This is a genomic window from Actinomyces sp. HMT 175 (assembly GCF_016694895.1).
Taxonomy (GTDB): domain Bacteria; phylum Actinomycetota; class Actinomycetes; order Actinomycetales; family Actinomycetaceae; genus Actinomyces; species Actinomyces oris.
In genome coordinates this window covers 2,014,180-2,070,816 of record NZ_CP068012.1, presented here as the reverse complement: position 1 = coordinate 2,070,816, position 56,637 = coordinate 2,014,180, and the positions used below count along the sequence as shown (strand labels likewise).

The 56,637-nt window shown below is 68.4% G+C and carries 45 protein-coding genes, 3 tRNA genes and 1 pseudogene; 29 read left to right on the top strand and 20 right to left on the bottom strand.

The window, feature by feature from the left end:
• Positions 1-37 precede the first annotated feature (37 nt).
• The 5 genes from JJJ14_RS08790 (at position 38) to ppk2 (ending at position 5,068) form a co-directional block, all read left to right on the top strand.
• Positions 38-3,244 carry a UPF0182 family membrane protein gene (locus JJJ14_RS08790; RefSeq protein ID WP_201443893.1) on the top strand — a complete coding sequence of 1,069 codons (3,207 nt, stop codon included), beginning with the start codon at positions 38-40 and terminating at the stop codon, positions 3,242-3,244.
• A 118-nt stretch (positions 3,245-3,362) separates the two neighbouring features.
• Positions 3,363-3,439, top strand: a tRNA-Met gene (locus tag JJJ14_RS08785).
• A gap of 100 nt (positions 3,440-3,539) precedes the next feature.
• A complete protein-coding gene (locus tag JJJ14_RS08780; RefSeq protein ID WP_009407133.1) occupies positions 3,540-3,800 on the top strand; it encodes a type II toxin-antitoxin system Phd/YefM family antitoxin in 261 nt (86 codons plus the stop codon).
• Positions 3,797-4,063, top strand: coding sequence for a Txe/YoeB family addiction module toxin (locus tag JJJ14_RS08775; RefSeq protein ID WP_081093133.1), 267 nt, complete (start codon positions 3,797-3,799; stop codon positions 4,061-4,063). Before JJJ14_RS08780 ends, JJJ14_RS08775 begins: the two co-directional genes overlap by 4 nt.
• Before the next feature lie 165 nt (positions 4,064-4,228).
• Positions 4,229-5,068, top strand: a complete 840-nt coding sequence (ppk2, locus tag JJJ14_RS08770) for a polyphosphate kinase 2 (protein ID WP_101558783.1) — start codon at positions 4,229-4,231, stop codon at positions 5,066-5,068.
• Here ppk2 and JJJ14_RS08765 read toward each other — a convergent pair.
• The 3 genes and pseudogenes from JJJ14_RS08765 to JJJ14_RS08755 form a co-directional block, all read right to left on the bottom strand.
• Positions 5,065-5,819 (bottom strand): annotated as a pseudogene (locus tag JJJ14_RS08765) (NAD-dependent protein deacylase). The gene ppk2 and the pseudogene JJJ14_RS08765 sit on opposite strands and share 4 nt — an antisense overlap.
• Positions 5,820-5,887: 68 nt before the next feature.
• Positions 5,888-6,484 carry a sugar O-acetyltransferase gene (locus JJJ14_RS08760; protein WP_201443892.1) on the bottom strand — a complete coding sequence of 199 codons (597 nt, stop codon included), beginning with the start codon at positions 6,482-6,484 and terminating at the stop codon, positions 5,888-5,890.
• 157 nt (positions 6,485-6,641) lie between these two features.
• Positions 6,642-6,857, bottom strand: coding sequence for a DUF3107 domain-containing protein (locus JJJ14_RS08755; protein ID WP_009407243.1), 216 nt, complete (start codon positions 6,855-6,857; stop codon positions 6,642-6,644).
• Between the two features lie 244 nt (positions 6,858-7,101).
• Between JJJ14_RS08755 and JJJ14_RS08750 the strand changes: the two genes are divergently transcribed.
• Positions 7,102-10,734 carry a UrvD/REP family ATP-dependent DNA helicase gene (locus JJJ14_RS08750; protein WP_201443891.1) on the top strand — a complete coding sequence of 1,211 codons (3,633 nt, stop codon included), beginning with the start codon at positions 7,102-7,104 and terminating at the stop codon, positions 10,732-10,734.
• Positions 10,731-14,159, top strand: a complete 3,429-nt coding sequence (locus JJJ14_RS08745) for an ATP-dependent DNA helicase (RefSeq protein ID WP_201443890.1) — start codon at positions 10,731-10,733, stop codon at positions 14,157-14,159. The genes JJJ14_RS08750 and JJJ14_RS08745 overlap by 4 nt, the downstream gene beginning before the upstream one ends.
• Before the next feature lie 39 nt (positions 14,160-14,198).
• Here JJJ14_RS08745 and JJJ14_RS08740 read toward each other — a convergent pair whose 3' ends face one another.
• A complete protein-coding gene (locus JJJ14_RS08740; RefSeq protein ID WP_201443889.1) occupies positions 14,199-15,506 on the bottom strand; it encodes a phosphotransferase in 1,308 nt (435 codons plus the stop codon).
• 287 nt (positions 15,507-15,793) lie between these two features.
• Between JJJ14_RS08740 and JJJ14_RS08735 the strand changes: the two genes are divergently transcribed.
• The 7 genes from JJJ14_RS08735 (at position 15,794) to JJJ14_RS08705 (ending at position 20,696) form a co-directional block, all read left to right on the top strand.
• Positions 15,794-17,044, top strand: coding sequence for a CpaF family protein (locus JJJ14_RS08735; protein WP_201443888.1), 1,251 nt, complete (start codon positions 15,794-15,796; stop codon positions 17,042-17,044).
• Positions 17,044-17,895, top strand: coding sequence for a type II secretion system F family protein (locus JJJ14_RS08730; protein ID WP_020991685.1), 852 nt, complete (start codon positions 17,044-17,046; stop codon positions 17,893-17,895). Before JJJ14_RS08735 ends, JJJ14_RS08730 begins: the two co-directional genes overlap by 1 nt.
• Complete coding sequence (locus JJJ14_RS08725) at positions 17,892-18,845, top strand: type II secretion system F family protein (protein ID WP_201443887.1); 954 nt, start codon at positions 17,892-17,894, stop codon at positions 18,843-18,845. The genes JJJ14_RS08730 and JJJ14_RS08725 overlap by 4 nt, the downstream gene beginning before the upstream one ends.
• Positions 18,846-18,929: 84 nt before the next feature.
• Positions 18,930-19,160, top strand: a complete 231-nt coding sequence (locus JJJ14_RS08720; protein WP_201443886.1) for a hypothetical protein — start codon at positions 18,930-18,932, stop codon at positions 19,158-19,160.
• Positions 19,150-19,623, top strand: coding sequence for a TadE family protein (locus tag JJJ14_RS08715; protein WP_201443885.1), 474 nt, complete (start codon positions 19,150-19,152; stop codon positions 19,621-19,623). The genes JJJ14_RS08720 and JJJ14_RS08715 overlap by 11 nt, the downstream gene beginning before the upstream one ends.
• Positions 19,624-19,779: 156 nt before the next feature.
• Positions 19,780-20,193: a hypothetical protein gene (locus JJJ14_RS08710; RefSeq protein ID WP_201443884.1), complete on the top strand. Its 414-nt coding sequence runs from the start codon at positions 19,780-19,782 to the stop codon at positions 20,191-20,193.
• Positions 20,190-20,696 carry a glycosyltransferase gene (locus JJJ14_RS08705; protein WP_201443883.1) on the top strand — a complete coding sequence of 169 codons (507 nt, stop codon included), beginning with the start codon at positions 20,190-20,192 and terminating at the stop codon, positions 20,694-20,696. The genes JJJ14_RS08710 and JJJ14_RS08705 overlap by 4 nt, the downstream gene beginning before the upstream one ends.
• A 67-nt stretch (positions 20,697-20,763) precedes the next feature.
• Here the strand turns inward: JJJ14_RS08705 and JJJ14_RS08700 are convergent, their stop codons facing one another.
• Complete coding sequence (locus tag JJJ14_RS08700; RefSeq protein WP_003786661.1) at positions 20,764-21,120, bottom strand: CBU_0592 family membrane protein; 357 nt, start codon at positions 21,118-21,120, stop codon at positions 20,764-20,766.
• Between the two features lie 72 nt (positions 21,121-21,192).
• On the opposite strand from JJJ14_RS08700, the gene JJJ14_RS08695 reads away from it, so the two are divergent.
• The 3 genes from JJJ14_RS08695 to JJJ14_RS08685 all read left to right on the top strand — a co-directional run bounded on the left by JJJ14_RS08695 (position 21,193) and on the right by JJJ14_RS08685 (position 24,409).
• Positions 21,193-22,104: a LysR family transcriptional regulator gene (locus tag JJJ14_RS08695; RefSeq protein WP_201443882.1), complete on the top strand. Its 912-nt coding sequence runs from the start codon at positions 21,193-21,195 to the stop codon at positions 22,102-22,104.
• Positions 22,105-22,204: 100 nt separating this feature from the next.
• Entirely contained in the window at positions 22,205-23,326 is a 1,122-nt protein-coding gene (prfB, locus tag JJJ14_RS08690; protein WP_010613489.1) for a peptide chain release factor 2, read from the top strand.
• Between the two features lie 123 nt (positions 23,327-23,449).
• Positions 23,450-24,409, top strand: coding sequence for a CPBP family intramembrane glutamic endopeptidase (locus JJJ14_RS08685; protein WP_236592784.1), 960 nt, complete (start codon positions 23,450-23,452; stop codon positions 24,407-24,409).
• Here JJJ14_RS08685 and JJJ14_RS08680 read toward each other — a convergent pair.
• The gene (locus JJJ14_RS08680; protein WP_442859440.1) at positions 24,348-24,932 is read right to left on the bottom strand and encodes a methylated-DNA--[protein]-cysteine S-methyltransferase; all 585 of its coding nucleotides are present in this window, start codon (positions 24,930-24,932) and stop codon (positions 24,348-24,350) included. The two genes, JJJ14_RS08685 and JJJ14_RS08680, sit on opposite strands and share 62 nt — an antisense overlap.
• A 193-nt stretch (positions 24,933-25,125) precedes the next feature.
• Here JJJ14_RS08680 and ettA point away from each other — a divergent pair, with 193 nt between their 5' ends.
• Together ettA and JJJ14_RS08670 are read left to right on the top strand one after the other, a co-directional pair.
• Complete coding sequence (gene ettA, locus JJJ14_RS08675) at positions 25,126-26,808, top strand: energy-dependent translational throttle protein EttA (protein WP_201443881.1); 1,683 nt, start codon at positions 25,126-25,128, stop codon at positions 26,806-26,808.
• A gap of 157 nt (positions 26,809-26,965) precedes the next feature.
• Positions 26,966-27,670, top strand: a complete 705-nt coding sequence (locus JJJ14_RS08670) for a M23 family metallopeptidase (protein WP_201443880.1) — start codon at positions 26,966-26,968, stop codon at positions 27,668-27,670.
• A gap of 246 nt (positions 27,671-27,916) precedes the next feature.
• Here the strand turns inward: JJJ14_RS08670 and JJJ14_RS08665 are convergent, their stop codons facing one another.
• Together JJJ14_RS08665 and ptsP are read right to left on the bottom strand one after the other, a co-directional pair.
• Entirely contained in the window at positions 27,917-28,897 is a 981-nt protein-coding gene (locus JJJ14_RS08665; RefSeq protein ID WP_201443879.1) for an acyl-CoA thioesterase, read from the bottom strand.
• Positions 28,894-30,591, bottom strand: a complete 1,698-nt coding sequence (ptsP, locus tag JJJ14_RS08660) for a phosphoenolpyruvate--protein phosphotransferase (RefSeq protein ID WP_101559689.1) — start codon at positions 30,589-30,591, stop codon at positions 28,894-28,896. The genes JJJ14_RS08665 and ptsP overlap by 4 nt, the downstream gene beginning before the upstream one ends.
• A 368-nt stretch (positions 30,592-30,959) precedes the next feature.
• Here ptsP and JJJ14_RS08655 point away from each other — a divergent pair, with 368 nt between their 5' ends.
• Together JJJ14_RS08655 and malQ are read left to right on the top strand one after the other, a co-directional pair.
• Positions 30,960-31,187 carry a glucose PTS transporter subunit EIIB gene (locus JJJ14_RS08655; RefSeq protein WP_009407368.1) on the top strand — a complete coding sequence of 76 codons (228 nt, stop codon included), beginning with the start codon at positions 30,960-30,962 and terminating at the stop codon, positions 31,185-31,187.
• Between the two features lie 433 nt (positions 31,188-31,620).
• Positions 31,621-33,834, top strand: coding sequence for a 4-alpha-glucanotransferase (malQ, locus tag JJJ14_RS08650; RefSeq protein ID WP_201443878.1), 2,214 nt, complete (start codon positions 31,621-31,623; stop codon positions 33,832-33,834).
• 147 nt (positions 33,835-33,981) lie between these two features.
• On the opposite strand, the gene JJJ14_RS08645 is transcribed toward malQ, so the two are convergent.
• The 3 genes from JJJ14_RS08645 to JJJ14_RS08635 form a co-directional block, all read right to left on the bottom strand.
• Positions 33,982-34,443, bottom strand: a complete 462-nt coding sequence (locus JJJ14_RS08645) for a PTS sugar transporter subunit IIA (protein WP_201443877.1) — start codon at positions 34,441-34,443, stop codon at positions 33,982-33,984.
• Positions 34,440-34,670, bottom strand: coding sequence for a glucose PTS transporter subunit EIIB (locus JJJ14_RS08640; RefSeq protein WP_003786637.1), 231 nt, complete (start codon positions 34,668-34,670; stop codon positions 34,440-34,442). Before JJJ14_RS08640 ends, JJJ14_RS08645 begins: the two co-directional genes overlap by 4 nt.
• A gap of 188 nt (positions 34,671-34,858) precedes the next feature.
• On the bottom strand, positions 34,859-35,608 hold the full coding sequence (locus JJJ14_RS08635) for a GntR family transcriptional regulator (protein ID WP_101559687.1): 750 nt from the start codon (positions 35,606-35,608) through the stop codon (positions 34,859-34,861).
• Positions 35,609-35,868: 260 nt separating this feature from the next.
• Here JJJ14_RS08635 and JJJ14_RS08630 point away from each other — a divergent pair, with 260 nt between their 5' ends.
• Positions 35,869-37,317 carry a PTS transporter subunit EIIC gene (locus JJJ14_RS08630; protein WP_201443876.1) on the top strand — a complete coding sequence of 483 codons (1,449 nt, stop codon included), beginning with the start codon at positions 35,869-35,871 and terminating at the stop codon, positions 37,315-37,317.
• A gap of 131 nt (positions 37,318-37,448) precedes the next feature.
• Here JJJ14_RS08630 and pepN read toward each other — a convergent pair whose 3' ends face one another.
• The 5 genes from pepN to JJJ14_RS08605 form a co-directional block, all read right to left on the bottom strand.
• A complete protein-coding gene (gene pepN, locus JJJ14_RS08625) occupies positions 37,449-40,049 on the bottom strand; it encodes an aminopeptidase N (protein WP_201443875.1) in 2,601 nt (866 codons plus the stop codon).
• A 192-nt stretch (positions 40,050-40,241) separates the two neighbouring features.
• Entirely contained in the window at positions 40,242-41,987 is a 1,746-nt protein-coding gene (locus JJJ14_RS08620; RefSeq protein WP_201443874.1) for a peptidase, read from the bottom strand.
• A 225-nt stretch (positions 41,988-42,212) separates the two neighbouring features.
• Positions 42,213-43,316, bottom strand: coding sequence for an LCP family protein (locus tag JJJ14_RS08615; protein ID WP_201443873.1), 1,104 nt, complete (start codon positions 43,314-43,316; stop codon positions 42,213-42,215).
• Positions 43,317-43,473: 157 nt separating this feature from the next.
• Positions 43,474-44,442, bottom strand: a complete 969-nt coding sequence (locus JJJ14_RS08610; protein ID WP_201443872.1) for an LPXTG cell wall anchor domain-containing protein — start codon at positions 44,440-44,442, stop codon at positions 43,474-43,476.
• 203 nt (positions 44,443-44,645) lie between these two features.
• Positions 44,646-46,826 carry a M13 family metallopeptidase gene (locus JJJ14_RS08605; RefSeq protein WP_201443871.1) on the bottom strand — a complete coding sequence of 727 codons (2,181 nt, stop codon included), beginning with the start codon at positions 46,824-46,826 and terminating at the stop codon, positions 44,646-44,648.
• Between the two features lie 98 nt (positions 46,827-46,924).
• On the opposite strand from JJJ14_RS08605, the gene JJJ14_RS08600 reads away from it, so the two are divergent.
• Genes JJJ14_RS08600 through JJJ14_RS08590 form a run of 3 tightly spaced genes read left to right on the top strand, consistent with a single transcriptional unit; the run spans position 46,925 to position 49,756 of the window.
• Positions 46,925-47,413 carry a ribose-5-phosphate isomerase gene (locus tag JJJ14_RS08600; RefSeq protein ID WP_201443870.1) on the top strand — a complete coding sequence of 163 codons (489 nt, stop codon included), beginning with the start codon at positions 46,925-46,927 and terminating at the stop codon, positions 47,411-47,413.
• A gap of 2 nt (positions 47,414-47,415) precedes the next feature.
• A complete protein-coding gene (locus tag JJJ14_RS08595) occupies positions 47,416-48,417 on the top strand; it encodes an Fpg/Nei family DNA glycosylase (protein WP_201443869.1) in 1,002 nt (333 codons plus the stop codon).
• Between the two features lie 40 nt (positions 48,418-48,457).
• On the top strand, positions 48,458-49,756 hold the full coding sequence (locus tag JJJ14_RS08590; protein WP_201443868.1) for an alpha/beta fold hydrolase: 1,299 nt from the start codon (positions 48,458-48,460) through the stop codon (positions 49,754-49,756).
• Between the two features lie 117 nt (positions 49,757-49,873).
• Here JJJ14_RS08590 and epsC read toward each other — a convergent pair whose 3' ends face one another.
• The 3 genes from epsC to JJJ14_RS08575 form a co-directional block, all read right to left on the bottom strand.
• Entirely contained in the window at positions 49,874-50,449 is a 576-nt protein-coding gene (epsC, locus tag JJJ14_RS08585; RefSeq protein ID WP_060957615.1) for a serine O-acetyltransferase EpsC, read from the bottom strand.
• 125 nt (positions 50,450-50,574) lie between these two features.
• Positions 50,575-51,504, bottom strand: a complete 930-nt coding sequence (cysK, locus tag JJJ14_RS08580) for a cysteine synthase A (protein WP_101559676.1) — start codon at positions 51,502-51,504, stop codon at positions 50,575-50,577.
• Positions 51,505-52,052: 548 nt separating this feature from the next.
• Positions 52,053-52,841 carry an IMPACT family protein gene (locus tag JJJ14_RS08575; RefSeq protein WP_201443867.1) on the bottom strand — a complete coding sequence of 263 codons (789 nt, stop codon included), beginning with the start codon at positions 52,839-52,841 and terminating at the stop codon, positions 52,053-52,055.
• Between the two features lie 156 nt (positions 52,842-52,997).
• Between JJJ14_RS08575 and rpmF the strand changes: the two genes are divergently transcribed.
• The 4 genes from rpmF to tig all read left to right on the top strand — a co-directional run bounded on the left by rpmF (position 52,998) and on the right by tig (position 55,014).
• The gene (rpmF, locus tag JJJ14_RS08570) at positions 52,998-53,162 is read left to right on the top strand and encodes a 50S ribosomal protein L32 (RefSeq protein WP_003784449.1); all 165 of its coding nucleotides are present in this window, start codon (positions 52,998-53,000) and stop codon (positions 53,160-53,162) included.
• A gap of 34 nt (positions 53,163-53,196) precedes the next feature.
• Positions 53,197-53,267: transfer RNA gene (locus JJJ14_RS08565), tRNA-Gly, on the top strand.
• A 48-nt stretch (positions 53,268-53,315) separates the two neighbouring features.
• Positions 53,316-53,389 (top strand) — tRNA-Pro (locus tag JJJ14_RS08560).
• 281 nt (positions 53,390-53,670) lie between these two features.
• Positions 53,671-55,014 (top strand): trigger factor, encoded by a 1,344-nt coding sequence (tig, locus tag JJJ14_RS08555; RefSeq protein WP_010613512.1) that lies wholly within the window; start codon positions 53,671-53,673, stop codon positions 55,012-55,014.
• A 174-nt stretch (positions 55,015-55,188) separates the two neighbouring features.
• On the opposite strand, the gene JJJ14_RS08550 is transcribed toward tig, so the two are convergent.
• The gene (locus JJJ14_RS08550) at positions 55,189-56,322 is read right to left on the bottom strand and encodes a glycosyltransferase family 2 protein (RefSeq protein WP_003786607.1); all 1,134 of its coding nucleotides are present in this window, start codon (positions 56,320-56,322) and stop codon (positions 55,189-55,191) included.
• Positions 56,323-56,637 lie beyond the last annotated feature (315 nt).

The window sequence follows — 56,637 nt, the reverse complement described above, 5'->3', positions numbered from 1 at the left end:
GCGGCGTCACCACGCACGTCAGACAGGGAGCAGGATCGTGAGCACCAGGCCCGATGACGAGTCCCCGGACTCAACCCCCGAGGAGTCCTCGAGCAAGTCCACCGGCTCGTCCCGACAGGGGAAGCCTGACAACTTATCCGGACTGTTCGGCCTTGGACGCATGGGTGGGGGAGGGCCCCGTCCTCCCCGCGCTCCGCGCACCGGGAAAGGCGGCGGACGTCCCGGTCCGCTGGTCCTGACCATCTCGATCATCGCGGCCATCGCTGTGGTCATTGGCATCCTGTCGCAGGTGTGGACCGAGGTCCTCTGGTTCAGTCAGATCGGGTACGCCCGGGTGCTGTGGACGCAGTGGATCGCCCTCATCGTCCTGTTCCTGGTGGGATTCGGCATCATGTTCGGGGCCGTCTTCGTCTCGATGACCAGGGCCTACCAAGCCCGGGAGATCGGGATGCCCGACGACGAGGCCACGCGCAACCTCGAGGCCTACCGCTCCGTCATCGAGCCCGTGCGACGTCGGCTGACCTGGGCAGTGCCGGCGGTGCTGGCCCTGTTCGGCTCGGCCTGGGAGCTGGCCCCCAGTTGGCGGGAGATCCTGCTGGCCTTCAACTCCCAGTCCTTCGGAGTCAAGGACCCCCAGTTCGGGATCGACATCTCCTTCTACGTCTTCATCCTGCCCGCAGTGCTGACGCTCGTGTCCTTCCTGTCCGGCGTCGTCCTGTTCGCCGGGGTGGCCTCGATCGTCGTCCACTACCTGTACGGCGGTATCTCCGTGGTGCGTAAGCCTCACTTCACCAAGGCCGCACGCATGCACCTGGCGATTTTCCTGGCGCTGTACGCCGTCATCCGGGCCGTGGGCTACTGGCTGGGTCGCTACAGCGCCCTGTACGCCTCCAACTCCAAGTTCGACGGCGCCAACTACACCGACGTCAACGCGGTCATCCCCGCCAACGCGATTCTCGCGGCGATCGGACTGGCCGTGGCCTTCCTCTTCGTCGCCTCGGTGCGATCCAGCTCCTGGCGCCTGCCGATCATCGGTGTGGTTGTCATGATCGTCTCCTCCCTGGTGGTGGGGACCGCCTACCCGCTGGTCATCCAGAAGTTCATCGTCGACCCCAACGCCCAGCGCCAGGAGGCCGAGTACATCCAGCGCAACATCAATGCCACCAAGGCCGCCTACGGCCTGGAGAACGTGGAGACCACCAACTACGACGCCACGACGAAGACGGCGGCCGGCCAGCTGGAGAAGGACGCCGAGTCCACCACCTCGATCCGGCTCCTGGACCCCGGGCTCATCTCCCCGACCTTCCAGCAGGTCCAGCAGAACAAGCAGTACTACTCCTTCGCGAACCGGCTCAACGTGGACCGCTACAAGGTGGACTCCACCAGTCGGGACACGGTGATCGCGGTACGTGAGCTCAACCTGTCCGGCCTGGGCGAGCAGCAGCAGACCTGGGTCAACGAGCACACCGTCTACACCCACGGCTACGGCGTCGTGAACGCCTACGGCAACACGGTGGCCACCCGCGGCTACCCCTCATTCTGGGAGGGGGGCATCCCCTCCCAGGGCGACCTGGGTAAGTACGAGCCCCGGATCTACTTCGGTCAGTCCTCGCCGTCCTACTCCATCGTGGGCGGCAAGGACAACGGCTCGCCGCGCGAGCTGGACTACCCCGACGACGAGTCCAAGACCGGTCAGGTCAACACCACCTTCGCCGGCAACGGCGGGCCGAGCGTGTCCAACCCGTTCAACCGCCTGCTCTACGCCGCCAAGTTCCGGGAGGCCAACATCCTCTTCTCCCAGGAGGTGCGCGAGGGATCCCAGATCCTCTACGACCGGGACCCGGCCAAGCGCGTCGCCAAGGTGGCCCCCTGGCTGACCCTGGACAACAGCCCCTACCCGGCCGTCGTCGATCACGACGACAACCCGGCCACCCCCAAGCGGGTGATGTGGATCGTCGACGGTTACACCACGACGAACAACTACCCCTACGCCCAGCACGAGTCCCTGGCCAAGGCGACGGCGACCGCCGACAACAAGGGCGGACTCCTGCGGGCGCCGGAGGAGTCCAACTACGTGCGCAACTCCGTCAAGGCCGTCGTGGACGCCTACGACGGGTCGGTCAAGCTCTACCAGTGGGATGACAAGGACCCGATCCTCAAGGCCTGGCAGAAGGTCTTCCCCGGGACGGTCACGCCCATGAGCCAGATGAGCGCCGACCTCATCGCCCACATGCGCTACCCCGAGGACCTGTTCAACGTCCAGCGCACCATGATGGCGACCTATCACGTCAACGACGCCGCGGAGTTCTACTCCGGTGGAGACTTCTGGAAGATCCCGGATGACCCGACCACGCCCGGTCAGGACCAGCAGGCCCCCTACTACCTGACCCTCAAGATGCCCGGGCAGGACCAGGCGAGCTTCTCCCTGTCCAGCGCCTACATCATCGGCGGAAACACCAACCGCAACGTGCTCACCGGCTTCCTCGCCGTGGACTCCGAGACCTCTCCCGGGACCGGGAAGAAGGGGGAGCGTAGTCCGAGCTACGGCAAGCTGAGACTCCTGGAGCTTCCGCGTTCCTCGAACGTGGCCGGGCCGGGGCAGGTGCAGAACATCTTCGACTCCAACCCGGAGATCTCCAAGGAGCTCAACCTCCTGTCCCAGGAGGGCTCCCAGGTCATCAAGGGCAACCTGCTGACGCTGCCCGTGGGAGGCGGACTGCTCTACGTCCAGCCCGTCTACGTGCAGTCGTCGTCGGGAACTCAGTACCCGCTGCTGCGCAAGGTGCTGGTCTCATTCGGGGACAACGTCGGATTCGCCGACACCCTCTCGGGGGCGCTCGACCAGGTCTTCGGCGGTAACTCCGGGGCGACCACGGGTCAGGAGGCCATCGACGGCGATGCCGCCGCGGCCAATGACACCAATGAGACGACCGATGGTAAGGACCCGACGGCGGATGGCGGGGCCAAGGCATCGGCGAGCCCGAGCGCCGCGCCCACGGCTTCAGCCAGTGCGTCCCCCTCGGCCTCGGCCAGCGCGTCCTCCAGTTCCTCCGCCACCCCGTCGGCCTCGGGAACCTCGGATCCGAAGGCGGAGCTCAATCAGGCGCTCTCCGACGCTCAGACCGCGATGACCGACGCGGACACAGCCAGGAGCAAGGGCGACTGGTCGGCATACGGCGATGCGCAGAAGCGCCTTAACGAAGCCGTCAAGCGGGCCGTTGAGGCCCAGAAGAAGCTGGGCTGAGCCCGGTCGGCCGCCACTGAGGGCGTGCCCTGCGACCCGCCTCACCGGGCGGTGAGCAAGGGCACGCCCTCGTCATTTGCCTCAAGGGTGGGACGCCCCCTAAGGTTGGTCTCACCGACGCGGGGTGGAGCAGTTCGGTAGCTCGCCGGGCTCATAACCCGGAGGTCGCAGGTTCGAATCCTGTCCCCGCTACCACTCCAGAGGAGCCCGGTCCTTCCCAGGACCGGGCTCCTCTGCTCTTGTCTGTTCGGCCGTCCGACTGAAGAGAGGCAGCGGCCTTGAGGGGGCGTACGTTATGACGTACGCTTGCTGTGTGTCTACGATTCCAGTGACGACCGCTCGTTCTCAGTTGTATCGGCTCATCGATCAGGTCAACGAAGACTCCGAGCCGCTGGTCATCACCGGCCAACGCGGCAATGCCGTCTTGGTGGGGGAGGAGGACTGGAGGGCGATCCAGGAGACGCTCTACCTGGAGTCCGTCCCGGGCATGATGGACTCGATCCGGAATGCCCGACGTGAAGGCATCGAGGCGGGCTCGGAAGAACTCGACTGGTGAGCTCGTGGCGAATCGTGTTCTCACGTCAGGCACAGAAGGACGCGAAGAAACTCGCCGCGGCGGGACTCAAGCCTAAAACCGAGAAGCTCCTCAACCTCATGCGGGAGAATCCCTTCGTCAAACCGCCTCGTTACGAAAAGCTGGTCGGGGATCTGTCGGGCTGCTACTCGCGGCGTATCACTATCCAGCATCGACTCGTCTACGAGGTGCACACCGACGAGAGGACCATCCACGTCCTGAGAATGTGGACCCACTACGAGTGACGGTACCAACCGGCAGGCTCGGCGTGACGTGATTCCCCGGACTGGCATGACTGCGGGCGCATGGCTGGGTAGCGCCGGTATCTCCCTCATGAACACGTTCGCGGTTGCTTGCGCGCCCGCGTGGGATCTGTGCGAAACTCAAGTATGGCAAAGAAGCACCCCACCATGGACCGTTCCCTGTACGAGGCCGAGCTACTGAGGCTGCAGGCGGAGCTGGTCGAGATGCAGGAGTGGGTCAGGGCCACCGGAGCCCGTGTCGTCGTCATCTTCGAGGGCCGTGACGCGGCCGGCAAGGGTGGGGCGATCAAACGCATCACCGAGTACCTCAACCCGCGCATTGCGCGCGTGGTCGCGCTTCCCGTCCCCACTGAGCGTGAGCGCACCCAGTGGTACTTCCAGCGCTACATCGCGCACCTGCCCGCCGCCGGCGAGATCTGCCTGTTCGACCGCTCCTGGTACAACCGTGGCGGCGTCGAGCACGTCATGGGCTACTGCACCCCGGAGGAGCACCGGCGCTTCCTCCAGCAGTGCCCGGTCTTCGAGAGGATGCTCGTCGACGACGGCATCCTGCTGCGCAAGTACTGGTTCTCCGTTCCCCAGAAGGAGCAGTACAAGCGCTTCAAGTCGCGCATGACCGACCCCATGCGGCGCTGGAAGCTCTCGCCCACCGACCTGGAGGCTCTGCCCCGCTGGGAGGACTACTCGCGGGCCAAGGACGAGATGTTCGTCCACACGGACATCGACTCCGCGCGCTGGCACGTCGTGGAGTCGGCCGATAAGCGCAAGGCACGCCTCAACATGATCCACCACCTGCTGGAGTCCATCCCCTACGAGCACGTGGAGCGTCCCAAGATGAAGTTCCCCAAGAAGCCCTCGTTCCCGTCGTCGGGCTACCGCCGCACGGACCGCTCCCTCCAGAGCGAGGTGCCCGACTACGCGGCCACCCTCAGTGAGTCCGACGCAACCGAGCGCTACGTGGACCTTGAGGACCAGGGGATCAGCTAGGGCCGGCGGCTCCTGCGCCCCAACTCCTCGAAGACCTGCCCGACCGGCTCACGGATGATGAGGTCGGCGCGGGAGTCATACGGTGTGGGAGTCGCGTTCATGAGGACCAGGCGCTCACCGGCGTAGTAGTCGATGAGGCCTGCCGCCGGGTAGACGACCAGGCTCGTGCCGGCCACGATCAGCAGGTCCGCCTCCGAGATGGCCCGCACCGCCCCCTCTATGACGTCACTGTCCAGCATCTCCCCGTAGAACACGATGTCCGGGCGCAGCACCGAGGCGCACGCGGGGCAGCGGGGGACCTCGCCGGAGCGGGCGCCGTCGACGTCGTCCAGGGTGGCGTGTTCGCCGCAGCCGGTGCAGATCAGGCGCGACCAGTTGCCGTGCAGCTCGAGAACCCGCTCGGAGCCGGCCCGCTGGTGGAGGCCGTCAATGTTCTGCGTGACCACAGCCGACAGCTTCCCGGCTCGCTCGAGTCCGGCCACAAACCTGTGCGCCGCGTTGGGGGTCACGCCCTCGCGGGCGTTCTCCTGAGCGAACCACTCCCAGTAGGCCTGCGGGTGCACGGTGAAGAAGTCGATGGACAGCACCTGCTCCAGGGGAATCTCCCGATCCTGGTGGTAGAAGCCCTTGGCGCCCCGGAAGTCGGGGATCCCCGACTCGGTCGAGACCCCGGCGCGCCGAAGAAGACGATGCGGCTGGACTCTTCGATCCACTGAGCGAGCAGGCCCCTCTGGCTGTCCTGGTGATCCATGCACTCCACCCTAACGCCGGGCTCGGTGCATGAGGTGACGACGGCGGGGTGGAACGTCGGGCTGGTACTCAGTGGATCGCTCGGTAGCCGGTGCGATCGGCCTCGGTGACGTCCCGAATCACCCGCGCCGGGTTGCCCGCGGCGATGACACCGGGAGGGATGCTGCGGGTGACGACGCTGCCTCCTCCGACCACACTGCCCGAGCCAATGGTCACACCAGGAAGGACCGTGACGTTGCCGCCGATCCAGACGTCGTCGCCGATCGTGATCGGACGCGCTCGACAGGCGCCGTCAGCGCGCTCATGAGGATCCAGGGCATGGTTGGCGGTGTACAAACCAACCTTGGGCCCTAGAAGCACGTTGTCTCCAATGGCGATGGGGGCGCCGTCGAGCATGACGCAGTCGAAGTTCGCAAAGACATGGGAGCCGAGGTGGATATTGCGTCCGAACTCGCACCGGAATGTTGGCTCGAGGTTGACGTCGCGGCCCATCGAACCCACGACCCGACGCAGCAAGGCCTCGCGTTCCTCGGCGGGCTGACCATAGGAGCGGTTATATGCATCGGTGGCCTGGACGGCCTCGATCCGCGCTGTGATGAGCTCAGGCGTCAGGTCGTCGTACATCGCGCCCGTCGCCATATGAGCGAATTGCTCCGTCAGGTTCATGCGTACCGATCCTCCTGCCTGCCGTTCCGGTTCATCGACTCTCAGCCTCCTCGCAGGACGCTGAGTGACAAGGCAAGGGCCCAGATCAGCAGCGGAACGCCGTGGAATGCGGTCCGCCAGACCTGGGCCCTGTGCGTGCTCGTCGTGCGGGAGAGGCTCAGATACCGAAGCCGACCCGGCGGGGCTCGGCCTCGCCGAGCTCGATGTACGCCAGGGAGCCGGCCGGCACGAAGACCTTGCGGCCCTTGTCGTCGCTGAGGATGACGGCCTTGGTCTCGGCGTCGGCCACGGCGGCCAGCACCTTCTCCTGAGAGTCGGAGGTCTCCAGGGAGAGCTCGCGGCTGGCGTGCTTGATTCCGATCGTGACCTGCATGGGGCTCCTTCGCATCGTCTGTGTGCCGTATTGAGCGGCACAGCGCCCATCGGGGAGAGGGGCGTGAACCTGGCTCGATCCTAGGGGGCTGCGGCCGTGCCGGCCCTTCGTGCGCCCCAGGAGCCGCGCCGTTTCGCGCCACGCGGAACATGCGCCGCCGGCGCTTCCGGGTGGAGGGCTCGTGACCGATGACGATCCGTTAACGGTGCACGATCCTGTCGGTGGCCCGTGGTGAGATGGTCCCATGTCCCAGGACCCCGTCCGTCTCCTCCCGCCCGCCGAGGCGGCCGAGCTGCCCGCCGCCGACGCCGATGGGCAGCGGGTCCTGGACCGCGTGGCTGAGGGCTCCAACGTCGTCGTCCTGGGGGCCCCTGGGACCGGTAAGACCTCTCTGGCCCTGAGGCTGCTGGCCGAGGCGGTCGCCGGCGGCCGCGACGCCGTCCTGCTGGCCCCTACCCGGGCGCGGGCCGACTGGCTGCGCGGCCGGGCCGCCCACCTGCTGCGTGAGGGCCATGGCGACGGCGTCGTCCGAGTGCGTACCCCCGCAGCCCTCGCCCTGACGATCCTGACCACCTCCTTGACCATGCGGCCCGCCCCGCTGCCGCCCCCGGTGCTTCTGGCCGGTGCGGAGGAGGACTCCGCCCTGGCCTCCATGGTCAGCACCGTCACCTGGCCGGGGCTCCCCGCCGAGGCCACCGGGTCTCGGGCGTTCCGCTCCGAGCTGCGCAACCTCCTGGCGCGCGCCGGAGAGCTGGGCGTCAGCGCCGACGACCTGGCCGACCTGGGACGCCGGCTCAATGTCCCCATCTGGGGGCCCGCGTCCCAGCTCCTGCGCACCTGGGACGCGCAGGGGCGGGCCAGCGCCGAGCGCAGGGCCCAGACCCGCAAGATGGACACGGCTCGCCTCCAGGACCGAGCCGTGGAGGCCCTGAGCTCCTGGGGCGCCGACGCCGTGGCCGCCGCCCGCCCCGTCCCGGACCTCGTCCTCGTGGACGACTACCAGGACTGCACGGCCGCCACCGCCAGGCTCCTGACGGCCCTGGCGACCCCGGACCCCGACGGGCACCGGGCACAGGTCGTGGTGCTGGGGGACCCCGACGTCGCCGTGGAGACCTTCCGCGGGGGCACCCCCAGCCTGCTTATCGCCGCCGAGGACCACTCGGGGCTCGCAGCCACCCGCCTGCGGCTGACCACCTGCTACCGAGGCAACCCGGCCATCGCGGCGGTGATCCGCGACCAGAGCGCCCGGGTCCCGGTGACCGGCACGACCGCCCACCGGCAGACGACCCCGGCGCCCGGGTCCTCAGCACGGTCCTCGGTAGGGCTTTCCTCCGGGGCGAGTGACGCTGAGCGCCCGCAGGCGGCGGCCGGCGTCGAAGTCATCCTTGCCTCCTCCGCCTGGCAGGAGCACGCCCACGTCGCCCGGGCGCTCAGGCTCGAGCACGTCCACCACGGCACCGCCTGGTCACAAATGGCGGTCGTCGTTCGCAGCGCCGCCGACGCCGAGACCCTCGCCAGGGACCTGCGCAGGCGAGGCGTGCCCCTGGCCTCACGCACGCCCGCGGTCCTGCTGCGCGCGGAACCGGCCGCGGCCGCGCTCCTGGACATCGTGCGCGCCGCCATCCGCGACCAGCTGGGCGGGAACGGTGAACCGCCTCAGCGTGAGGCCGCCATCAGTCTGCTCACCAGTCCTCTGGTGGGACTGACCACCATGGACCTGCGCCGACTGCGCCGCAGGCTGCGACAGGCCCAGCCGGCCGCAGCCCCGCGTGCCACTGCGGCCGAGCCCAGTGAGCCCAGGACCACCGCCCCCACAACCGGTCCCGCCCCCGTTCCCGCTGCTGGGACCGGGCCCCGAACCGGCGGCGACGCCGCCCTCCTGGCTCTGCTGGCCGACCCCGAGCAGGCCTCCGGCTTCGTCCGGTCCCTGGACGGGCAGCCGCTGAGCGCCCAGGCGGAGCGGCTCCTCACCGCAGCCAGGATCCTTGAGGCCCTGCGCTCCGTCATCGGGCAGACCCCGGCCGAGGCCCCGCGCGATGTCGAGGCCCTGCTGTGGGCCGCCTGGAACGCCTCCGAGCGGGCCGAGGCCTGGCGCACCACCGCCCTGCTGCCCTCGGCGAGCTCGGTGCGATCGCTCCTGTCCGAGGCCGCCGAGCACGACCTCGACGTCGTCACCACCCTCTTCAAACGCGCCGAGGTCTGGGCCGAGCGCCACCCGGGCCAGGACGCCTCCAGCTTCCTGGCCGAGCTCGATGCCGAGGTCCTGCCCTCGGACTCCGTGGCCCCTCAGGGGCGGCGCCCGGATGGTGTGGCCGTCATGACCCCGGCGGGTTGCGCGGGCCAGGAGTGGGAGCTTGTTGTGGTTGTCGGACTGGAGCGTGACCGCTGGCCGGACCTGCGCCTGAGGGACTCCCTGACCCGCACCGGCCTGCTCGTCGACGCCGTCACCGGCCGCCTGACCACAGACACCGCCGCACCGGGGGAGGGAAGCGGCGGCAGCGGCGCCGTGGCCGCCGCCCGGGCGCAGGTGCGCGCCGACGAGCGCCGCATGCTCATCATGGCCCTGTCCCGCGCCTCCAGGCGCCTCCTGCTGACCGCCACCGCAGACGCCGAGCACGCCCCCTCACCCTTCCTGACCGAGATCGCCCGCAGCGCCGGGATCGCCCTGACCGACGCCGACGGCGCCCCTCTCCTGACCCCCGACACCGGCGACCTCACCCTGCGCGGCCTGGTGGGGGAGCTGCGCCACGCCGCCATCTGCGGGAACCTTGAGACGGCCACCGACGCCGAGCGCCGCCGCGGCCGGGCCGCCGTCGACCTGTTGGCCGACCTCGCCCGCCAAGGCGTACCCGGCGCCGACCCCGCCACCTGGATCGGCGCGACCGGCCCCACCTCCAGCGCCCCCCTCATCGCCGCCGGCGAGCGGATACGGGTCAGCCCCTCCGACGTGGAGGGCCTGGCCGCCTGCCCCCTCAAGTGGTTCCTGACCCGCAGCGGCGGATCGGCCCCTGCCAGCGACGCGCAGGCCCTGGGCAGTCTCATCCACGCCGTCGCCGAACGGGCGGAGAAGGAGCACCTGCGCGGTCCGGCCCTGCGCGAGGCCTTCGAGGAGCGATTGACCGACCTCGGCTACCCCGCCACCTGGCAGGGAGGCCTGGCCGCAGACCGCGCCCGCGCCATGATCGAGCGCCTCGACGCCTACCTGGCTGACTGTGACGCCCTGGGTGTGCGCGCCGACGTCGAGCAGCCCGTGCGCGCCGACGTCGACATCCCCCGGAGTGTCCTCAGCCCAGCGGTCCGCCAGCGGGCCGGTCTGCGGATACCGACGAAAGGCGGCAACGCCGTCCCGGTCACGATCTCCGGGCGCATCGACCGCCTCGAGCACCTCGGCGGTCTTTCGGGAGATGACCCGGAGGACTCCGCCGAGCCCGACCGGAACGGCACGGTGCGCGTCATCGACCTCAAGACCGGGCAGCGCGTCCCCAAGGACGTCCAGCGTCATCCCCAGCTGGCCACCTACCGGCTGGCCCTGAGCTCGCAGGGCCTCGACGTCGTCGGCGGAGCCCTTGTGCTCCTGGGCAAGGAGCCCTCCAAACGCTCCGGGGACGGATACGTCCTGGCTCCGCCGGGTGCCGCACTCGACCCCAGCCCCGCAACCGTGGAACCTGCGGAGCAGCCCGTGGAGACACCTGATGACGATGAGGCGAACGCTGCTGCCGACAGCAGCGAGGAGTACTGGGCCGAGGACCTCGTGGCCGCCGCGGCTGTGGCCGGAGTGGGCCCGCAGATCGAGGCCCGCACTGGCGAGCACTGCCGTACCTGCCGGGTCAAGGACTCCTGCCCCGTGCAGGTCGAGGGAAGGAGAGTCGTCTCATGACCCCCACCGGCTCACGCGAGCTCACCCCGCAGGCCCTGGCGGAGGCGCTCGGCATCCACACCCCCACCCAGGAGCAGGCGCGAGTCATCGCCCACCGGCTGAGCCCCCTGCTGGTGGTCGCCGGAGCCGGCTCGGGCAAGACCGCCACCATGGCCCAGCGAGTCGTCTATCTGGTCGCCACCGGGCAGGTCCGCCCCGACCAGATCCTCGGACTGACCTTCACCCGCAAGGCCACCGCCGAGCTCGACCAGCGCGTCGCCTCCCGCCTGGCCGGCCTCAGTGCGGCCGGCCTGCTCCCGGCCACCGCGTCGGAGCACGACAGGGGAGTGGAGGGCACCGCTGACGCGACCGACTTTGGCGAGCCGATGATCGCCACCTACAACTCCTTCGCCGGCGCCCTGGTGCGCGACCACGGACTGCGTATCGGCGTGGACCCCGACTCCACCCTCATCACCCAGGCCCGCTCCTGGCAGATCGTCACCTCCCTGCTCGAGGCGCGCACGCTCCCGCTGCCCAACGAGAGCCTCAGCCACAACGCGAGCGCCACCCTGGTCCTGGCCGACTCCCTGAGCCAGAACCTGCTGACCATCGAGGAGGCCGCCAAGGACCTGGCCGACCTGTCCGAGCAGTTCACCGCCCTGGCCGCCATCAAGGGCTGCAAGACCCTGGTCGGCAAGGCGCCCGCCGTCATGGCCGAGTGGGAGGCCCTGCTCGACGTCGTCGCCGAGCTGCATGCGCACAAACGTCACCACGGCCTGCTCGACTTCGGTGACCAGATCGCCCTGGCCTGCGCCATCGCCGAGTCCGTCCCCGAGGCGGCCGGCCAGGTGCGGGCCCAGTACCCCGCGGTCCTGCTTGACGAGTTCCAGGACACCTCGGTGGCCCAGGTCCGGCTCCTGTCGGCCCTCTTCGCCGACTCCGGGGTGACCGCCGTCGGCGACCCCCACCAGGCCATCTATGGGTGGCGAGGAGCTAGCGCCGCCGCCCTGGACACCTTCCATCAGCGCTTCAACCCCACCGGCACCGCCCTCCTGGACTCCGGGACCTCGCCGGCTGAGGCCACCCCCGTCCTGGAGCTGTCGACCTCCTGGCGCAACGACTCCACCGTCCTGGAGGTCGCCAACGTCGTCTCCGCGCCGCTGCGCTCCGGGGTCGTCGAGGACGGGGACCCGGTGGGCGAGCACCTCACCGTCGCCCCCTTGCGGGCCCGCCCCGCAACCTTCGGCCTGGAGCCCGGGGCGGCGTTCGGGGCCTTCCTCCAGGACCCCGCCGAGGAGGCCCGCACAGTCGTCGCCTTCCTCGCCGAGCGCTGGTCGCCCAGTGCCGAGATGGCTGTTCTGTACCGCACCCGGGCGCAGATGGATCCCATTGCCGCCGAGTTGGAGGCCGCCGGCCTGCCCTACACGATCATTGGCCTGGGCGGGATGCTCTACGTCCCCGAGGTCGCCGACGTCCGCGCCCTGCTGACCGCGGCCTCGGACCCGGAACGCGGGGACCGGGTGGTCAGGCTCCTGACTGGTTTCGGCATCGGTGCCCGCGACCTGCGGGCCCTGGCGTCGCTGGCCCGCGAGCTCACCCGCCCCGCGAGCAAAAACGGCAAGGAAGCACCAGGAACTCACGGCGACCATGCCGAGGCCGACTCCCCACTGCTCAGCGAGGCCCTCGATGCCCTGCTGCGATGGCATGAGGACGGAGTACAGGAAGAGCAGGAAGAGTCCGCCTCGGCCCGGGACCTGACCGAGGCCGGGCGGGCTGTCGCGTTGCGCACCGCCCGGGCGATCCGACGCATCCGGGAGGCCGTCTCTCTGCCCCTGCCCGACCTCGTGGCCCTGGCCGAGCAGGTCCTCGACCTCGACATCGAGATCGCCGCCCGGGTCGGTCACCCGATGGGGCACCGCGCCCTCGACTCCTTCCACGAGACGGCCCGGGCCTTCACCGCCGACACCGACGCCCCCACCCTCACCGGTTTCCTGGAATGGCTTGATGCCGCCGAGGAGCACGAGGACGCCATGAGCGTCCCCGAGGTCGATTCTTCGCCCGGGGCGGTCCAGCTCCTCACCGTCCATGCCGCCAAGGGCCTGGAGTGGGACGTCGTCGCCGTCCCCGGCATGGACGAGCAGGTCTTCCCCTCCTACACCAGCGCCGTCAAGGATGATCTTCGCGTCGCGGAGACCGGCTGGATGGGCTCCACCTCGACCTTCCCCTTCCCACTGCGGGCCGACGCCGGCGACCTGCCCCCCTTCACCGTCGGGGACCTCGACCCGGCTGTCACGGACAAGCCCTTCCTGACCGAGACGATGACCGCCTACAAGGAGGCCCTCGGGCGCCAGAGCCTGCGCGAAGAGCGCCGCCTGGCCTACGTGGCCTTCACCCGGGCCCGCCACGAGCTCCTCCTGACCGGCTCCCACCTGTCCAAGACCGCTTCCAAGCCTCGACGGCCCTCTCGCTTCCTCACCGAGCTCCAGCGGCGCGACCTCCTGTCTCCCTACGCGGAGGGCTGGGTGGACTTCGATGAGTCCCGCCCCAACCCGCTGACCGCCCTGACCCAGGTGGGCACCTGGCCCCCCGACGCCGACGCAGCGGAGCCCCTGGACAACCAGGCCCCGCAGGCCGGGGGAGAGGACGCCCCTGTCACCGACCGGCTCGCCGCTGTGCGCCGGGCCCGGTACGCGGCCGCCGCCCAGGTCACCGCCGCCATGGGCGGGACCGAGCCCGTCCAGGAGGTGCCCGCTCAGGCCCAGCCCGACGACGAGATGGTGCGGCGGTGGAGACTCGAGGCGGGACTCCTCCTGGCCGAGCGCACCCGGGCCCTGTCCAGCGGCCCCGCCGTCCGCCTGCCCGAGCACCTGGCCGCCACCCGCCTGGACGACCTGCGCGCCGACCGCCACCAGTTCGCACTCGACCTGCGTCGCCCGCTCCCACCCGAGCCCCGCGCCGCCGGCCGGCTCGGAACCGTCTTCCACGACGCCGTCGCCCAGCGCCTGAGCGCTCGCGGCACCCTGTTCGGCCTGGGGCAGGCGGGCGTGCCCGACAGCCTCGGACCCCAGGACCGGGACCGCATCGAGCGGTGGCTGGAGACCGCCGAGAACCTGCCGCTCCTGGAGGACTACGTCCTGGCCGAGACCGAGACGGACCGGGAGATCACCATCGGCGCCACCACCCTGCGCTGCCGCATGGACGCCGTCTTCCAGCGGTTGGACGGTTCCGGGCGGCTCATCGTCGACTGGAAGACCGGACGGCGACAGGTGCCCGTGGACCAGCTCAGCGTCTACGTCCACGCCTGGGCTGCCTCCCAAGGTGTGCCCACCGGGGCGGTACGGGCCGCCTACGTCTACGTCGACTACCCCGGAGGACGCGTCGATGAGCTCACCGCCGAGGGCCTGCTCAGCATCGAGCAGATCCAGGCGGCCCTGACAGTGGGGTAGGGGCCGCAGTGAGACAAGGGCCGCAGAGCGGCGTGCCCGTCAGCTCTCCTCGTCGTCGACGCGCACCATGGCCACCGGGTTGGTGATGGCATCAGGCTCAGCCGGCTCGCGAACCCCGGGCACCGGTGCCAGCCGGGGCGTGGCCGGCTCCACCAGCGGGGCGTCACCCACCTGGGCGGCCAGGTCCTCCAGCATCGCCACCGCGTCATTGATGACCGGCTTGTCCCCGGTCCTCACCCCGTGCAGCAGCCAACGCGCCAGGCTCAGCTCACTGACCAGCTCGGCCCGCTCACGCAGGTGGCGGTCAACGCCCTCGGATCTGGCGATGTCGTAGGCGTCCTCAATGGAGTCCAGGCAGTCCACCGGCGCCGAGGAGTACACCCAGGCCAGGTCCTCGGCGGGGTCTCCCACATGCGCCTGGGACCAGCCCCGCACGGCCACCACCGTGCCACCTGCCACCAGGACGTTCTCCTCAGCGAGGTCGCCGTGGACCACAGTGGGGCGGAAGCGCCACAGGGCGGTGTCCTCCAGGGCCTGCTCCCAGCGCCCCAGCAGCGCCGGTGGCGTCCTGCCCGTCGCGGCGGTGTCGTCCAGCAGGCTCAGCCAGCGCCGACGCACCTCCTCGGCGTCGTAGACCGGCATACCGGCCTCGGAGATCACCGTCATGGACAGCTCGTGGATCTCACCGAGCGCCTTGCCCAGGCCCGCCGACATCCCCGGCCCCGGCCGGAGCATCTCCACCGGGATCGGCTTGCCCTCCACATGGGAGCGGACCTGAATGTGCGCGTCCTTCTGACGCAGGGACCCGGCGACGCGAGGAACATCGAAGGAGAGCCGTCCGTCGTCGACGACCCGTCCGATGCGGCGCAGCACCTCGGCCTCGGCCTCCAAGGAGGCGCCCACGGCATCGTTGCGGGCCTCATGGACCTCCCAGTGGCGGCCCTGGGTGTCGATGACGCCAATGATGTGGCGCTCAGGGGTCTCGGACTGCGGCAGCGCCAGCCGAGTCGGGTTGAGGCCACCGACGGCGACGCTCGCCATCGCCGCCAGAGAGAGCGCGGAGTGGCGAGGGCGAGGAGTCTCGGCGGGCTGAGCCTGCCGGGCCGGCGTGCTGCTCCGGGGCGGCTCGGCCGAGGCACCCGGCAGCGGGGCCACGACCACGGGCGCCCGATAGTCCTCGTCGGACCGCTGATCGGAGGGCTCAGCCTGTTGCTGGTGGTTGTCCTCATCGCCGGCTTGAGCCTCAGCGTGCTCGACGTCGGAGGTCACCTCATCGGCAAGGCTGTCGACACCGCCGTCGACATCAGTGGTGCCGGGGGCGTCCGGGGACTGCGGAGGCTGTGACATGGTCCAACCGTAGGCGACAGGTCCTATGTCTCGCAGGACAGCCGCGCCCGTCCGCTGGCGGCAAACGTTCAGGGACGTGGGCAACGGCTTGAGGAATGTGCCAGAAGACCGATGTTATCCACAGGTTATGTTGAGGTGGTGGCCATGGTGTGACCAGGTGCCCTAGAGTTTATCCGTGACAATGGTCACCGACCGGCTGGTGTGTCACGGCTCAGTGCAGAGCCCCGGGTCGGTCCTCACATCATCCTCACTCCTCCCCTCATACGACTCCCACGCTGAGAGGCATCATGGACGCTGCCGATCTTCTCCTGACCGAGGTTCGCGAGCTGGTGCGCGCTCGCGGCATCGACCCTCTCAAGGACGCCTCCGACCTCGACCAGCTCGTCACCCAGGCCGAGGAGGACTATCTGCGTCGCTCCGACGCCGGACTCGTCCCGCCGCTCATCGATCCCAAGGGGGCACGCACCCACGTGCTCGACTCCATGGCGGGACTGGGCCCGCTCCAGGGCTACCTCGACGACGAGTCCATTGAGGAGATCTGGGTCAACGCCCCCGGCCGAGTCTTCGTCGCCCGCTCCGGACGCCCCGAGCTGACCACCACGATCCTGGAGAGTGAGGACCTCGCGGTCCTGGTCGAACGGATGCTGCGGGCCTCCGGGCGCCGCCTGGACCTGTCCAGCCCCTTCGTCGACGCCCAGCTCGCCGGGGGACAGCGGCTCCACGTCGTCATCCCACCCATCACCTCCCAGCACTGGGCGGTCAACATCCGCAAGCACACCTCCCGCGCCTCCCGCACCGCCGACCTCGTGCGTATGGGCTCACTGACCAGCCAGGTCGCCGCCTTCCTGGACGCCTCCGTGCAGGCCGGCCTCAACATCCTGGTCTCGGGCGCCACCCAGGCCGGCAAGACCACCATGGTCAGGGCACTGGCCGGAGCGATCCCGGGCGCGCAGCGGGTCATCTCCTGCGAGGAGGTCTTCGAGCTCGCCCTGCGCAACCGTGACTGCGTGGCCATGCAGACCCGGCCGCCCAACCTTGAGGGCGTCGGAGAGATCAGCCTGCGGCGCCTGGTCAAGGAGGCCCTGCGCATGCGCCCCGACCGCCTCCTCATCGGAGAGGTCCGCGAGGCCGAGGCCCTGGACCTCCTCATCGCCATGAACTCGGGCCTTCCGTCCATGTGCACCATCCATGCCAACTCCGCCAGGGAGGCCATCATCAAGATCTGTACGCTTCCGCTGCTGGCGGGGGAGAACGTCTCCAGCGACTTCGTGGTCCCCACCGTCGCCAGCGCCATCGACCTGGTCGTCCACCTCGACCTGGATCGCAGCGGGCGCCGTACGGTGCGAGAGGTCGCGGCCCTGTCCGGCCGGGTGGAGAACGGCATCATCGAGCTCTCCGACGTCTTCCACCGCGACCCCACCGGCAACCTCGTCCGGGGCGCCGGAGCGCCTGACGCCGCCGAGCGCTTCAATCGGGCCGGTCACGACCTCACCGCCCTGCTCAGCTCCCGCCCCGCAGGCCCCCAGGAGGCCTTCTGATGGGCGCCGTCGCTGGGCTCCTGGGCGGGGTGGGGCTGCTCCTGATCTGGATGGCCTGCACCTCCGACCCGCCTCAGTGGCGCTCGAGGCGCTCCCGTCTCCTGGCCGACATCCTGGTCCAGGCCGGTGCCGGCCGCACCAGCCCCGCGATGTTCGTCCTGGGGTCGATCGGGCTGGGGCTGCTGATCGGTCTGGTCTTCCTGGGAATGTCCCGAGCCTGGCCGGTGGCCGTGGCCTTCACCGCCATCTTCACGGCGATTCCTTTCCTTGTCATCTCCTCGCGAGCGCGTAACCGCCGCACCCGGCTGCGCGAGGTGTGGCCCGAGGCCGTCGACACCCTCGTCTCCGGCGTTCGTGCGGGCATGAGCCTGCCGGAGGCGCTGACCAACCTCGGTGAGCGCGGCCCGGAGGCAGTCCGCCCCCAGTTCCGGGCCTTCGCCACCGACTACGCCGCCTCGGCCCGCTTCGACAGCTCCCTGGACCGTCTCAAGGCCCGTTTCGCAGACCCGGTCGCCGACCGGATCGTTGAGGCCCTGCGCCTGGCCCACGAGGTCGGAGGCACTGACCTGGGGACGCTGCTGCGTTCCCTGTCGCAGATGCTGCGTGAGGACATGCGCACCCGAGGTGAGCTCGAGGCTCGCCAGTCCTGGACCGTCAACGGCGCCAAGGTCGCGGTCGCCGCCCCGTGGCTGGTCCTGGCGCTGCTGTCCAGCCGGCCTCAGGCAGCAGCGGCCTACGCCACCGGCGCCGGAGCCGTCATTCTCCTGATCGGAGCCGTTGTATCGGTCATCGCCTACCGGCTCATGCTGCGCCTGGGGCGGCTGCCCGAGGAGGAGAGGACGCTGCGATGAACCCCATGAACGCGATGCTCACCGGAGGACTCGCCGGGCTGCTGGGGGCCCTGGGCGTCCTGTGCGTCATCTCGGCCCTCCGCCGACGTCGCCCCACACTCATGGCCCGCCTGGAGCCCTACGTCCACCGCCGGCCCACGACCTCCGGCCTGCTGGCCGCTCCGGCAGGGCCGACCTCTGACGGGAGCACCGTCGTCGGCCTGCTCATGGCCTCCACCGCACGTGCTCTCAGTCTCGGCAGGCTGATGGACACCCTGGGCTCGTCGGCCGACTCGGTCCGGCGGCGCTTGACGCGATCAGGGTCGTCACTGGGGGTCGATCAGTTCCGCCTCCAGCAGGTCCTGTGGTCGACGACGGCGCTCCTGCTCGTCCTGACTGCAGGCGGCCTGGCGGCCCTGGCCCGTTCCGTCAACGTGCCCGCGCTCATCCTCCTGTGCCTCATGGGCACAGTGGCCGGGGCCGCTGCCCGCGACTGGTGGCTCAGCCGGGCCGTGGCGAAGCGGCTGTCACGGATCGAGGCGCAGCTGCCCGACGTCGTCGAGCTGCTGGCCCTGGCGGTGGGGGCCGGTCAGGGGCCGGTGCCAGCCATCGAGCGCATCGTCGCGCTGGGCCGGGGCGACCTCGTCGACGAGCTGAGCAGCACTCTGACCGACATTCGCTCCGGTACGGTCCTGTCCACAGCCCTGGACCGTATGGAGCGGCGAGTCGGTTCCGTCCACGTCACCCGTCTGTGCGAGGCGATCATCGTGGCCCTTGAGCGCGGCACACCGTTGGCCGAGGTCCTACGCTCCCAGGCCGCCGACGTGCGTGAGGCGGCGCGCCAGGACCTCATGGAGGAGGGCGGCAGACGGGAGATCGCCCAGATGGTCCCCGTGGTCTTCCTCGTCCTGCCCATTACCGTCGTCTTCGCCCTCTTCCCGGGACTGTTCGTCCTCAGGCTGGGGGTGTGAAGCGCCCCCACCCTCCCGCACCTGTGGAGCCCAATCGGCCTCCGTCCTCTTGCCCAGAATCCCGACCGATAGCAAGGAGCAGTCATGAAGCGCCTCATCCCTCCCACATCCCGCCGCCCTCACCCCGGTTCCCGGTCGTGGCCTGCCACCGGTACGGCCCGGATCGATCTGCGCGATGAGCGCGGCGACGTCCCCGGCTGGGTCCTGGTGACCCTCATGACCGCGGGGCTCGTCGTGGCTCTGTGGACGGTGGCCGGCAGCACGCTGACCGAGGTCTTCCTCAACGCCATCGCGAAGGTGACCAGTGCGATCTGAACGAGTGCCTCGCCTCAGGCTGCTCCACCGGGCTGGCCGCGTCCCGCCCCATCTGGGTCGCCCCTGTCCGCGCGAGCACAACGAGTCGGGCTCGGCCGTCGTCGACTTCGTCATGGTCGGTGCGCTCGTCATCGTCGTGTTCGTGGCGCTCCTCCAGGTGGCCCTGGGGGTCTACGCCCGCAACGTCCTCACCGACGCTGCGGGTGACGGCGCTCGTCGAGCCGCACTGGTCGGGGGCACGGAGGCCGAGGCGCGCCAGCGGGTGCAGGTTCTGACCGACGCCGCCCTCAGGCGTGGCTACGTGGATACCGTTACCGTCTCGCGGGTGCCCTCCGGCGACCTGAGGATCGTTGAGGTGACGGTGACAGCGCCCTTCCCGGTCCTGGGGCTGTTCGGCCCCGGAGGGACACTTCGGGTTACCGGGCACGCCATCGATGAGTCCTCCCTGATCCAGGAGAGGTGAGCTCGGGTGGTAGGCATGGTCGGCTCAAGGCGTCGCGGTCGCCGAGCCGCGCCGCGGTCGCCGAGGGCGGTGCCGGCCCCCGCCCTCATCGCCGGAAGGGCAGTCAGCCGGCTCCGAGAGGCACTCAGGGAAGGTCGCCGAACCGTCCGACGGCTCATGAGCCAGGAGGAGGGCAATGCGATCGTCGAGTTCATCGGGTGGAGCGCCATCCTGGTGGTGCCCGTGCTCTACCTGGTGGTGACGCTCGCCCAGCTCCAGGCCACGACCTTCGCCGTCGCCTCGGCGGCCGACGCCGCCAGCCGGGTGCTGGAGGTCGATGACTCGCCCTACGCGATGGACAACGCGCAGCTGGCCATGCAGCTGTCCCTGTCCGATCAGGGCATCGATGCCGACCCGTCGGGCTCCCTGTCGATCACCTGTGCTCACGGCTGCGCCCGGGGACAGGCGGCGATGGTCGAAGTCTCAGTCGGTGTGGACCTGCCGGGCTTCGCCTCGCTGGGGATCGGCCGGGACGTCGTCGTGGTGGCCACTGAGCGCTCCATCACCCTGCCGGGCAAGGAGGAGCCGTGAACCGGAACTCCGCTCCCAGGGCCGTCCGAGGTCGGGCCCGCGCCCTGCTGCGTCGGCTGCACCGCGAGGAGGACGGGCAGACGCTTCTCCTGGGGGTCGGGCTCATCTGCGTCGTCCTCGCGCTGCTGTTCGTTGCGGCTTCGGCAACCGCCGTCTACCTCGACCTCAAGACCCTCACGTCACTGGCGGACTCGGCTGCTGCCGCGGGAGCCGACAGCGTGGAGGCGCACCCTTACTACGGGGGCGGTGTCACGGATGAAGCACCCGGGTCCCTCACCGACGCAGGGGTGGGGAGCAAGGCGGCCGAGGACCTGTCCGCCCAACCGGCAGCGGCCAGGCTGGAAGGGGTCATGATCGTCAGCGCCCGGGCTACTGACAGCCGGACCGCCGTCGTGACGCTGCAGGCCCGCTCCCGCCCGCCTTTCCTTCCTTGGGGGATCCTCCCGGCCGAGGGCTTCACCATCACCGCCACCGGCTCTGCCCGAATGACGACGACGCAGTGAGTCGGCGGACTCACTGCGTCGAGATGGATGGGTGAAAGGTTGTGTGTGGCCGGAGGCGGCCCGCCGCTCAGGCCTGCTCGACGAAGCCCGCCGAGACCACGGGGGAGGGGTGCCGGCGCAGATGCATCCGGGACCGCAGCTCCTCAGTCTGCCGGCGCGAGAGCTGGGCGATGTAGGCCCGCTTCACCGTGAACAGGATGTTGAGCCCCACCAGGAGGTAGAAGGCGTTGGCGATGACGCTGGGCCAGGCGCCGGAGCTCGCGCAGTTGATCGTCAGCAGCACGGAGCCGGTGATGTTGAGGGCCTGATACTTGAGCGAATCGCCGGCGATCGTGCCCTTGGAGACCAGGAAGTAGGCCACGAGGAGCTCAGCGGCACCGATCCAGCCGCCGATAGAGATGAGGGAGGAGAGCACGTCGTTCACGGGGACGATTCTTAGACACCCCCGAATGAAGGTCAATCGCATCTATCTGCATGAGGGATGTAGATTTACTTCATGCAGGTATTGCCCCAGAGGCTCTCGGTTCTATTGGCCGTCCATCGAGCCGGAGGAGTCGTCGCAGCGGCAGATTTCCTTCATATAACGCCGTCGGCGGTCTCCCAGCAGATTCGCCTCCTGGAGCGCGAGTGCGGCGCCCGGGTCCTGGATCGCACGCCCACCGGAGCCGTGCTCACGGCGGCCGGGAAGGTTCTGGCGGACGCGGCCGAGCGCATCGAGGACGAGCTGACCACCGTGCGCCGCGAGCTGGCGGACCTGGACGACTCCATCCCCTCCGGTGTGGTGCGTGTCGGGAGCTTCGCCTCCGCCGTCCGGGCGCTCCTGCTGCCCCTCCTCAGCTCGCTGGCGGCCACCAGCCCCGAGCTGGAGGTGATCGTCGAGGAGGTCGAGGAGCGCAACGCCCTGCCCCGCCTGCGTCGCGGCGAGCTCGACCTGGTCCTCATCGAGCGTGACGAGCACACGCTGCCCGCGGCGCCTCGGGGCATGGTCGACATCCCGCTGCTGGACGAGTCCTGGCTCGTCGTCGTGCCGGCCGAGCAGGCGGCGCCCTCGACCCTGGCGGACCTGGCGCGCGCCACCTGGATCGATCTGGCCCCGGGAACCGCCGGCGCCTTCGCCCTGGACCGTCTCGAGCGCCAGCTGGGAGTGCCGTTGACGACACGGCACGTCGCCTATGACTACGACGTCGTGCTGGCCATGGTCAGTCAGGGCCTGGGCTGCGCGCTTCTACCCGAGCTGGCCGTCTACTCCGGGCTCGTCCCCGATGAGCTCAGTGTGGTGCGCCTACCCGGGCTGGGCGTGCGCCAGCTGGTGGTGCGCCACCGATCGACCCGCACCGAGCCGGGCCCGGCGACACGCGCGGTGCTCGAGGCGCTGCTCTCCCAGGCCCAGGGCATTGAGCTGGGGTGAGTGACAGATGAGGGGACCACTGTGGGAGTGACGAGCCGTCGAGCGAGCCTGAGTCCGCCCCGACGGCGCCCCTCGCAGGTTCTGCCGTAGACTCCCCTTCGTGGCCACTGACTTCTCCGCTGAGATCGAACGACTCCGACACACCTACGCCTCCATTGCCGCGGTGACCGACCCTGAGGCCCTGCGCGCCCGGATCGCCGAGCTCTCCGAGCAGGCCTCCGCACCCGACCTGTGGGATGACCCCGACTCCGCCCAGGTGGTCACCTCCGCGCTGTCCCACGCCCAGGCCGACCTCAAGCGGGTCGAGAGCCTGGGGGAGCGCATCGAGGACCTCGAGGCGATGGTCGAGCTCGCCGGCGAGGAGGAGGGCGAGGACGCCGCCGAGATCCTCGCCGAAGCCGAGACGGACCTGGCGGCCATCAGCAAGGACCTCTCCGACCTAGAGATCCGCACGCTGCTCAGCGGCGAGTACGACCCCCGCGACGCCGTCATCACCATCCGCTCGGGCGCCGGCGGCGTGGACGCCGCCGACTTCGCCGAGATGCTCCTGCGCATGTACACCCGCTGGGCCGAGCGGCACGACTACCCCGTCAAGGTCCTCAACACCTCCTACGCCGAGGAGGCGGGCCTGAAGTCGGTCACCTTCGAGGTCCACGCGCCCTACGCCTACGGGACCCTGAGCGTCGAGGGCGGCACGCACCGCCTGGTGCGCATCAGCCCCTTCGACAACCAGGGCCGCCGCCAGACCTCCTTCGCCGCCGTCGAGGTCATCCCGCTCATCGAGTCCACCGACCACATCGACATCCCCGAGACCGACATCCGCATCGACGTCTTCCGCTCCTCGGGCCCCGGCGGGCAGAGCGTCAACACCACCGACTCCGCCGTGCGCATCACCCACCTGCCCACGGGCCTGGTGGTCTCCATGCAGGACGAGAAGTCCCAGATCCAGAACCGCGCCGCCGCCATGCGCGTCCTCCAGTCGCGCCTGCTCCTGCTCAAGCAGCAGGAGGAGGACGCCAAGAAGAAGGAGCTCGCCGGGGACGTCAAGGCCTCCTGGGGGGACCAGATGCGCTCCTACGTTCTCAACCCCTATCAGATGGTCAAGGACCTGCGGACCAACTTCGAGGTCGGTAACCCCGACTCGGTGTTCGACGGCGACATCGACGGCTTCATCGACGCCGGCATCCGCTGGCGCAAGCAGCAGGAAACGGCCGAGGACTGATCTGCTCGCTTCATCAGAAACGGCATCGGAGTCAGGGATCCCCCGGAGGGGTCCCTGATTTCTTTTCGGTGCGCCCCTGATTCTTCCGGGGTGCGATTGAGAGCGCAAAATGGTGGGCGTACCGTGAATTTCATGAGTACATCACATGGAAAACCTCGGTCGGTGGAAGTCTCATCAACGCTCTCGTCTCTTGAGTCCTCGGATCTCAGTGGGGATCGATCGGATCAAGGTCGTCGCCTCCCCGCGGGCGGAAAGGTTCTGCGCATCGTGATTGCGTTTGCGATGATGTTCGCCTGTGCGCTCACGCCGCCTTTACTGAGTCAGATTCCTGCTGTCCGGTCCTTTGCTCTCGCGCACTCGCATCCCCAGGGTAATGCCGACGACTTAGTCATGGCTGCCTTCGTTCTGTTGCTCTATGGGACGGCAACGATTCTGGTTCTCATGCTGTGCTATGTGCTGCGTCGTACTCTTGATCGCGGCCGCCGCGTCAGCCTATGTTTGCGTTTAGATCGTCGAGCCCTGTTGTGGGTGGTGGGGATGGTTCTCGTTGCAGTCGCGGTGAATCTCGCGGTCGCCGGTATTGTCCACGCCCTCGGTCTTGCTGGTGGGAATGAGGGGGTTCCGGACCGGCCTTGGTGGATTATGGCTGTGACGATCTTCTCTCAGGCCTTTCTTCTGCAGGGTATCCCTGAAGAGATAATCTGGCGAGGCTGGCTCTTCTCCTCGCTGGGCGAGACGCGTTGTGCAGCAGTGTCCAGCGTCCTCGGGTTCACTGTTCTTCACCTTCTATCCCAAGGGGGTCAGCAGAACCTGCTGGAGCACCTCACGTATCTCGCTCCACCGTGTGGATTTGCGGTGACGGCATTGATCGTTCGGACGATCTCCGGGTCGACCTGGGCGGCCATCGGCGTGCACGGAGGAATTCATGTGGCGAACGACATGCTGTCGGACTGGCTGCATCTTCCTCACGGGTCGATCACCTGGATTCTCCAGGGCCTGCTCTGGGCAGCGGTCGGTCTTCTCATTCTCGCCTTCCACCGCCGTCGTCAGCGTCTGGCGGCGTTGACAGGCCAGACATGTTGACGCCCTCCATCTTCAGGAGCCATTCCTTACGGTCGACTCCTCCGGCGTAACCGCGCAGGCTTCCGTCGGAGGCGAGCACGCGGTGGCACGGCACGATGAGAGCGATCGAGTTGTGTCCGACCGCGCCACCCACGGCCTGTGCCGACATGTGCCTCCGGCCAGTACGCCGGGCGACCTCCGTGGCGATGCGAGCATAGGTGCTGGTGGCGCCGAAGGGGATGGAGAGCATGATGGCGGTGACCATCTTCTTGAAGTCGGAGCCCTCGACCCTGATCGGCGGGGTGAAGCCCGGGTCGGTGCCCTCGAAGTAGGCGTCGAGCCACCGGGCCGTCTGCGTGAAGACAGGCAGGAGCGGCTGGACCACAGCCTCGTCGCTGATTGTCGAGCGGTCGTACTTCTGGCCGTCGAACCACAGGCCCGTGAGGTGCTCACCATCGCTGGCCATGGTCATGGCTCCCAAGGGGGACTCGTAATGGTTGAGGTAGTGCATCGATTCCTTTCTCGTGTTCCTCGTGGTGCTCATGCTGTCACGCTCGAGCACGGTTCTGCCGCGCATCTGCTCGCTGCGGATCCGCGTGCACCGTCTCACCTCCGCCGTCGTCGCCAATGCTCCGGGGCTCCCTTAGGCTTGGCCACGGTGCGCACGGACGGTCCGATCGATCGCCGTCGTCGCGCAGAACCTCCGCTCACACCCTGACGAAAGGCGCAGACGAGCAGTGGCTGAGTACATCTACCAGATGATTAAGGCGCGCAAGGCCCACGGTGACAAGGTCATCCTCGACGACGTCACCATGGCCTTCCTCCCCGGAGCCAAGATCGGCATGGTCGGCCCCAACGGCGCCGGCAAGTCCTCCATCCTCAAGATCATGGCCGGCATCGACCAGCCCTCCAACGGCGAGGCCCGCCTGACCCCCGGCTACAGCGTCGGCATCCTCCTGCAGGAGCCCCCGCTCAACGAGGACAAGACAGTACTCGGCAACGTCGAGGAGGGCGTTGCCGAGATCAAGTCCAAGCTGGACCGCTACAACGAGATCAGTGCCGCCATGGCGGACCCGGACGCTGACTTCGACGCCCTCATGGCGGAGATGGGCACCCTCCAGGACGCCCTGGACGCCGCCAACGCCTGGGACCTCGACTCCCAGCTCGAGCAGGCCATGGACGCCCTGCGCTGCCCCCCACCGGACGCCGAGGTCAAGCACCTCTCCGGTGGTGAGCGCCGCCGCGTCGCCCTGTGCAAACTGCTTCTCGAGGCCCCCGACCTCCTCCTCCTGGACGAGCCCACCAACCACCTCGACGCCGAGTCCGTGCTCTGGCTCGAGCAGCACCTGGCCAGCTACCAGGGCGCCGTCATCGCCGTCACCCACGACCGCTACTTCCTTGACCACGTCGCCGAGTGGATCGCCGAGGTCGACCGCGGTCACCTCTACCCCTACGAGGGCAACTACTCCACCTACCTGGAGACCAAGGAGAAGCGCCTCGAGGTCCAGGGCAAGAAGGACGCCAAGCTCGCCAAGCGCCTCAAGGAGGAGCTCGAGTGGGTGCGCTCCTCGGCCAAGGGACGCCAGGCCAAGTCCAAGGCCCGTCTGGCCCGCTACGAGGAAATGGCCGCCGAGGCTGAGCGCACCCGCAAGCTCGACTTCGAGGAGATCCAGATCCCGCCGGGGCCCCGCCTGGGCAACCAGGTCCTGGAGGCCACCAACCTCAACAAGGGCTTTGACGGGCGCACCCTCATCGACGGGCTCTCCTTCACCCTGCCGCGCAACGGCATCGTCGGGGTCGTCGGCCCCAACGGCGTCGGAAAGTCCACCCTGTTCAAGACCATCGTGGGCCTGGAGCCGCTCGACGGCGGAGAACTCAAGATCGGTCAGACCGTCAAGCTCTCCTACGTCGACCAGTCCCGAGCCGGTATCGACCCCAAGAAGACCCTCTGGGAGGTTGTCTCCGACGGGCTGGACTACATCCAGGTCGGCAACGTGGAGATGCCCTCGCGCGCCTACGTCGCCTCCTTCGGCTTCAAGGGGGCCGACCAGCAGAAGCCGGCCGGCGTCCTCTCCGGCGGAGAGCGCAACCGCCTCAACCTGGCCCTGACCCTCAAGCAGGGCGGCAACCTCATCCTCCTGGACGAGCCCACCAACGACCTCGACGTCGAGACCCTGGGCTCCCTGGAGAACGCCCTGCTGGAGTTCCCCGGCTGCGCCGTGGTCATCACCCACGACCGCTGGTTCCTCGACCGCGTGGCCACCCACATCCTGGCCTGGGAGGGAACCGACGAGAACCCTGCCAGCTGGTACTGGTTCGAGGGGAACTTCGCCTCCTACGAGGAGAACAAGGTCGAGCGCCTCGGCCCCGAGGCGGCCCGCCCCCACCGGGTCACCTACCGGAAGCTGACTCGGGACTGAGTGGAGCCCGCCCGGTCGACCGCGTAAGAAGGAGAAGCGCCATTCCCTCAGCCAGGCTGCCGAGGGAATGGCGTTTCTCGTCCTGCTTCAGAAGGCGACTTCATACGTCTTGTCGGTTGGAGTCGATTGCACTTAAGGTGCTGGTGGAGGTGTCATGATGAGTAGGAATACCCCAGGACTCATCCCCGAAGGCGGCGTTATCGGGAAGCTTCCGTTCGACGGGCAGTGGCTGACCGAGCGCAGTCCCACACGCCGCGTTCCCAGCCATGGGACTCACCTGTTCGCCACCACGTACGCGTTTGACTTTGTCGCCGTCGACGACGATGGTCTCACGGCTCCAGCACGCAGCATGCGTGCGCTCTTCACCCCCGAACCGCCAGAGCTCTTCCACGCCTTCGGTCGTCCCTTGCACTCGCCCGTTGCGGGAACCGTGGTCTCCGTTCACGACGGCGAGCCCGACCACGTGGCGCGCCGTTCCGTCCTGACTCGCATCCCGTACGGATTGAGTCAGCCCCAACGAATTCGGCAGGGACTTCCCGCCATCCCTGGAAACCACATCATCATCCAGGTTGCCGAGGGGCCTCATTGCGTGGGACTCGTGCACCTTCAGCGAGGCTCCGTCCAGGTGTCGTCCGGCGACCGGGTGAGCGCAGGCGATCAGATCGGTCGATGCGGCAACTCCGGGAACTCCACGCAGCCCCACCTTCACATCCAAGCGATGGACAGTCCAGATCTCCGTATCGCGAAGGGGGTTCCGCTCCGTTTTGAGGAGTTCCGGCAACGCAGCCCGCAGCAGGGTGCTCCCTGGGCACTTCGGCGACAGTCATGCCCCGAGCAGGGGGCGGTCGTCGCTCAACCTTGATATGACGTCATGGAATGAGCCTCAGATCCGGCGTGCTGATCGGTCGCGGGGCGCTGCGACCAGATCGTGGTGAGAATCGGGGGATGGGCCTGCGGCGCAGTGCGCAGCTCCTGAATGGGGACGTACTTCTCCGGCGAGGACTGCGTTCTCCTGCAAACCTCTGAGATCCGGCCGCAGTCGTATGGGGGAGAAGTACGTCCTGGATGGAGAACGCAGTCCTCGATCCGTGTCCTCAAGGGGCGGGCGTCAGCCGGGGATGGCGCTGCCGTCGTCGCCCTCTCCCATGCGGATCCGCCAACGTCCCGAGCCGCCGTCGGACCGGGAGCCAGTGGGCATGCGGACCATGCCCTCCTGGGCGATGGTCGACACCAGCCGGCCGGTTGAGTCGAAGACCTGTGCGCGCGCCATGCCGCGGCCGCCCTGTGAGGAGGGGGAGTCCTGCACGTAGAGCAGCCAGTCGCCCATGTCGACGTCGCGATGGAACCACTGGGCGTGGTCGAGGGTCGCCAGGCTCATGCCCTCACTGCGCCAGGACAGTCCCTGGCTTCGCAGCACCGGCTCCAGCATCACCTGGTCGCACACGTAGGCCAGCAGCGCCCGGTGCACGGTCTGGGAGGTCTGCTCCGGGATGCGGCTGCGTGAGCGCATCCACAGGTGCTGGCGACCGGTGCGCTCCTTGGCGGGGCGCAGGTAGAGGTTGCCCTCCACGTGCCTGAGGTCGAAGGCCGCCGTGCGCCCCAGGAAACGCGCCACCGGATGATCGATGGTTCGGAAGATCTCCAGAGCGCTCGTCAAGTCCTCGGGGCGCGGAACTACGGGGGCTTCCACGTGGAGGTCGGCGCCCTCCTGCTCCTCCTGGAAGGAGGTGAGCATCGTCAGGATCGGCGTGCCCTCCTGGGAGGCGGCGGTGCGCCGTTGGGAGAAGGACCGCCCGTCGTGCAGGCGCTCGACGGCGAAGGTGATTGGTGTGTCGGGCTGACCGCCCCGCATGAAGAAGGCATGGACCGAGTGCGGTAGACGCTCACCGTCGCCGTCGTCCTCGATCGTGGCGGCCGCGGCCAGCATGCCCTGGGCCACCACCTGTCCTCCGTAGACCCGGCCCGAGAGCTGGGGCAGGGAGCCCCCGGAGAAGACATCCTCCCCGTCACCCGCCGCCAGGCTGAGGATCCGGGTCACCGACCCGAGGGGCTCCTCCGTGGCGGCGGGGACGGGGTATGGGGTTGTCACAGACCGAGCTCCTCCAGGATCGGCAGCTTGGCGCGCACCGCCGAGCGCGCGTCCTCAGCCGTCGCGGAGTCCAGAGCGATCCTCGCCAGTTCCTGGCACTCGGCGAGCGTGACGGACTTCAGGACGGCGTCAACATCAGGCAGAGCGCGCGCCGTCATGGACAGGGAGGCGACCCCCAGGCCCACGAGGACGGCGGCCAGCGCCGGGTCCGCGGCGGCCTCACCACACACGCCCACCGGACGTCCCTTGGGTGAGGCACCCTCGCAGGCGGTGCCGATCAGACGCAGAACGGCCGGCTGCCAGGCCGTGGACAGATCCGCCAGCGAGGACAGCAGACGGTCGGCCGCCATGACGTACTGGGTGAGGTCGTTGGTGCCCACCGAGGCGAAGTCGGCGTGCTCGAAGAGCTTGTCGGCCATGAGCGCGGCCGAGGGCACCTCGATCATCATTCCGGCCGTCTTCAGACCGTAGGAGCGGGCCTTCTGCGTGAAGGCCTCGGCCTCCTCGGCCGTGGAGATCATCGGGGCCATGACCCACACCTTCGCCTCGGTGGCGGCCTCGGCCTTGGCCAGGGCCTCGAGCTGGTGGTCCAGGACCTCGGGGTCGCGGCGCGTCGTGCGGTAGGCGCGCACACCGAGCGCCGGGTTGGCCTCGGTGGCGTCGGTCAGGAAGGGCAGCGGCTTGTCCGCTCCGGCGTCGAGGGTGCGCACCACGACCTTCTTGCCGGGGAAGGCCTCGAGGACACCCTGGTAGGCCTCCACCTGAGCCTCCACCGTGGGCTCCTCGGGCTGGTCCAGGAAGCAGAACTCGGTGCGGAACAGGCCGATGCCCATGGCTCCGGCCTCGGCGGCGCTACGGGCGCCGGCAGCGTCACCGACATTGGCCAGCAGCTGGACCTCGTGGCCGTCCTTCGTGGCTCCGTCACCGTTGAAGACACGCACGCGCGAGGCGAGCTCTCGCGCCCGGCGCAGGGCGTCCTCGGAGGGGTTGAGGGTGATGCTTCCCTTGGTGCCGTCGACCAGGACGATGTCGCCCTCGGCCAGCGCATCGGTGACCTTCTCGCCAGTGCCGACGATCGCCGGCATGCCCAGTGCGCGCGCCAGGATCGCGGTGTGGGAGGTGGGGCCGCCCTCGGAGGTGATGAAGGCGATGACCTTCTCGGGGTCCAGCAGCGCGGTGTCGGCCGGGGCCAGGTCGGCCGCCACGAGCACGAAGGGCTCGGGCAGGCGGGGGATCCCGGGCATCGGGGACTCGGTCAGGACGGCGACGATGCGGTCGCGCACGTCCTGGACGTCACGGGTGCGCTCGGCCATGTAGCCGCCCAGGGACTCCAGCATGGAGGCCAGAGTTCCTGCGGACTCCCACACGGCGCGCTCCGGAACCAGGCGCTTCTCGCGCACCATGGCCTGCGCCGTCGAGGTCAGGGTGGGGTCGGCAGCCATCTGCGCGGTGGTCTCGAGGAGCGTGCGTGCCTCGGCCTTGGCCTCGGCCGCGGACAGCTCCAGGCCCTTCTTAACCTGCTGGGCCGCCAGCGCGATGCGCTCGCACTCCTTCTCGACATCGCGACTGGGTTCGAGGGTCGCGATCTCGGGCTCAGGAATGGGAGGTGCCATCCTGGCGACGGGGCCGGCCACAAGGCCAGGGCTCACACCGATGCCGGACAGGGTTGTGGAGGTGGTGTCGGACGCTGTCATGTGGTGCTCCTCATCGGAGACGAATGGGGATCATTGCTCATTGTGCCCCGAGTGCGGCCGGAAAGAGACGTTTCCGCCAGGGGAATAACGATCTCCTCTGTGGGCGCGTCAAGGCATCTATCGCGTTCCCGTAAGGTTACGTGAGTGAGCCCCGTCATGCGAGGAAGGAGATCCTCCGGCGCGGTCGTCCGCTGTGCAGCAGGCCCTGCGGCCCGCGTGCGCACGCGTCTTCCTGCCGACTGGAACTCTTCGCCGCGGACAACGCGGAGGTGGGATAAAGTGATCGCGAGCACGAAGGACCTCAGCTGCCCGACCACGCGCATGACAGACGGGGATTGCGCAAGGGCGGGAACCGGGAAGGAGAAGCCATGAGCACTGCATCAGACATCGTCGCCGGTCTCGGCGGCCAGGAGAACATCACCGACCTCGAGCCCTGCATCACGCGTCTGCGCGTCGAGGTAGCCGACCAGACGAAGGTGGATGAGGAGGCGCTGCGAGCGGCCGGCGCCTTCGGCGTGGTGCGTTCGGGCCGCGTCGTCCAGGTCGTCGTGGGGCCCACGGCGGACAGCCTCGCCTCGGAGATCGCAGCGCTCTGAACTGATCGCCCCGTTCCCGGAGGGTCTGCGCACCCGCCCGGCTCCAGCACCTGCAACGCGGAGCCGGGCGGCCTGCCTTTCCCCGGACAGCGGTGGGCGCATGTCGGGACGTGTGACCCGATCTCGCCGTCCGCTCCGCTGATCGCCGACCGGCTGCGCGTTCCTGGGCACATGGTCCCGGGCGGCTCAACGGCAGTGGCGCCATTGCGCGGCTTCACGGTGAAACAGTTGCAGCAAAACGTCAGGAGACACGGTGCGGCGGGTGCACAACCCTCAGCCGCTAGGGCACACTTGGACACTGCTAGTCCTGCTAGCGCCCGCATCCCGATCCGACCCATCCATCCCCAGGGGTGATGGCGGAGCGCAACCCTGCTCCACGCCCGCTCCATGGCGCTCCATCGCACATCTGCTCACGCAAGGCTGAACCACGCACATGAACGAGTTCAACGACGACCTGTTACCTGCTTCCGAGAGCCTCAAGCAACTGGCTGAGGCGCACGGTGTCTCCACCGAGTACTGGGACTATCACGGCAACCTTGCCTCACCCTCAAGCGCTACTCTCAGGGCCGTGCTGGCCGCATTAGGGGTGAGCATCAACTCCGAGGAGGAGATCGGGCGCGCTCTGCGAGAGGTCGAGGACGCCCCCTGGCGGCAGGCGCTTGCCCCCACGGTCGTCACGCGCGGCGGTGTGGAGTCGACCGTCCCCGTCTACGTGCCCGACGGCGCCAAGGTGCGGGTGCGCGTCGAGCTCGAGAACGGGGACATCCGTGAGCTGACTCAGACTGAGGACTGGACCGTGCCCCGTGAGGTGGACGGCGTCAAGCGCGGCCGTGCCTCCTTCATCCTCGGAGCCGATCTGCCCCTGGGATGGCACCGGATCATCGCCGAGGTCAGCCCCGGCTCCACGGACCAGGCCGCCCCGCAGGGGGCTCATGCCGCGCCGCCCGCCGACGGCGAGGCGGAGACCATCACCGTGACCTCGGCGCTGGCGGTCACCCCCAACCATCTCGATCTGCCCGAGTCTCTCGGAGACCGGGGCTGGGGGGTCATGACCCAGCTGTACTCGACCCGCTCGCGCGGGTCGTGGGGGACCGGTGACACCGACGATCTCACTGAGCTCGCCGCCTTCTTGGGGGACCAGGGAGCCGACTTCCTGCTCATCAACCCGCTGCACGCGGCTGAGCCGGTGGCGCCGATGACCCACTCGCCCTACCTGCCGGTGACACGTCGCTTCGTCAACCCCCTCTACATCCGGCCGGAGAACATCCCTGAGGTGGCCCGTCTGTCCGGCCCCAAGCGCTCGCTGGTGCAGTGGGCCTTCGAAGAGGTCAAGGACAGTGACCTCAGCGCCGAGCCGATCGACCGCGACGCGGTGTGGAAGGCCAAGCGCGAGGCCCTCGAGGTCATCTTCGCCGCCGGTCGCTCCTACTCCCGCCAGCGAGACTTCGAGCGCTTCCGGGCCGAGCAGGGCGAGGGGCTGGAGCGTTTCGCCCTGTGGAGCGCGCTGGTGGAGAAGCACGGGTCCTTGGAGAACTGGCCCGCCACGCTGCGGGAGGCGGACTCCGCTTACGTCGCCAACGAGGCGCACCAGCTGGCCGAGCGCATCGACTTCTTCGCCTGGCTGCAGTGGATCGTCGACGAGCAGCTGGCTCGCGCGCAGGCCGAGGCCCTGGCCTCGGGGATGGCCCTGGGCATCATGGACGACCTCGCCGTCGGAGTGCACTCCCAGGGGGCGGACGTGTGGTCCAACCCGGAGGCCTTCGCCTCCGGAGTCACCGTGGGGGCTCCGCCGGACATGTACAACCAGCAGGGCCAGAACTGGTCCCAGCCGCCGTGGAACCCCGAGTACCTGGCGCGCAGCGCCTACGCCCCTCTGCGTGACATGGTGCGCACGGTCCTGCGTCACGCCGGCGCACTGCGCGTGGACCACATCATCGGCCTGTTCCGCCTGTGGTGGATCCCCGAGGGCATGGGGGCGGACCATGGCGCCTACGTGCGCTACGACCACGAGGCCATGCTCGGCGTCGTCCTGCTGGAGGCTCACCGGGCCGGCGCTGTGGTCATCGGTGAGGACCTGGGGACCGTGGAGCCCTGGGCGCGCGACTACCTGGCCAGCCGCGGTGTGCTGGGAACCAGTGTCCTGTGGTTCGAGAAGCAGCACGACGGCTGGCCCCTCCAGCCCCAGGACTACCGCCGGCTCGCCCTGTCCACGGTCAACACCCACGATCTTCCCCCGACTGCCGGCTACCTGGCTGACGAGCACGTCGATCTGCGTGAGCGCCTCGGCCTGCTCACCGAGCCGGTCGAGCAGGTGCGTACCGAGGCGCGCATCGAGCGCGACCGGATGACCTCCCGGTTGCGCGAGCACGGCCTGTTGGGGGATGCCCCCACCGAGCGTCAGGTCGTTGAGGCCCTGCACCGCTACGTGGTGCGCACCCCCTCGGTGTTGGTCGGCGTCGCCCTGGTCGACGGCGTGGGGGAGCGGCGCGCTCAGAACCAGCCCGGCACCGACCAGGAGTACCCCAACTGGCGGATTCCTCTGGCCGACGGCGCGGGAGAGGTCGTCCTGGTCGACGACCTGCCCGAGAACGCGCGCCTGGGCAGCCTGCTGAGCGTCGTGCGCGACGAGATGGCTTCTCGGGACTGATGCCACTACAGGCTCCGCGCCCACTGGGCTGCAGACGGGCCTGAGGCGGGCGACGTGCTGAGACGCAGTGGCCCCGGCCGTCACGATGACGGCCGGGGCCACACATTAAGCGGTCGAGGTCCGATGGGACCGGGAGCGCGTTCGGGTCTACGCCCAGGTCATGAGCGTGTCGCCGGCTGCCGTTATGCGGCCTGATGATACGGGCTCCAGATCAGTCTCGTCACCCTCCAGGGCGATGACGGGGACGATCGGGTTGAGTCCGCCGGCCTGGATCTGAGTCGGCGACCAGCTGATGACGGGGCTGCCCGCATCGATGGTGTCTCCCTCACTGGCCAGGAGGGTGAAGCCCTTGCCCCCCAGACTCACGGTGTCCAGCCCCAGATGGACCAGGACGCTGTGGCCGTCGTCGTTGGTGATGACGTAGGCGTGGGGATGGATCTTCGTGATGGTTCCGCTGATCGGTGCCAGGGCGCTGACCTCGCCCCCGTCAGCGGTGTCCGGGGTGATGGCCACACCAGGGCCGACGATCTTGCCGGAGAAGACGGGGTCGGGAACGTCACTGAGAGCGACGACGACGCCGGATACCGGCGACTGGACGGTCAGGCTCACCGCAGGTCCTCGATGTCCTCCGCGATGGTGTCCGCGTTGGGGCCGACCACGACCTGCACGATGTCGCCGAGTTTGACGACACCGTGTGCTCCCGCGGTCTTCAGGGCCGGCTCGTCCACGAGGGAACCGTCCTCCAGCTCGCAGCGCAGCCGCGTGATGCAGGGTTCGATCTCCACGATGTTGTCGAATCCTCCGAGGGCGTCGACGATGCTCTGTGCCTGAGACATGGGTTCCTCCTGGGTCTGCCCGGGTGCTTGCCGGGCTCAGTGGGTGATGGTGCCGAGATGAGGCGTCAGGGCATGGGCAGGTGCAGTCAGGTGCGGCACCTTCGCCGGTACCGGACTAATGGTCCATACCAGTACTCCATGGTACAGGCCGCCCGGAGGTTGTCCAGTACCGACCTGGGTCAGCCCCCTCAAGACGACGAGCGGTCCGGGCGGAAGGCGGGTTTGGGGGCGGCCACCGGGACCCACAGGGTGTAGCGGTCGGCGCGGAACAAGGTGCGCGAGTAGTCGATGGCGCAGTGCTCGTGGAAGGTGCGCCGGGTGATGTCCAGGGTCGGGGCGCCCTCCTGGACGGAGAGCAGCGCTGCCTCCTGGGCCGTGGCCGCGTGGGCCTCGATCATGTCCTCACCCCACTGCGGCGCCAGGTCGGCGCGGGTCAGCTCGGCGTAGACCGAGAAGTTCGGGCTGGTGCGCAGCAGGTTGGGCAGAAGCGCAGCGGGAATCCAGTTCTCCTCGATCGCCATGGGGATGGCGTTGGCGGTCAGCAGGCGACGCAGGTGGTGGACCTCGGCCCCGACCTCGAGCTCGAGCGCCTCCGCCACGGTCTCATCGGAGGCGACGGTCTCGGCCTGTAGCATGACGACGCCGGGCTCCATCCCGCGCCGCTGCATCTCCTGGGTGAAGGAGGTCAGTCGGACCTGTAGGTCGAGCTTCGGGGGTGCCACGAAGGTTCCCTTGCCCTGGTGGCGCTCCAGGACGCCGTCGACGACGAGGGTGTCGATGGCTTGGCGCACGGTCATGCGGGAGACCTCGAAGTGCTCGCACAGCTCGCGCTCGGAGGGCACTGGGCTGCCGTTGGCGAGCCCGTTCCTGACCAGGTCCAGCAGGTGATTGCGCACGATGACGTACTTTGCCGGCTTCTTGCCTGCGTTCTTGGGCATGGGACTCCCCTGGTTGACAGTGGGTGGACGCAGCCAGGGCGTGGGGGATGGCTACGACCGCTGCTTCCGCTGTGTCGCATCGACTTTCATATCATTATGGCTGACGAGTGTGCCCCGCGCTTGACATTGAAGGTTCTATCGGTTTTTCTGGTGTCACTGGTCCAGACGTGTTCGGTGTCGATCCGTCCCGACTACCACCGTCACGGTGGATATCTCTGACGCGGCAGTGCTGCCGCGCGATCCTGAACTGGAGAACACTCATGTCAGTCAAGAAGAAGACGGGCGGTGCCTTCGCCCTCGCCCAGCGTCTGGGGAGATCCCTGATGCTGCCCATCGCCACGCTCCCGGCAGCGGGTCTGCTGCTGCGTCTGGGGCAGGCGGACATGCTGGGGGCCGAGGGGCTCGCCGCGAAGGCGTCCTGGCTGCAGCCCGTCGCAGACATCTTCAGTGCGGCCGGTGGGGCGGTCTTCGATAACCTGCCCCTCATCTTCGCCGTTGGCGTCGCCGTGGGATTCGCCAAGAAGGCCGATGGCTCCACCGGGGTGGCCGCGCTGTTCGGCTTCCTCGTCTACCGCGCCGTCACCTGGACCATGTCCCCCATCATCATGGGCAAGCCCGCGCCCCTGAGCAAGGAGGCCCTCGACTGCCTCCACACCTTCGATCCCGCCACGGGGAAGATCGCACAGGTCGGCCCCTGGAACCAGGGAGTCAAGCTCTGTGACATCCCCACTCAGACGCCCATCAACTACGGGGTGCTGGGCGGCATCGTCATCGGCGTCGCCGCCGCCCTGCTCTGGCAGCGCTACTACCGCGTCAAGCTGCCCGACTGGCTGGCCTTCTTCGGTGGACGCCGCTTCGTTCCCATCGTCACCTCCGGCGCTGCGCTTGTCATCGCCCTGGTGATGTCGGCTCTCTACCCGGCCTTCAACTGGCTCATCAACGAACAGCTCGGCGGCTGGCTCATCAACGCCGGGAACTCCAAGGGCATCGCCGGAGCCCTGGCGGTCTTCGTCTTCGGTACCGTCAACCGCCTGCTCATCCCCTTCGGCCTGCACCACCTGCTCAACTCCGTGCCCTGGTTCCAGCTCGGCTCCTGCCAGACGGCCTCCGGGGATACGGCGCACGGTGACATCACCTGCTTCTTCCAGGGTGTGGACGGCTCGAACTCCTGGACCGGGGGCTTCACGACCGGCTTCTTCCCGATCATGATGTTCGCGCTGCCCGCCGCCGCACTGGCCATCTGGCACACCGCCAAACCAGCCAAGCGCAAGGCGACCGGCGCCCTCATGGTCTCGGTGGCCCTGACCGCCTTCATCACCGGCATCACCGAGCCCCTCGAGTACGCCTTCGCCTACGTGGCCTTCCCGATCTACGCCGTCCACGCGGTGCTGACAGGTTCCTCCTTGGCCATCGCCAACCTCCTGGGCGCGAAGGACGGCTTCGCCTTCTCCGCCGGAGCGATCGACTACCTGCTCAACTTCGGCAAGTCCGCCGAGCTCTCCGGTGGTGTGGTCCGCGGACCGCTCATGATCGTCATCATGGGGCTGGTCTACGCCGTCATCTACTACTTCCTCTTCAGGTTCCTCATCGTCAAGTTCGACTTCAAGACCCCTGGGCGTGAGGACGACGATGTCGACGCCTTCGCCGCCGCGCAGGCCGCCGCCGCCACGTCCACGGGCAAGAAGGCCGCGGAGTCGTCTGGGCGTTGAGAGATTCGGGTGTCGGGATGTCGGGGCCGGCACCTCACGAGTTGGGGCCGAGCGCATCATGCGCTCGGCCCCAACTCATGGTGTCGTCGGGTCCCGGTCCGGGTTGCGCCCCGGACCGGGACCCGAGGCGGCTACTGGACGCTCCGGGCCTCAGCGGCCTGCGCTCTGGCCACGCGCAGCGTGTCGTCGAGGTTCTCGCGCACGATCCGTCGCAGTGCGGCCGGGGCCTGGGCGTGGGACTCCAACCATCCCGTCAGGGCGGCGGCCGGGTCGTCAGCGCCCGCAAGGCCCACCGTGGCACAGGACCACAAGCCGGTCAGCAGGTTCTCAGCCATGTGGAAGGTGCGCGAGGACCACACGGAGTCGATGGCCTCCACATACGCCCCCACGAAGGGAGCCAGCAGCTCGGGGTGGCGCTCGACATTGGTCAGGCCCCGCAGGACGCGCACCTGGGTCTCATTGGGCATGGAGGCGTCGTCGACGAGGGCCCGCCAGGTGGCCTGCTTCGCCTCCGGGGTCGGAATCGACGCCCGGGCCTCCGCGGCGCGCTCGCGTCCCGTGGTCGTGCGGTCCCGGGCCTCCTCGGTGCGGATCTGCTCCTCCCCGCTGCGGCCGGCTGCCACCAGGCCGATCAGCAGGTCCCAGCGCAGGTCCTGGTCGACGTCGAGACCGCCCAGAGCCTGGCTCCCCTCCACAAGCCCGGCGACGACGTCGAGCTGCTCATCGGTGACGGCGTGAGCGGCCAGGGCCCGGACCAGCTGGAGCTGCTTGTCGCTGCCGGGCTGGGCCGCCCGCGCCAGCCCCAGCAGCCGGTCGGCGGTGCCCGGGGCGAGGTCGCGGCGTACGGCCGGGGGCAGGAAACCGGACAGGCAGGTGGTGATACGTCCCAGCAGTCCCTGGATGACCGAGGAATGCTCCTCCACGCACAGCGCCCGCAGGGCGGCGTCGAGGAAACGGGAGGCGGCGAGCTCGCCGTCGCGCGCCATGTCCCAGGCCGAGGCCAGGACGATCGAGCGCGGCAGGGAGTCGGTGAAGGCCTCGATGTGCTCGAGGCCGAAGGACAGTGAGTCCTCATCGAGGCGGACCTTGGCGTAGGTGAGGTCGTCGTCATTGAGGACGAGGACATCCGCCCGCTTGGCGCCGACCAGCTCGGGAACCTCGGTCAGCTCGCCGTCGACATCGAGCTCGATGCGGTTGGTGCGCTCCAGGCGCGCCTCGGCTCCCTGGCCGGTCAGGTTGTAGCAGCCGATCGCCACCCGGTGTGGGCGCAGCGAGGCCGGTGAGTCGGCGGGGATCTCCTGGCGGACGGCCGCCTGGGTGATGAGGCCGTCGGCGTCAGTGGCCAGTTGCGTGCGCAGGGTCGTCACACCGGCCTCCTGGAGCCACAAGCGGGTCCAGGTACTCAGGTCGCGTCCAGAGACCGCCTCCAGCTCACGGAGCAGGTCGCTCAGCTCGGCGTTGGCGTAGGCGTGCGCCTCCAGGTAGCGCTGGATGCCGGCGAAGAAGTTCTCCCGGCCCACGTATCCCACGAGCGCGGCCAGGACCGAGGCCCCCTTGGCGTAGGTGATGCCGTCGAAGTTGACCTCGACGTCATGCAGGTCGTGGATCTCCGCGGCCACGGGGTGGGTGGAGGACAGCTGGTCCTGGTTGTAGGCCCACCCCTTCTCCAGGGTCTGGAAGGTCGTCCAGGCCTGGTTCCAACGGGTGATCTCGGCGGTGGCCAGGGTGGAGGTGTACTCGGCGAAGGACTCGTTGAGCCACAGGTCGTTCCACCAGGTCATGGTGACCATGTCCCCGAACCACATGTGAGCCAGCTCGTGCAGGATCGTCACGGCTCGCCGCTCCACACGGGCCTCGACGGGCCTGGAGCGGAAGATGTAGTCGTCGCGGTGGGTGACGCAACCGGCGTTCTCCATCGCCCCGGCGTTGAACTCGGGAACGAAGATCTGGTCGTACTTGGTGAAGGCGTAGGGGGTGGCGAACAGATCCTCGTAGTAGGCGAAGCCCCGTTTGGTCAGGTCCAGGATCTCCTCTGAGTCCATGTGCTCGACCAGGCTCTTTCGGCAGTAGACCCCCAGGGGCACGACGCGTCCGTCTCCGGCGACGTACTCGTCGGTCGCACCGACATAGGGCCCGGCGACGATGGCCGTGACGTAGGAGCTCATGGGCTCGGTGGGGGCGAAGGCGAAGGTGTGGGCATCCCCTGAACCATCGGCGGCCTCGGTGGGAGTCGGGTCAGGAGTGGGGGAGTTGGACAGCACCGTCCAGTTCGCCGGCGCGGTGACCGTGAAGGTGAAGGAGGCCTTGAGATCGGGCTGCTCGAAGACGGCGAATACCCGCCGGGAGTCGGGGACCTCGAACTGGCTGTAGAGATAGGTCTCGCCGTCGGCCGGGTCGGTGAAGCGGTGCAGCCCCTCTCCGGTGTGCATGTAGGCGCAGTCGGCGACGACGACCAGCTCATTGTCTGCGGCCAGATCCTTCAGCGCGATACGTGAGTCCGCATAGACCTCGGCGGGGTCAAGAGGGGCGCCGTTGAGCGTGATGGAGCGGACTGTCGGTGCGACGAGGTCGATGAAGGTGGAGGAACCCGGGGTGGCCGTGAACCGCGCCGTGGTGGTGGAGCCGAAGACCGTCTCGCCGCGCGTGAGATCGAGGACGACGTCATAGCTCTGGGTCCGTACGGTTGCGCTGCGCTCGGCGGCCTCAAGACGAGTCAGGTTCTGACCGGGCATAAGAACTCCTGTCTGCGAGGGATGCGCGGCCCATGGGGGCGCGCTGGGCGATTGTCTCACCTTCTGATCGACACCGGCAGTGCCTGAGGTACGGCACGACGCTGCCGGGGGACGACACGTGGCGTGTCGTCCCCCGGCAGCGACGCTGTTCCCATGGACGTGGGAACGTCAGCGGATCAGGTCAGATGCGGCTCAGGCCTTGTTGCGGCGACGCAGCACCAGGGCGGCGCCTCCTGCCACGACCAGGAACGCGGCGATTCCGCCGAAGAGCAGGCCGTTGGCACCGGTACGGGCCAGGGAGCTGCCGCTGTCCTTGGTGGTCTCACCGCCGGCCCGGTTCTCCGAGGAGGAGTCCTTGGCGTTCGAGCTCAGGTTGTTGCCCTTGTCGGCCCCGGCCTTGTTCTCGCCGGCCTTGTTCTCGTCGGCCTTGGCCTGCTTGTCTCCACCGGCGTTGGCATTGCTGTTGCTTCCGCCGTTGTTGCCGCCACCGTTGTTCTCGGTGGTCTTCTTCTCGCTGGCCTTCTGCTCGGTGGTCTTGTCACCGCCGGCCTGCTTGTTGCCGCCACCGTTGTTCTCAGAAGCCGAGCGCTCAGTGGTGTTCTGCTCACTGGTCTTCTGCTCAGTGCTCTGACGCTCGGAGGTCGAGCGCTCGGTGGTGTTCTGCTCCGAGTTCTGACGCTCGGAGGTGGAACGCTCCGTGGTCTTCTGCTCGGAGGTCTTGTCGCCACCGCCGTTGTTCTCGGTGGTCTTCTGCTCGGAGGTCTTGTCGCCACCGCCGTTGTTCTCGGTGGTCTTCTGCTCGGAGGTCTTGTCGCCACCGCCGTTGTTCTCGGTGGTCTTCTGCTCCGTGGTCTTGTCGCCACCGCCGTTGTTCTCGGTGGTCTTCTGCTCCGTGGTCTTGTCACCGCCACCGTTGTTCTCGGTGGTCTTCTGCTCGGAGGTCTTGTCGCCACCGCCGTTGTTCTCGGTGGTCTTCTGCTCCGTGGTCTTGTCACCGCCACCGTTGTTCTCGGTGGCCCTCTGCTCGGAGGTCTCGGTCTCGGTGGTGGAGCGCTCGGAGCTCGCGATGGTGAAGGTGTGCTGGGAGACCGTGGTGACGGTCTGGCTGGTGGCCGTCTCGCTGTGGTGAGAGCCGGTCAGCACCAAGACGTACTCCCCGTCGGGGGCGTCAGTGGGAGCGGGCAGGTTGCCCGTGAGGTTGCCGTTGGCGTCAACCGTCAGCTCACCAAGGGTGTAGCTGACGCTGGAGTCGCTCTTGCTCCTGAGGAGGACCGTGACCTTCTCGCTGGCATAGAAGCCCTGGGCGTGGAAGGTGAAGGTCTGGGACTGGCTCTCCGTGCGGGCGGAGACCTCGTAGGAGCCGGAGATACGCGTGTCGTCGAAGTAGATCTGTGTCTGCTGCTGCTTGGTGACCTGGGTCATCTCAGTCTTGTCGCCGTAGGTCATGCAGCCGGCGCCAATGGTCCACCCGTCAGTGGTGGTGGCGGTGGTTGTGCCGATGGACTTGATGAGCGCCGCCAGGTCGAGGTCGGAGGTCCAGCTGCCGTCCGCAGCCGCCTCGGTCTTGACGACGTCGGAAACGGAGCCGTCAGGTGCGTACAGCGCGATGCCGACGGTGGCCTGCTTCCCGGTGCAGCCGGTTCCCGAGATGGTGAAGGACGTGTTGGTGCTGGAGGAGGCGAAGGTCTTCTCCTGAGTGATCTTGAAGCTGCTGCCAGCGGCGGTCTTGCCGGGGGCCGGAGTGGCCTCGCTGGTCTTGCTGGGAGCTGGGCTGGGCTGAGCAGGTTTGCCGGGGGGCGTGGTGGCCTCGGCGGTGCTGCTGGGGGTGCTCGAGCTGTTGCTGTTGGAGCTGTTGGCGAGAACGGGGGAGGCAATGAGCGAGGCTCCGGTCATTGCGGCCACCGCGCTGGCTGCGGCCAAGGGGCGTCCAAGACGCATGTGTCCTCCTAGGTCTGACGGGGGAACGATGGTTGCCGGCGATCCGATTCTTCGTCGACTCGTTATCTACCGTAACGATGAATAGGGCGAGGGCGTGGGTCTCTGAGGTGATACCAGCCACATGTGGGAGTGTCCTCGCTCACGTGAAAATATGGGGTGGTCGTGTGAGAAGGGCGACGAAAGGCTGATATGGCGGGAAACCCTCGGGGTCTCTCCGATGAGTGACTAGGCGCCCGCTGGCCGACAGGTTTTGGGCGTGTACCCGTAGCCGGCCAGTAGATCGCGCGACTCCTGGTTGGGGGAGACGATGATCGACTCATCCCGAGGTCCCGTCGGAAGGTCGATGACCGTCGTGGTTCCGGCCCGTCCGGCTTTGGAGGCGCTACGTCCCAGTGAGACCAGGTCTGCGAGCCCGGTACCTGAGTCCAGGGTGATGTTCCCGGCCACGGTGTGCGCCAGCTGATGGAGCGAGATGGGGTTACTGGCCCTCTGCCCGATGGCGGACAGTACGGCCTGCATGACGGTGGCCGTGGACTGGCTGCGGCGTTGGGCGCCGTCGGCCTGGCTCATGGCCACCCAGCTGCCGTCGCGCAGGATCTCCGGGTGCCGTGAGCGGACAAGGGCCAGGGCGTCGATCCCACTGAGACGGTGGTGGCCTGCGGAGGTGAGGTTCAGACCGGTGTAGGCGTCTCGAACCGGCTCGGGGATGTCCACCTCAACGCCTCCCAGGGAGTCGATGATGGTGGCGAACTGAGCCATGTCGATGGTCACCAGATGCGTGGTGGGGATTCCCAGGCCGGTGCACAGGGCGTTGATCGTGTTCTGCGGTCCCGGGACGTAGGTGGTGGCCAGGCGGTCCAGCTCCATGCCCTTGCTGTTGATGGTCAGGTCCCGGGGCAGGTTGATGACGGTGAGTCCGTCCTGGGATGGGCGTACCAGGGCGATGACGTCGGCGCGGGAGCCTTCCACCTCCTGAGTGGTTCCGTAGCGGCTCTGGTCTCCCGGCACGGTGGCGCGCGAGTCGGTTCCCAGGATCAACCAGGTCTCGCCGGCCGTTGGTGAGGAGGTGGAGGGCATGGCGATATCGACACGTGCGGGGCGATGAACCAGGACAGCCACATCCGCCCCCAGCGCCAGGGCGGTCGTCATGACCGCAGCGCTCAGGCCGACGACGATCTTGCGTCGCCTCGACCAGCACCTGATGCCTGTGCCACCCCGGCCCTGGCGGCGTCGCTGCGGCAGGGGGGAGGAGGTAGCGGTGGGGTCGCCGGTGGCGTCCGAGGCCTCCGAGGGGGCTGCGCTGTGCTCGTCGTGGGAGGTGGATTCCATGGTCTCAGTGTCCGCTTCGGGGCAGTGCTGCGCCGTCAGGCGGGGACGCGCGTGCCGTGTGGCGGTGACGGGACGAAACGAGACCGCCGGGGAGACAGCACGTGCAGTGCTGTCTCCCCGGCGGGAAGGTGTTCCCAGTCAGACTGGGAGGAGGCGATCAGGCCTTACGACGACGCACAACGAGGGCGCCGCCACCGATGGCCACGAGGGCCGCGGCAATGCCGCCGAAGAGCAGGCCGTTGGCACCGGTCTGGGCCAGGGGCTTGCCCGAGGTGGGGGAGGAGGCCGCCGGGGTGGCGTCGGTGCTGGCCGGGACGTTCACGCTGCCGTTGGAGGCGGGAGCGGTCGGGTTGGCGGTGGCGCCACCGTTGTCGGTGATGCCGTTGCCGTCGTTCTCGACGAGGTCGAGGCGGTGGTCCTTGACGACGACGGTCTTGGTGCTGCTGCCGCCCTCGCCGTAACGGTCGCCCTCGATGGTCAGCGTGTACTCGCCGTCATCCACGTTCGAGGGGGCCGGAAGCTCGCCCGTGACGTTGCCGTTGTCGTCAGCCGTCAGCGTGCCGACGGGGTAGGTCTTGGAGGAGTCGGTCTTGCTGACCAGGGTGAGGGTGACCTTCTCCTTGGGGGAGAAGCCCTTGACGTCCACCGTGATCTTCTGAGCGCCGTTCTCGTCGGTGGTGATCTTGTAGGTGCCGTCCACGTCGGTGTCGTCGAAGGCGATGCCCTGCTGGTCCTGGCCCTTCTCCTCGCCGTAGGAGACACAGCCGGCCACGAGGGACCAGCCGTCGTCCGAGCCGTCCGTCTTGGCCTCAGCGCCAGTGGACTTGACCAGCTCGGGGATGTTCAGCGTGGTGGACCAGTTGCCCTCGGCGTCGGGGGTGGTCTTCACGATGGTGGACATCTCGCCCTTCGAGGTGTGGAGGGCGATGCCGACAGCCGCGTCCTTGCCGGTGCAGCCGGTGCCCGACACCGAGAAGGCGGTGTCCGAGGGGTTGACGATGACCTGCTGGTCCTCGGCGAACTTGAAGGCGAGGGAGTCGCCGGCCAGGGCGGGGGAGGCGGCAAGGGAGGCGCCGATGGCGGCGGCCATCACGCTCGCGGCGGCCAGGGGGCGTCCGAGACGCATGAGTACTCCTAGATATAGGGGGATAGGTGGCAACCGGTGAGTCGGGGTGTCACCGCGTTGTCCCCACCCTAGCGTTCCTCAGGGCGAGGTTCTACGGTTTTTTGTGAATGAGGTATCGACCTCAGTCGGGAGTAGTTGTGGATTCTTCTAAGTGGGGCAACGAGTTTCGGACCCTGGGGCTTGAATCCGAGCGACCGGGCCGTTTACCAAATAGAGACCCGCTCGTTTGGTGACAACCACAAGGCGTCGTCGGAATCCACCGCGAAGGCCTTGTAGAAGGCATCCACATTGCGCACGATTCCGTTACAACGGAACTCCGCCGGCGAGTGCGGGTCGACGGTCAGAAGGAGCTCGGCGTAGTCCGGACGGTTCTTGGAGCGCCAGATCCGTGCCCAGGAGTAGAAGAAGCGCTGCAGGCCGGTGAGCCCGTCGATGACAGGAGCCTCATCCACTGAGGGGATGCCGGCGTCGGCCAGAGCCAGGGAGTAGGCCTTGAGGGCGATGCCCAGGCCACCCAGGTCACCAATGTTCTCCCCGATGGTCAAAGCGCCGTTGACGTGCGGGATCTCCTCCTGCGCCGTGCCCGCCTCCTGGTGCTTGGCGACGACGACCTCCGGCGTGTAGGCGTCGTACTGGCTGATGAGCGCGCTCGTGCGCTCGGTGAAGGCCTCCCGGTCCTCCTGGGTCCACCAGTCGCTGACCTTTCCGGTGCCGTCGAAGGTCGAGCCCTGGTCATCGAAGCCGTGGCCGATCTCGTGACCGATGACAGCACCGATCCCCGCGTAGTTCACAGCGTCGTCGGCCTGTGGGTCGAAGAAGGGAGGCTGAAGGATCGCCGCGGGGAAGACGATCTCATTCATGGTGGGGTTGTAGTAGGCGTTGACCGTCTGAGGGGTCATGTGCCACTCGTCGCGGTCCACCGGCTTGGTCAGCTTGTTCAGCGAGTAGGCCATGTCGGCCCGCTCCACGCTGCGCACCGAGGCCAGGACGTCCCCGGGGACGACCTCGACGGCGGAGTAGTCGCGCCAGCGCACCGGGTAGCCGATCTTCGGGGTGAACAGCGCCAGCTTCTCCAGGGCCCGCTCCCGCGTGGCTGGACTCATCCACTCCAGCGAGGAGATGGACTGGTGGTAGGCCTCGATGAGCCTGCCCACCAGGGCCTCCATCGCCGACTTGTGCGACGGCGGGAAGTGGCGCTCCACGTAGATCTCGCCCAGTGCCTCACCCAGGCAGGATTCCACCAGGCCGACGCCGCGCTTCCAGCGGGGCCGCAGCTCGTCGGTCCCCTGGAGCGTGCGGCCGTAGAAGTCGAAGCTCTCCTCCACGAAGGCCCCCGACAGCAGGCTGGCCCGTCCGTGAACGACGTGCCAGGCCACCCAGGCCTTGAGATCCTCCAGGTCGGTCTCCTGCCAGACGCCTGCCGCGTGGGGGAGGTAGTCGGGCTGGGTGACGATGGCCTCCTCGAGGAAGGCGGTCTGCTCGATGCCGGCGCTCCGGGCGGCCGCACGGATCCCCTCGCGCCACTCGTTCCAGGGCAGGTCTGGGGCCGAGTCCACGATCTGCTGCCAGGACATCGGGTTGTTCATCTTCTCCACGTCACGGCAGGTGACGCGGTCCCAGTGGCCCTTGGCCAGGGCGGTCTCCACGGCCATGACCCGTTCGGCGAGGTCCTCACCCGAGGCGCCGAAGGAGTCCGTCAGGCCCGCCAGCGCCATCATCCTGGCCACGTGCTCCACGTAGGCCTGGCGCAGCGGGCCCTGAGCCTCCTCGCGGTAGTAGGACTCGTCCGGCAGTCCCAGTCCCGACTGCCCCACCCAGCTCGTGTAGCGCTCCGGGTCATTGATGTCCACCTCGACATCCGCGCCGACCACGCCCATGAAGCCGACGGGAGTCATCTCTCCCAGCGCTCGCGCCAGTTCCTCCTTGGAGGAGGCGCCCAGTACCGGTGCCAGCTCCTCAGCCAGCGGCTCGGCCCCGAGCTCCTCCAGATGGGCCTCGTCCATGAAGGCCTGGTAGAGGGCTCCGACCCGGCCCCGGTTGGTGGACAGGACCTCCGCGGCCCCCTCGGGCGCCACGGAGGAGAACTGCTCGGCGAGCTCCTCGACGATCTGGCGGCAGGCGGCCTCGGACTCGTCGCGCAAGGTGGTGAAGGCGCCGCTGCTGGGACGGTCCGCCGGGATCTCGGCGGTCGTGAGCCACTGGCCGTTGACGAAACGGAACAGGTCGTCCTGGGGGCGCACCGAGGTGTCGGTGTGCGCCGTCTCCAGCACGCCGGCGAGGATGGCGTCGGCGGCGGGGGAGCTGCTCGCCGGCTGGGAGTGCTGGGCCGGTGAGTCCGATGCAGGGCCGGTGGGAGTCGGTGAGGTCGCGCAGGCGTCAGTCATAGCGGACACGCTAACCCGCTCCGCTGCTCTCAGGCGCCCCGACGGCGCCCATTGCCTCATGGTGCGAAGCGCTGTTCGCGTGAGGCACAATTCTGCCCATGCGCATCCATATCGCCTCCGACCACGCCGGTTATGAGCTCAAGAGCGCCGTGAGCGCGCACTTGAGGGAGCAGGGGCACACCGTCATCGACCATGGAGCCCACTCCTACGACCCTGATGACGACTACCCCGCCTTCTGCCTGGCCTGCGGGGAGGCCGTCGTGGCCGACGCCGGGAGCCTGGGCATTGTTCTCGGGGGCAGCGGCAACGGGGAGCAGATCGCCGCCAACAAGGTGGACGGGGTGCGTGCCGCCCTGGCCTGGTCGATCGAGACCGCCAGGCTCGCCCGCCAGCACAACAACGCCAACGTCGTCGCGCTGGGCGGTCGCATGCACGATCTGGGGGTGGGCCTGGCGATCATCGATGCTTTTCTCGCCGAGCCCTTCAGCGGCGATGAGCGCCACGTGCGTCGCATCGCCCAGCTCACCGACTACGAGAGCCGCGTTCATGACGCCCCCGCTCCAGCGGCTGATCCCACCGGGGCCTGAGCATGCCGGAGGGGCACACCATCCACCGGCTCGCCGCCGCCCTTGACGAGCTCTACGGCGGTCAGAGCCTGCGCGTGCGCTCGCCGCAGGGGCGCTTCGCCGACGGGGCGAGCCGTCTTGACGGTCAGGTCCTCCTGGGCAGCCAGGCCCACGGCAAGCACCTCTTCCTGCCTTTCGGCCCCCGCGCCGACATGTCTCTCGACGACGCCTCCGTCACCTGGCTGCGGATCCACCTGGGCCTCTACGGGGCATGGACCTTCGACGGCGACCGTGAGTTCACAGCGCCCCACGCCATCGGGGCGCCGCGTCGCCGCGTCGGTGAGCGTGGCGAGCACGCCCTCAAAGGTGGGGGAGGGTCGGCCCTGACCGGGTTGAACGGCGGGAGCCTCGAAGCCGAGGGGCAGGGCACAGCCACACACGGGCCCGCCCCCGAGGACTGGGAGCCTCCCGAGCCGCGTGGCGCGGTGCGGCTGCGGCTGCTCGGCGAGCACGGGGTGGCCGACCTGACCGGACCGGCGGCCTGCGAGCTGCTGGACGCCGAGGGCGTGGCCGCTGTCCGCCGTCGCCTCGGCCCGGACCCGCTGCGCGCTGACGGCGACGTGGAGGCCTTCGTGGCCAAGGCGCGCTCGCGGCGCAAGAGCATCGGGGAGCTGCTCATGGACCAGTCCGTCGTCTCCGGAGCCGGCAACATCTACCGGGCCGAGACGCTCTTCCGGGTCGGGGTCTCGCCGTTCCGAGCGGGCAACCGCATCAGCCAGGAGCGGCTGCGGGCCATCTGGGAGGACCTGCGTCCTCTCATGGAGTACGGGGTGGCCACCGGCTTCATCACCACCGTCGACCTCGACGACGTCCCCGACCCCCTGCCACCTGACGACCCCGAGGCCGGCCGGTGGTACGTGTACCACCGCACCGGCCGTCCATGCCTGCGCTGCGGGACCCCGGTGGCGGAGCGGGAGGTCGCCTCCCGCCGGCTCTTCTGGTGTCCGACCTGTCAGGCCCACTGAAACCGGCTGGAGACCCTCCCGGTCCCACTAAGGTGGAGGCATGTCGAACGCCTCGCCCGCCCTGCACTCCTCGAGCTGGTCCTCCTCGACCGCCGGCCTGCTGACCCGCGACCACCACCTGACCGTTCCCCTGGACCGCAGCGGGCAGGGGGACTCAGCCCCCGACGGGACGGAGTCCATCACCGTCTACGCCCGTGAGATCTCAGCCGTGGGCATCGACCCGGTCTCCCGGCCGCCACTGGTCTTCCTTCAGGGCGGGCCGGGCTGCGAGGCACCCCGTCCCAGTGCCGACTCCGGGCTCGGCTGGATCGGTGCGATCCTCGAGCACCACCGACTCATCCTCGTCGACCAGCGCGGCACCGGAGCCTCCAGCCCGGTGGACCGGCCCGATGCCGCCGGCACCCCAGCAGACACCGCCCGGCTGCTCACTCACCTGCGCGCCGATGAGATCGTCAAGGACTGCGAGGACCTGCGCCGCGCTCTGGGCCTGGAGCGCTGGAGCCTGCTGGGCCAGTCCTTCGGAGGGTTCTGCGTCACCCGGTACCTCTCCGAGCACGCCCAGAGCCTGGAGAAGGTCTACATCACCGGCGGCCTGCCCGCCGTCGGGCACAGCATTGACGAGGTCTACGCCCTCAGCTACGAGGCGATGCGCCTTAAGAGCGAGGAGTACTACACCCGCTTCCCCCAGGACCGCGACCGCATGGCGTCCCTGGTTGAGAAGGCCGGTCGGGGTGAGCTGAGGACGGCGGGAGGGGATCTCGTAGGACCCGAGCGCCTGCGCTCGCTCGGCGCCCTGCTGGGCGGGGCCGGGGGAGCGGACACGATCCACTACCTCCTGGAGCGCGACCCCGACGCCTGGGCCTTCCGCTACGACCTGGGGCAGTGCCTGCCCTTCGGCGGCAGGTTCCCGCTCTACGCCGTCATCCACGAGTCCTGCTGGGCCGACGCAGGCACCACCGACTGGGCCGCGCAGCGTGTGCGCCCCGCGGTCTTCGACGACGATCCCACCCTGCTGACAGGCGAGCACGTGCGCCGTGAGGCCTTCGTCGAGGACGCCGGTCTGCGCCCCTGGCTGGAGGTGGCCGACCTCCTGGCCGCGCACGAGTGGCCGGCGCTCTACGACCCGGCCCGTCTCAAGGCCACGACGACCCCCGGGGCGGCCGCCGTCTACGCTCGCGACGTGTTCGTGCCGATGACCACCTCCCTGGAGACGGCCGCGCTCATCCCCGGCCTGCGCACCTGGATCACCAGCGAGTACGAGCATGACGGCTCACGCGCCTCCGGCGGTCGGGTCTTCAAGCGCCTGCGAGACCTGGCCGCCGGGGTGATTGCCCGCTGACAGGCGTGCCCCGGTACGCCCACCGGGCGCACCAGGGCACAACCGGGTGCTTGAGGAGCACGCGAGGGACGGGCGTGAGGCGGCCCCCGGGTGCCCGCTGGGATGCTGTGAGGCGGCTCAGATGTAGATGGTCGGGTCCATCATGAGCTCGGGGTCGGTGCGGGGGTCGCGGGCCCGGCTGGGCACGCCCACGGCAACATGACCCTGCGGGAGGTTCTTCACCAGGACCGCGTTGGCGCCCACCTTGGCCCCGTCCTCGACGGTGACCGGCCCCAGGACCTTGGCGCCGGCGCCGATCTGCACGTTGTTACCGATGGTGGGGTGGCGCTTGCCCGGACTCATCGACACCCCGCCCAGAGTCACTCCGTGGAACAGCAGGACGTCGTTGCCGACCTCCGCGGTCTCACCGATGACCACGCCCATGCCATGGTCAATGAAGAAGCGCTCACCGATCGTCGCGGCCGGGTGGATCTCGATACCGGTGAAGTTGCGGGCCGCTTGAGACAGGGCGCGCGCCGCGAATCGGTACCCCTTGTGCCACAGCTTGTGAGCCGCCCGGTGCGCCCACAGGGCGTGGACACCCGGGTAGAGGAGGGCCACCTCCACGCTGGAGCGGGCGGCGGGGTCGCGCTTGCGGGCCGTGGCCAGATCCTCACGGGCCAGGTCCAGGAGGGACCGCTGGGAGTTGTGCATGGTGTGCTCCTGTGATGGGTGACGGTGCGGCTCAGGTCGGCTGGTGAGCCTTCACCTCGCCCGCTGCGCCGATGACAACACCGACGGCGGCTCACCTGTTCCCAGGTTCGCCGCCGTCGGGGGAGTCAGTCGAGGAAGTCCTTGAACAAGGGCGTGGACAGGTAACGCTCACCGGTGTCAGGCAGGACGGTGACGATGGTCTTGCCCTCGAACTCAGGGCGCCTGGCCAGCTCGCTGGCGGCGGCCAGAGCGGCGCCCGAGGAGATCCCCACCAGGAGACCCTCCTCCGCAGCGGCCCGGCGAGCGTAGGTGATGGCGACGTCGGACTCGATGTGGAGCAGCTCGTCCCAGATGCCCTGGTCAAGGATCTCGGGAACCACGTTGGGGCCCAGGCCCTGGATCTTGTGGGGGGCGGCCTGGCCCTCGCTCAGCAGCGGGGACTCAGAGGGCTCGACGCCGTAGATCTTCACCCCGGGCTTCTCCTGGCGCAGAACCTGGCCCACTCCGGTCAGTGTGCCCCCGGTGCCGATACCGGCCACGAAGACGTCGATGTCGCCCCCGGTCTGCTCCAGGATCTCCCGAGCCGTGGTCTCGCGGTGGATCTTGGGGTTGGCCGGGTTGGCGAACTGGGAGGCGAGGATCGAGTTGGGGGTCGCGGCCTGGATCTCCTCAGCCCGCTTGACCGCTCCGGCCACGCCGCCCTCGGTGGTCAGCACCAGCTCCGCACCGAAGGCGCGCATGATGGCCCGGCGCTCCTTGGACATGGTCTCGGGCATGGTGATGATGACCTTGTACCCCAGGGCCGCTCCCACCATGGCCAGGCCGACGCCGGTGTTCCCGGAGGTCGCCTCCACGATGGTGCCACCGGGCTTGAGGTCACCGGAGGCCTCCGCGGCGCGCACGATGGACAGGGCGATGCGGTCCTTGACCGAGGCGGCCGGCTCGAAGGCCTCCACCTTGGCCAGGACGGTGGCGGGGGCGCCGTCGGTGACGCGGTTGATGCGGACCAGGGGAGTGTTGCCGACCAGAGCGGTTGCGTCGGGTGCGTACGTCATAGTGATGTCCTTCGAGTGTGGGTTGGGTGAGCCCTGTGGTGACGGCGACCGGCGGTGCCGCGTGATGAGGCGACGTCGGGCCCGCGAGGACTCGTAAGAGAAAAGAAGTGGGACGGTCCGCGTCCGTCAGGGGGCCACGTCATGAGTCATGAGGAGTGGCTCGAACAGCAGGGGTGACCGCCTGCTCCGGGAGCGCCGGGCATGCGCGCAGCGGTACGCGCACAGATGTCGTGGCCTGGCGCTCTACCGACACCGGCAGCAGCAGCACGCGGGCGCAACGGGCATGGAGGGCGAGGACATGGTGCGCATGACGGTCTTAACCATCATGGGTCCTCCTTAGTTCCTCAGGGCGACTGGCTGCGCCTACCCGGGCGTTGACTGCTCATCCGGGGCGTAGTGCCCCGGCTGTTGGTTGAACCCTACCCCGCATCCGACGGTGATCGCCACATCCGTCCGGCATCTGCTCGCATCGTGGTCGCGAGCACGATGCGAGCCCGCGGGTGTCGGGTGAGCGTATCCGGGGGAGCGGGGGAGCTCGGCCCTGGGCTTCAGACCGGGGGCACAGGGACCTCCACCAGTCGGCTGCCGGCTGGTTCCGCCGCCCCCTCGCCGCGGGTCAGGGCCGCCAGCGGGGCATGCAGGAGCTCAGGATCGGCACAGGACGTGGCCAGCACGAGGACCGCGTGGGTCGGTCCCCAGATCGTCTCCTCGACGTGAATGGCCGGGGCCGGGGCGGTCGTCCCGGCCTCCGCCGTCGGTCCCGACGCCGTGGCGGGGTTGCGGGAGCGCAGCTCCGCCTCGATCCTGCCGGCCTGGGCCACCGGAACCCGCAGGTCCCACAGATGAAGCCGGGTCAGGGTGACCCGTGCAGCCGCCTGCAGCGCCTGAGCGGTCGCCTCGGAGTAGGCGCGCACCAGTCCGCCGGTCCCTAGGAGCGTTCCGCCGAAGTAACGGGTGACGACGACGGTCGTGTTGGCCAGTCCCGTTCCCCTCAGGACGTCGAGCATGGGCTGTCCGGCCGTGCCGGAGGGCTCGCCGTCGTCGTTGGAGCGCTCGGTGGGTGGGGCAGGAGCGGCCAGGGCGTGTCCGTCGGAGAGATCGGTGAGCGTCAGCGCCGAGCAGTGGTGGCGCGCGTCGGGGTAGGTGGAGCGCACGTCCGCAATGAAGCCCCGGGCCTCGTCCATGGAGTCCGTGCGGCAGGCGCGTGCCAGGAAGTGGGACTTCTTGATCTCCAGGTCGATCTCGGGCGGCTCGCCGCGGGCCAGGGTGATGAGCCCGGGGGGTGACTGCTCCCGAGACGGCTGGTGCGATGGTGTGCGAGGGGCGTGCGGGGCCATGGCAGGATCCTCGCACGGGGCGGGCGCGGGACCGATGTCACACGCCTTGAGGTGCTCCTGGACTGGAAGCGGTCCCGGCGATGTCGTTATGGTGTCCCTCGGTCCAGTTTCGAGGGGTCGTCCGATCCCCAAGGTTCATGAGAGAGGAGCGGGCCCATGGCAGTGCCGAAGCGGAAGATGTCCCGCAGCAACACCCGCAACCGCCGCTCACAGTGGAAGGCCAAGCTCACCGAGCTCAACACCATCCGCGTCCAGGGCCGCGAGATCTCCGTCCCTCGCCGTCTGGCGCGGGCCTACAAGGAGGGCCTCATCGAGCAGTGAGGCTGCTGGTGGAGGGGTGAAACCCTTCATCCATGCGGGTGTAGCTCAATGGTAGAGCCTCTGCCTTCCAAGCAGATTGCGCGGGTTCGATTCCCGTCACCCGCTCTGTGAGCCGAAAGGGGCCGCTCCTCGGCGGTCCCTTTCGTCACGTCACGGGCTGTGGCGCAGTTTGGTAGCGCACCTGCTTTGGGAGCAGGGGGCCGCGGGTTCAAATCCCGCCAGCCCGACTCCTCGTCCCGTGGTCGGACGGCCTGTGCGCAGACCGCATTCAGGTGCGCGTCGAGGCGGATGCATGGCCCGTGAATATGCCGATGCGCCCCGCGGCCAGGACGACCGTGCCCGGTGTCACCTCCTGTGTCCAGACTCATGCGCCAGGTGCGGACGCAGCGTCGATCCCACTGTCCGTTTGCCCTAAGATGGCACGGATTGACGCCACAGACGCGCGTCCGCCGAGCGCCTCCGAGCACGTCGGTGTTACCGCAGAACTCAGACCTTGGGAGCAACCCCCGTGAAGACCACTGTCGAGAATCTTGACCCCAGTCGCATCAAGCTGACCGTTGAGGTCCCCTATGAGGAGCTCAAGCCCAGCCTGGATGCCGCCTACAAGGAGATCGGCTCCCAGATCCAGGTCCCCGGCTTCCGTCGCGGTCACGTCCCCAACCGGGTCATCGACCAGCGCGTCGGCCGTGGGACCGTCATCCAGGAGGCCGTCAACAACAAGCTTTCCGACTTCTACCGGGACGCCATCACCGAGGCCGAGCGGGTCCCCATGCTCCAGCCCGAGGTCGATGTCGTCGAGCTGCCCAACGCCACCGGCGAGAACGGCGGCCAGCTGGCCTTCACCGCCGAGGTCACTGTTCGCCCCGTCATCGAGCTGCCGGACCTGAGCAAAGCCAAGCTGACCGTGGACGCCGTCGAGGTCACCGATGAGGACGTCGACACCGAGCTGGACAACCTGCGTGCCCGCTTCGGCTCCCTGAAGTCCGTGGGCCGCAAGGCCAAGACCGGTGACTTCGTCACCATTGACCTCAAGGCCGTCATCGACGGCGAGGAGGTCGACTCCATCTCGGGCGTCTCCTACGAGATCGGCAAAGGCAACATGCTCAAGGGCCTGGACACCGCCCTGCGCGGCCTGAAGACCGACGAGTCCGCCACCTTCACCACCGAGCTGGCCGGCGGGGAGCACGCCGGTGAGCAGGCCGAGGTCACGGTGACCGCCACTGCCGTCAAGCAGCGTGAGCTGCCCAAGGTCGATGACGAGTTCGCCCAGCTCGCCTCCGAGTTCGACACCGTCGAGGAGCTGCGCGAGGACCTCGTCAAGCAGGTCACCGAGCGCAAGACCGGCGAGCAGGCGGTCGCCGCCCGTGACGCCCTCCTCGAGCACCTGCGCAGCGAGGTCGCCTTCGACGTCCCCGAGGCCGTTGTCGAGGCCGAGGTCGCCCAGCACCTGCGGGCCGAGGGCAAGGACGGCGACGAGGAGCACGCCAAGGAGATCCGCGAGGATATCGTCAACGGTGTGCGCGACCAGATCATCCTCGATGTCCTGGCTGAGGACCTCAAGGTTGGTGTGGCGCAGGACGAGCTGCTGGAGTTCCTCTTCCAGACCGCCCAGCAGTACGGCATGGAGCCTGCCCAGTTCCTCCAGGGTGCTCAGCAGGCCGGGCAGATTCCCGCCTTCGTCTCCGAGGTCGCTCGCAACAAGTCTCTGGCCATGGCGCTGCGCCAGGCAGCGGTGGTTGACTCTAAGGGCGAGACCGTGGACCTGTCCGCCTTCATCGGCTCCGACGAGGACGACGCCGCCGCGGCAGCTCAGGCCGCAGCCGTTGCCGCTGAGGGCGAGGACGCCGAGTGAGCCCACGGCGTTCAAGGCGCGTATGAGCTGAGGCGCGTTCCCCGCTCATGTGGGACGCCTCTCAAGCTGAACAGACGGGCCCACCTTCTTCTGGAAGGTGGGCCCGTTGCCGTGTGGGGGAGTGTTGTCGGGATGACCTCTCTCGCGTTGACCGGGATGCGTCCCGGATGAGGATCAGCCCGCTGTGACGAGGTCCTTGCGCTTGGGGCGAATGACTCCGAAATTGCGTTCAGGAATCGCCATCTTGAAATAGTAGGCGACCCCGATGGGAACCACGATGAGACTGACGAAGAGGCAGTAGAAGGGCTGGAAGATCAGCCACTTGTTGCCGTGGTCCCAGTGAAGCCACACGATAGCGGCGTAGTAGATGAACAGTGCCAGCAGAAGTGTCCATCCGGGATTGACAACGGCTATCCATCTGAGCACAAACATGCTGATGACCACGATGCCGCTGTACAGCCACAGGAAGGGGTGCTGGAAGACGAATCTGAAGTTGATGATGAAAAGCCTGAAGGAACCGCCGCTCCAGGCGATTCGCTGGCGCCACCAGGAGTACAGGGTGTCTGGAGCGTTGGTGTTGACGTGGGCAAGAATGTGAACGGCCTTGTATCCCAGTGCGTCTCCGATAATCCCGGACTCGATGTCATTGCCCTGGAAGAACAGTGAGTGGCGGGCCATGATCTGGCGCATGACGTCGGTCTTGCCGATGTGAAGGGCGCCGCTGAGCAGCCACGGCATGATTCTGCGTGCGCGCATCGAGACCACGTACTCGTGGCGCTGCATCTGGACGATGAAGGGCCCCTTCTTCTGAGGCACGATGGTGACCGAGGCGAAGTCGGCCTTATTGGCCACCAGGGCGCCGATGATGTGGGTCAGTGGCTCCTGCGCCGTAGTATCGGCGTCAAGGCAGACGATGTAGGAGTTGAGGGGGGCGGCCAGCAGTGCGTCGCGGACAACCGTGTCCCGGGTGATTCCCGAGGTGCTCCGCTTGCGCCCTACCTTGCGCGGGACGTAGTTGCTGCGGAAGATTCTGAACCCGTAGCGAATGGCGATGTCCTCCAGGTCGCGGTAGAACTCCTCGGACTCGCCAGATGTGGTGCACAGGACTACTCGATCTCCATAAGGGCGCAGATAATCCGCGTTCTGCAAGTACTTGACGTTGCCGTAGATCGGTACCAGGACGCTGAAGTCGTCCGAGGTGATGTTCGGATTCAGCTCCACGGCTTTATACCACTTTGAGGTAATGCCGGCCCAGATGTCAATTCCGATCCAGAACAGGATTCCCACCAGCAGGGTAATGACGATCATGCAGTGGTCCTCTCTGATGCATGGAATTGTGCGAACGTGCTGAACACGAGTAGCCCCTTACTGGGTGGTGCGGCAAGCGGAAAAGACGTGTTGTTCGAGCAGGGACGGGATTATTGAATCGTGAAAGAATGTGGCTGACTGATGTCGGAGTGAAGCCTGAGCCGAAGGGCTTTGGTGTCGTCAGGCAGGCGGACACTCCAGTGCTATCGGTCGGATAAATTCGATGGTGCCACGCCGCCCTCACCGATGCCACGGTGTGGGAAGCGGGTCACGTCAAGATCTCGGGCGCCTACAACCTATCCGATGGAAGGTTTA

What these genes read in the sequence shown, in the direction of transcription:
- JJJ14_RS08780 (WP_009407133.1), top strand. Translation starts at nt 3,540, where the DNA reads ATGACGTACGCTTGCTGTGTGTCTACGATTCCAGTGACGACCGCTCGT.
- ppk2 (WP_101558783.1), top strand. Translation starts at nt 4,229, where the DNA reads ATGGACCGTTCCCTGTACGAGGCCGAGCTACTGAGGCTGCAGGCGGAG.
- JJJ14_RS08760 (WP_201443892.1), bottom strand. Translation starts at nt 6,484, where the DNA reads ATGAACCTGACGGAGCAATTCGCTCATATGGCGACGGGCGCGATGTAC.
- JJJ14_RS08755 (WP_009407243.1), bottom strand. Translation starts at nt 6,857, where the DNA reads ATGCAGGTCACGATCGGAATCAAGCACGCCAGCCGCGAGCTCTCCCTG.
- JJJ14_RS08750 (WP_201443891.1), top strand. Translation starts at nt 7,102, where the DNA reads ATGTCCCAGGACCCCGTCCGTCTCCTCCCGCCCGCCGAGGCGGCCGAG.
- JJJ14_RS08745 (WP_201443890.1), top strand. Translation starts at nt 10,731, where the DNA reads ATGACCCCCACCGGCTCACGCGAGCTCACCCCGCAGGCCCTGGCGGAG.
- JJJ14_RS08740 (WP_201443889.1), bottom strand. Translation starts at nt 15,506, where the DNA reads ATGTCACAGCCTCCGCAGTCCCCGGACGCCCCCGGCACCACTGATGTC.
- JJJ14_RS08735 (WP_201443888.1), top strand. Translation starts at nt 15,794, where the DNA reads ATGGACGCTGCCGATCTTCTCCTGACCGAGGTTCGCGAGCTGGTGCGC.
- JJJ14_RS08730 (WP_020991685.1), top strand. Translation starts at nt 17,044, where the DNA reads ATGGGCGCCGTCGCTGGGCTCCTGGGCGGGGTGGGGCTGCTCCTGATC.
- JJJ14_RS08725 (WP_201443887.1), top strand. Translation starts at nt 17,892, where the DNA reads ATGAACCCCATGAACGCGATGCTCACCGGAGGACTCGCCGGGCTGCTG.
- JJJ14_RS08720 (WP_201443886.1), top strand. Translation starts at nt 18,930, where the DNA reads ATGAAGCGCCTCATCCCTCCCACATCCCGCCGCCCTCACCCCGGTTCC.
- JJJ14_RS08710 (WP_201443884.1), top strand. Translation starts at nt 19,780, where the DNA reads ATGAGCCAGGAGGAGGGCAATGCGATCGTCGAGTTCATCGGGTGGAGC.
- JJJ14_RS08695 (WP_201443882.1), top strand. Translation starts at nt 21,193, where the DNA reads ATGCAGGTATTGCCCCAGAGGCTCTCGGTTCTATTGGCCGTCCATCGA.
- JJJ14_RS08680 (WP_442859440.1), bottom strand. Translation starts at nt 24,932, where the DNA reads ATGAGCACCACGAGGAACACGAGAAAGGAATCGATGCACTACCTCAAC.
- JJJ14_RS08670 (WP_201443880.1), top strand. Translation starts at nt 26,966, where the DNA reads ATGAGTAGGAATACCCCAGGACTCATCCCCGAAGGCGGCGTTATCGGG.
- ptsP (WP_101559689.1), bottom strand. Translation starts at nt 30,591, where the DNA reads ATGACAGCGTCCGACACCACCTCCACAACCCTGTCCGGCATCGGTGTG.
- JJJ14_RS08655 (WP_009407368.1), top strand. Translation starts at nt 30,960, where the DNA reads ATGAGCACTGCATCAGACATCGTCGCCGGTCTCGGCGGCCAGGAGAAC.
- malQ (WP_201443878.1), top strand. Translation starts at nt 31,621, where the DNA reads ATGAACGAGTTCAACGACGACCTGTTACCTGCTTCCGAGAGCCTCAAG.
- JJJ14_RS08640 (WP_003786637.1), bottom strand. Translation starts at nt 34,670, where the DNA reads ATGTCTCAGGCACAGAGCATCGTCGACGCCCTCGGAGGATTCGACAAC.
- JJJ14_RS08635 (WP_101559687.1), bottom strand. Translation starts at nt 35,608, where the DNA reads ATGCCCAAGAACGCAGGCAAGAAGCCGGCAAAGTACGTCATCGTGCGC.
- JJJ14_RS08630 (WP_201443876.1), top strand. Translation starts at nt 35,869, where the DNA reads ATGTCAGTCAAGAAGAAGACGGGCGGTGCCTTCGCCCTCGCCCAGCGT.
- pepN (WP_201443875.1), bottom strand. Translation starts at nt 40,049, where the DNA reads ATGCCCGGTCAGAACCTGACTCGTCTTGAGGCCGCCGAGCGCAGCGCA.
- JJJ14_RS08620 (WP_201443874.1), bottom strand. Translation starts at nt 41,987, where the DNA reads ATGCGTCTTGGACGCCCCTTGGCCGCAGCCAGCGCGGTGGCCGCAATG.
- JJJ14_RS08615 (WP_201443873.1), bottom strand. Translation starts at nt 43,316, where the DNA reads ATGGAATCCACCTCCCACGACGAGCACAGCGCAGCCCCCTCGGAGGCC.
- JJJ14_RS08610 (WP_201443872.1), bottom strand. Translation starts at nt 44,442, where the DNA reads ATGCGTCTCGGACGCCCCCTGGCCGCCGCGAGCGTGATGGCCGCCGCC.
- JJJ14_RS08605 (WP_201443871.1), bottom strand. Translation starts at nt 46,826, where the DNA reads ATGACTGACGCCTGCGCGACCTCACCGACTCCCACCGGCCCTGCATCG.
- JJJ14_RS08600 (WP_201443870.1), top strand. Translation starts at nt 46,925, where the DNA reads ATGCGCATCCATATCGCCTCCGACCACGCCGGTTATGAGCTCAAGAGC.
- JJJ14_RS08595 (WP_201443869.1), top strand. Translation starts at nt 47,416, where the DNA reads ATGCCGGAGGGGCACACCATCCACCGGCTCGCCGCCGCCCTTGACGAG.
- JJJ14_RS08590 (WP_201443868.1), top strand. Translation starts at nt 48,458, where the DNA reads ATGTCGAACGCCTCGCCCGCCCTGCACTCCTCGAGCTGGTCCTCCTCG.
- epsC (WP_060957615.1), bottom strand. Translation starts at nt 50,449, where the DNA reads ATGCACAACTCCCAGCGGTCCCTCCTGGACCTGGCCCGTGAGGATCTG.
- cysK (WP_101559676.1), bottom strand. Translation starts at nt 51,504, where the DNA reads ATGACGTACGCACCCGACGCAACCGCTCTGGTCGGCAACACTCCCCTG.
- JJJ14_RS08575 (WP_201443867.1), bottom strand. Translation starts at nt 52,841, where the DNA reads ATGGCCCCGCACGCCCCTCGCACACCATCGCACCAGCCGTCTCGGGAG.
- rpmF (WP_003784449.1), top strand. Translation starts at nt 52,998, where the DNA reads ATGGCAGTGCCGAAGCGGAAGATGTCCCGCAGCAACACCCGCAACCGC.
- JJJ14_RS08550 (WP_003786607.1), bottom strand. Translation starts at nt 56,322, where the DNA reads ATGATCGTCATTACCCTGCTGGTGGGAATCCTGTTCTGGATCGGAATT.